This window comes from Devosia sp., from assembly GCF_014860165.1.
In the GTDB taxonomy this organism is placed as follows: domain Bacteria; phylum Pseudomonadota; class Alphaproteobacteria; order Rhizobiales; family Devosiaceae; genus Devosia.
Genome location: NZ_JACZKG010000037.1, coordinates 1 through 45,141, shown reverse-complemented (window position 1 = coordinate 45,141; position 45,141 = coordinate 1). Strand labels below are relative to the sequence as shown.

Annotated in this window: 42 protein-coding genes and 1 tRNA gene; 33 read left to right on the top strand and 10 right to left on the bottom strand. The window is 64.0% G+C overall.

Annotation, left to right across the window (positions count from 1 at the left end; all coding sequences use genetic code 11):
- Nucleotides 1-620, top strand: a 620-nt coding sequence (locus IH615_RS08595; protein ID WP_291361397.1) for an MFS transporter, incomplete at its 5' end; no start/stop codon positions are given.
- Nucleotides 621-658: 38 nt separating this feature from the next.
- Here IH615_RS08595 and IH615_RS08590 read toward each other — a convergent pair.
- On the bottom strand, nt 659-934 hold the full coding sequence (locus tag IH615_RS08590; RefSeq protein WP_291361395.1) for a hypothetical protein: 276 nt from the start codon (nt 932-934) through the stop codon (nt 659-661).
- A gap of 182 nt (nt 935-1,116) precedes the next feature.
- On the opposite strand from IH615_RS08590, the gene IH615_RS08585 reads away from it, so the two are divergent.
- Entirely contained in the window at nt 1,117-1,731 is a 615-nt protein-coding gene (locus tag IH615_RS08585) for an NAD(P)H-dependent oxidoreductase (RefSeq protein WP_291361393.1), read from the top strand.
- Nucleotides 1,732-1,886: 155 nt separating this feature from the next.
- Nucleotides 1,887-3,821, top strand: a complete 1,935-nt coding sequence (locus IH615_RS08580) for a potassium transporter Kup (protein WP_291361391.1) — start codon at nt 1,887-1,889, stop codon at nt 3,819-3,821.
- 56 nt (nt 3,822-3,877) lie between these two features.
- Here the strand turns inward: IH615_RS08580 and IH615_RS08575 are convergent, their stop codons facing one another.
- Together IH615_RS08575 and IH615_RS08570 are read right to left on the bottom strand one after the other, a co-directional pair.
- Nucleotides 3,878-4,315, bottom strand: a complete 438-nt coding sequence (locus IH615_RS08575; protein ID WP_291361390.1) for a hypothetical protein — start codon at nt 4,313-4,315, stop codon at nt 3,878-3,880.
- A gap of 118 nt (nt 4,316-4,433) precedes the next feature.
- A complete protein-coding gene (locus IH615_RS08570) occupies nt 4,434-5,564 on the bottom strand; it encodes an NADH:flavin oxidoreductase/NADH oxidase (RefSeq protein WP_291361389.1) in 1,131 nt (376 codons plus the stop codon).
- Between the two features lie 176 nt (nt 5,565-5,740).
- On the opposite strand from IH615_RS08570, the gene IH615_RS08565 reads away from it, so the two are divergent.
- The 11 genes from IH615_RS08565 to IH615_RS08515 all read left to right on the top strand — a co-directional run bounded on the left by IH615_RS08565 (nt 5,741) and on the right by IH615_RS08515 (nt 14,498).
- On the top strand, nt 5,741-6,655 hold the full coding sequence (locus tag IH615_RS08565) for a hypothetical protein (RefSeq protein WP_291361388.1): 915 nt from the start codon (nt 5,741-5,743) through the stop codon (nt 6,653-6,655).
- Between the two features lie 11 nt (nt 6,656-6,666).
- Nucleotides 6,667-7,563 carry a dienelactone hydrolase family protein gene (locus tag IH615_RS08560; protein ID WP_291361386.1) on the top strand — a complete coding sequence of 299 codons (897 nt, stop codon included), beginning with the start codon at nt 6,667-6,669 and terminating at the stop codon, nt 7,561-7,563.
- 122 nt (nt 7,564-7,685) lie between these two features.
- Nucleotides 7,686-8,333 (top strand): TetR/AcrR family transcriptional regulator, encoded by a 648-nt coding sequence (locus IH615_RS08555; protein WP_291361385.1) that lies wholly within the window; start codon nt 7,686-7,688, stop codon nt 8,331-8,333.
- A gap of 24 nt (nt 8,334-8,357) precedes the next feature.
- On the top strand, nt 8,358-9,377 hold the full coding sequence (gene ilvC, locus IH615_RS08550; protein ID WP_291361383.1) for a ketol-acid reductoisomerase: 1,020 nt from the start codon (nt 8,358-8,360) through the stop codon (nt 9,375-9,377).
- Nucleotides 9,378-9,424: 47 nt separating this feature from the next.
- Complete coding sequence (locus IH615_RS08545) at nt 9,425-10,150, top strand: hypothetical protein (protein ID WP_291361382.1); 726 nt, start codon at nt 9,425-9,427, stop codon at nt 10,148-10,150.
- Between the two features lie 114 nt (nt 10,151-10,264).
- Nucleotides 10,265-10,729 carry a GFA family protein gene (locus IH615_RS08540; protein ID WP_291361381.1) on the top strand — a complete coding sequence of 155 codons (465 nt, stop codon included), beginning with the start codon at nt 10,265-10,267 and terminating at the stop codon, nt 10,727-10,729.
- Between the two features lie 2 nt (nt 10,730-10,731).
- A complete protein-coding gene (locus IH615_RS08535; RefSeq protein WP_291361379.1) occupies nt 10,732-11,223 on the top strand; it encodes a heme-degrading domain-containing protein in 492 nt (163 codons plus the stop codon).
- 8 nt (nt 11,224-11,231) lie between these two features.
- Complete coding sequence (locus tag IH615_RS08530) at nt 11,232-12,125, top strand: PhzF family phenazine biosynthesis protein (protein ID WP_291361377.1); 894 nt, start codon at nt 11,232-11,234, stop codon at nt 12,123-12,125.
- 51 nt (nt 12,126-12,176) lie between these two features.
- The gene (locus tag IH615_RS08525) at nt 12,177-12,605 is read left to right on the top strand and encodes a hypothetical protein (RefSeq protein ID WP_291361375.1); all 429 of its coding nucleotides are present in this window, start codon (nt 12,177-12,179) and stop codon (nt 12,603-12,605) included.
- Nucleotides 12,606-12,701: 96 nt separating this feature from the next.
- Entirely contained in the window at nt 12,702-12,827 is a 126-nt protein-coding gene (locus tag IH615_RS08520) for a hypothetical protein (RefSeq protein WP_291361373.1), read from the top strand.
- A gap of 111 nt (nt 12,828-12,938) precedes the next feature.
- On the top strand, nt 12,939-14,498 hold the full coding sequence (locus IH615_RS08515; RefSeq protein WP_291361372.1) for a 2-isopropylmalate synthase: 1,560 nt from the start codon (nt 12,939-12,941) through the stop codon (nt 14,496-14,498).
- A 46-nt stretch (nt 14,499-14,544) separates the two neighbouring features.
- Here IH615_RS08515 and IH615_RS08510 read toward each other — a convergent pair whose 3' ends face one another.
- Both IH615_RS08510 and IH615_RS08505 read right to left on the bottom strand, forming a co-directional pair.
- Complete coding sequence (locus IH615_RS08510; RefSeq protein ID WP_291361371.1) at nt 14,545-14,859, bottom strand: antibiotic biosynthesis monooxygenase; 315 nt, start codon at nt 14,857-14,859, stop codon at nt 14,545-14,547.
- A 37-nt stretch (nt 14,860-14,896) separates the two neighbouring features.
- Nucleotides 14,897-16,000: a pyridoxal phosphate-dependent aminotransferase gene (locus IH615_RS08505; protein WP_291361370.1), complete on the bottom strand. Its 1,104-nt coding sequence runs from the start codon at nt 15,998-16,000 to the stop codon at nt 14,897-14,899.
- A 317-nt stretch (nt 16,001-16,317) separates the two neighbouring features.
- On the opposite strand from IH615_RS08505, the gene IH615_RS08500 reads away from it, so the two are divergent.
- Nucleotides 16,318-16,524: a hypothetical protein gene (locus IH615_RS08500; RefSeq protein ID WP_291361368.1), complete on the top strand. Its 207-nt coding sequence runs from the start codon at nt 16,318-16,320 to the stop codon at nt 16,522-16,524.
- A gap of 82 nt (nt 16,525-16,606) precedes the next feature.
- On the opposite strand, the gene IH615_RS08495 is transcribed toward IH615_RS08500, so the two are convergent.
- Nucleotides 16,607-17,458 (bottom strand): mechanosensitive ion channel domain-containing protein, encoded by an 852-nt coding sequence (locus IH615_RS08495; protein ID WP_291361366.1) that lies wholly within the window; start codon nt 17,456-17,458, stop codon nt 16,607-16,609.
- A gap of 133 nt (nt 17,459-17,591) precedes the next feature.
- Here IH615_RS08495 and IH615_RS08490 point away from each other — a divergent pair.
- From IH615_RS08490 to IH615_RS08470, 5 genes are all read left to right on the top strand, one after another.
- Nucleotides 17,592-17,667, top strand: a tRNA-Lys gene (locus IH615_RS08490).
- 85 nt (nt 17,668-17,752) lie between these two features.
- Nucleotides 17,753-17,959 (top strand): hypothetical protein, encoded by a 207-nt coding sequence (locus IH615_RS08485; protein WP_291361365.1) that lies wholly within the window; start codon nt 17,753-17,755, stop codon nt 17,957-17,959.
- Nucleotides 17,960-18,124: 165 nt separating this feature from the next.
- Nucleotides 18,125-18,829 (top strand): YjbE family putative metal transport protein, encoded by a 705-nt coding sequence (locus IH615_RS08480; protein WP_291361364.1) that lies wholly within the window; start codon nt 18,125-18,127, stop codon nt 18,827-18,829.
- A 112-nt stretch (nt 18,830-18,941) separates the two neighbouring features.
- A complete protein-coding gene (locus IH615_RS08475; RefSeq protein WP_291361363.1) occupies nt 18,942-20,126 on the top strand; it encodes a GNAT family N-acetyltransferase in 1,185 nt (394 codons plus the stop codon).
- Nucleotides 20,123-21,448 (top strand): polysaccharide biosynthesis C-terminal domain-containing protein, encoded by a 1,326-nt coding sequence (locus IH615_RS08470; RefSeq protein WP_291361361.1) that lies wholly within the window; start codon nt 20,123-20,125, stop codon nt 21,446-21,448. Before IH615_RS08475 ends, IH615_RS08470 begins: the two co-directional genes overlap by 4 nt.
- 9 nt (nt 21,449-21,457) lie before the next feature.
- On the opposite strand, the gene IH615_RS08465 is transcribed toward IH615_RS08470, so the two are convergent.
- Entirely contained in the window at nt 21,458-22,024 is a 567-nt protein-coding gene (locus tag IH615_RS08465; protein ID WP_291361360.1) for a hypothetical protein, read from the bottom strand.
- Between the two features lie 178 nt (nt 22,025-22,202).
- Between IH615_RS08465 and acs the strand changes: the two genes are divergently transcribed.
- Nucleotides 22,203-24,149, top strand: coding sequence for an acetate--CoA ligase (gene acs / locus IH615_RS08460; RefSeq protein ID WP_291361358.1), 1,947 nt, complete (start codon nt 22,203-22,205; stop codon nt 24,147-24,149).
- Here the strand turns inward: acs and IH615_RS08455 are convergent.
- Nucleotides 24,115-26,469: a hypothetical protein gene (locus IH615_RS08455; RefSeq protein ID WP_291361356.1), complete on the bottom strand. Its 2,355-nt coding sequence runs from the start codon at nt 26,467-26,469 to the stop codon at nt 24,115-24,117. The two genes, acs and IH615_RS08455, sit on opposite strands and share 35 nt — an antisense overlap.
- A 329-nt stretch (nt 26,470-26,798) precedes the next feature.
- Here IH615_RS08455 and IH615_RS08450 point away from each other — a divergent pair, with 329 nt between their 5' ends.
- The 5 genes from IH615_RS08450 (at nt 26,799) to IH615_RS08430 (ending at nt 32,527) form a co-directional block, all read left to right on the top strand.
- Nucleotides 26,799-27,890, top strand: coding sequence for a glycoside hydrolase family 3 N-terminal domain-containing protein (locus tag IH615_RS08450; RefSeq protein ID WP_291361355.1), 1,092 nt, complete (start codon nt 26,799-26,801; stop codon nt 27,888-27,890).
- Nucleotides 27,891-27,991: 101 nt separating this feature from the next.
- Nucleotides 27,992-28,789 (top strand): UDP-2,3-diacylglucosamine diphosphatase, encoded by a 798-nt coding sequence (locus IH615_RS08445; protein ID WP_291361353.1) that lies wholly within the window; start codon nt 27,992-27,994, stop codon nt 28,787-28,789.
- A gap of 96 nt (nt 28,790-28,885) precedes the next feature.
- A complete protein-coding gene (locus IH615_RS08440; protein ID WP_291361351.1) occupies nt 28,886-29,947 on the top strand; it encodes a glycosyltransferase family 1 protein in 1,062 nt (353 codons plus the stop codon).
- Between the two features lie 84 nt (nt 29,948-30,031).
- Nucleotides 30,032-31,228 carry an MFS transporter gene (locus IH615_RS08435; RefSeq protein ID WP_291361350.1) on the top strand — a complete coding sequence of 399 codons (1,197 nt, stop codon included), beginning with the start codon at nt 30,032-30,034 and terminating at the stop codon, nt 31,226-31,228.
- A 96-nt stretch (nt 31,229-31,324) separates the two neighbouring features.
- Nucleotides 31,325-32,527 (top strand): MFS transporter, encoded by a 1,203-nt coding sequence (locus IH615_RS08430; RefSeq protein ID WP_291361348.1) that lies wholly within the window; start codon nt 31,325-31,327, stop codon nt 32,525-32,527.
- A gap of 273 nt (nt 32,528-32,800) precedes the next feature.
- On the opposite strand, the gene IH615_RS08425 is transcribed toward IH615_RS08430, so the two are convergent.
- Nucleotides 32,801-38,017, bottom strand: coding sequence for a hypothetical protein (locus IH615_RS08425; RefSeq protein ID WP_291361347.1), 5,217 nt, complete (start codon nt 38,015-38,017; stop codon nt 32,801-32,803).
- A gap of 364 nt (nt 38,018-38,381) precedes the next feature.
- On the opposite strand from IH615_RS08425, the gene IH615_RS08420 reads away from it, so the two are divergent.
- From IH615_RS08420 to IH615_RS08405, 4 genes are all read left to right on the top strand, one after another.
- Nucleotides 38,382-38,774, top strand: a complete 393-nt coding sequence (locus IH615_RS08420; protein WP_291361346.1) for an Hpt domain-containing protein — start codon at nt 38,382-38,384, stop codon at nt 38,772-38,774.
- Nucleotides 38,775-38,909: 135 nt separating this feature from the next.
- Nucleotides 38,910-40,511, top strand: coding sequence for a peptide chain release factor 3 (locus tag IH615_RS08415; RefSeq protein ID WP_291361345.1), 1,602 nt, complete (start codon nt 38,910-38,912; stop codon nt 40,509-40,511).
- Complete coding sequence (locus tag IH615_RS08410) at nt 40,508-41,683, top strand: SAM-dependent methyltransferase (protein ID WP_291361343.1); 1,176 nt, start codon at nt 40,508-40,510, stop codon at nt 41,681-41,683. Before IH615_RS08415 ends, IH615_RS08410 begins: the two co-directional genes overlap by 4 nt.
- Nucleotides 41,684-41,775: 92 nt before the next feature.
- Nucleotides 41,776-42,096, top strand: coding sequence for a 2Fe-2S iron-sulfur cluster-binding protein (locus tag IH615_RS08405; protein WP_291361342.1), 321 nt, complete (start codon nt 41,776-41,778; stop codon nt 42,094-42,096).
- On the opposite strand, the gene IH615_RS08400 is transcribed toward IH615_RS08405, so the two are convergent.
- The gene (locus IH615_RS08400; RefSeq protein WP_291361340.1) at nt 42,093-42,542 is read right to left on the bottom strand and encodes a hypothetical protein; all 450 of its coding nucleotides are present in this window, start codon (nt 42,540-42,542) and stop codon (nt 42,093-42,095) included. The two genes, IH615_RS08405 and IH615_RS08400, sit on opposite strands and share 4 nt — an antisense overlap.
- A gap of 250 nt (nt 42,543-42,792) precedes the next feature.
- Here IH615_RS08400 and cysG point away from each other — a divergent pair, with 250 nt between their 5' ends.
- The 3 genes from cysG to IH615_RS08385 all read left to right on the top strand — a co-directional run.
- Complete coding sequence (gene cysG, locus IH615_RS08395) at nt 42,793-44,160, top strand: siroheme synthase CysG (RefSeq protein ID WP_291361338.1); 1,368 nt, start codon at nt 42,793-42,795, stop codon at nt 44,158-44,160.
- 6 nt (nt 44,161-44,166) lie between these two features.
- On the top strand, nt 44,167-44,490 hold the full coding sequence (locus IH615_RS08390) for a DUF2849 domain-containing protein (protein ID WP_291361336.1): 324 nt from the start codon (nt 44,167-44,169) through the stop codon (nt 44,488-44,490).
- A partial coding sequence (locus tag IH615_RS08385; protein WP_291361334.1) for a nitrite/sulfite reductase occupies nt 44,477-45,141 on the top strand: 665 nt, incomplete at its 3' end. The genes IH615_RS08390 and IH615_RS08385, both read left to right, overlap by 14 nt.

Sequence of the window (45,141 nt, the reverse complement as noted above, 5' to 3'; positions counted from 1 at the left end):
GCATCGGCTCGGCTTTGCGCGGCTATGGCGTGCTGCTGCGCGACCGCAACTTCCTTGGCCTGAGCATGATCGGCGCCTTCGGCATGGCCAGCTTCATGGCTTATCTTGCCAATTCGTCCTTCATCCTTATCGACCACTACGGGCTCAACCCCACGCTCTATAGCGTCATGTTCTCGATCAATGCAGTCTCGTTCATCGGCGTGTCGCAGCTGACGGGGGTGTTGACGCGCCGCTTCGGGCTCAATGCGGTGGTGCGGACGGCCGTCAATGGCTTCATTGTCACCATGCTGGCCTTGCTTGTGGTCTGGCTGCTGGGCGTCGACCGGCTCGAAGTGCTCGCGGCGCTGCTGTTCATCGGCTACGGCTTTCTCGGGCTGGTGATTCCGACTACGGCTGTGCTGGCGCTGGAGGAGCATGGCCAGATTGCCGGCACCGCCTCGGCCCTGATGGGAACGCTGCAACTGGTAACGGCGGCGGTGGTGATGGGGGTGGTCGGCAGCTTCTTTGATGGCACCGCGCGACCCATGGTCATCGGCATCGCCGCCTGTGCGGTGGTGGCCTTCGCCCTCACGCGGCTCACGATCAAGCCAGTGCGGCTGGTTGCAGCGGCGGCGGAGTAGGCAGGAGAGGCGCTGGGCAAACCAGCGCCTCTTGATTCTCAGTCGGTGAAGTTGAAGTCGCTGAGTTCGCAGACGTTGTTGTCGTTCGACACGACCTCGTCGCCGTCCTCGAAAACGGCCAGGAAATCGTATTTGCAGTAGCCGCTGCCATCGTCGATGTTGATCACGACACTGCTGCCCGACGGCAGGATATCGCGGCCCAGGATATCTTCCTCCCAGGAGCGGCTGCCGGTATTGGACGCGTATCGCGATCCGAGGACGATAGGCGCCGATTGGTCGGATTTTGTGAACGGTCCGTTTCCGGGGTGGCTCACTTGGGCCTTGCACGGGCTCGCCAGAAGGCGGGTCGGTGCAAAATACCTGCTTGGACAAATACTTACATTGCTGTGCCCTAGGCAGGTCGCTGTCGCCGCGCCACAGAAAAGTGCCTCCTTGCGGGTCGTCGGGCCGGTCACTTATATCGCCTCAGTTACGATTTGTTACCTAGGAGGCAGAAGTGTCCAAACTCAAGATCGCCGTTATTATCTCGTCCACCCGCCCGACCCGCTTTGGTGAGCTGCCGGCCAAGTGGATTGCGGAGAAGGCCAATGAACGCCCCGAACTGCAGGCCGAGATTCTCGACCTCCGCGACTTCGACCTGCCGTTCTTCGACGAAGCAGCATCCAATGCCTGGATGCCTTCGGCGAACCAGAACGCGGTCAAGTGGCAGAACAAGATCAGCGAATTCGACGGCTACATCTTCGTGGTTGCCGAATATAACCGCTCGATCACCGGCGCCCTCAAGAATGCCATCGACCAGGCCTATGTGAACTGGAACAAGAAGGCGTTCGGCGCTGTCGGCTACGGCACCGTTGGTGGCGCGCGCGCTGTCGAGCACCTGCGCGGCATTGGCGTCGAACTGCAGATGGTCTCGACCCGTTCGGCCGTCCATATCGGTGGCGCCGATTTCATGGCGGTTCATCCCGGCTTTGGTGGCACCAAGGCGCTGACAGAGATCGAAGGCTCGATCGGCAACTCGGCCAAGGACATGCTGGACCAGCTCACCTGGTGGGCAGCGGCTGCCAAGTCGGCACGTGAGGAAGACGCTGCCACGGCCAAGGCCGCCGAATAAGCCTTACGAAGACCTCCAGATCTTCGTTTACCGGCAGGGGCCGTTCCGTAAGGGCGGCCCCTGTTGGTTTGAACCATTGTGGTGCTTTATGTTGTGTGTGAACGTGGGCGGGTGTATAGCGGCGCCCGCCTTTGACCAAAAAGAGCACAGGGTTCATGACGCAGACGAACACGACCGGCGGCTCCCCCGCCGGTGTCGATGCGAGCGACCACACCAGCCACTCCCATTCGAATAAGGACCTGCCCCTGCTGATTCTGGGGGCAATCGGGGTGGTCTATGGCGATATCGGTACAAGCCCGATCTATGCATTCCGCGAGGCCATGCATGTGCGGCCGGGGGCCGCGTCGAGCGCCAGCGAAATACTCGGGCTGCTATCGCTCATCGTCTGGGCACTGACCCTGACTGTTTCGCTCAAATACGTATTCTTCGTGACACGCGCCGACAACAATGGCGAGGGCGGCACGCTTTCGCTGGTGGCGCTGGCCCGCAAGACCTTCGCCAACCCGCCGCTCTGGATCACGATGCTCGGCGTGCTGGGGGCGGCACTGTTTTATGGCGACGCCATCATAACCCCAGCCATTTCCGTGCTGTCGGCGGTCGAGGGCCTCGAACTGGTGGCGCCGGACCTGAGCCGCTGGGTGGTGCCGATCACGCTGGTCATCATCCTGGGCGTGTTCTTCGTTCAGCGCTTTGGCACAGCCAAGGTTTCCGCGGTGTTCGGACCGGTCACCGCGATCTGGTTCCTGACCCTGGGTATATCGGGCCTCGTCCACATCATCGCCTATCCATCGGTGCTATGGGCGCTCAATCCGATCCTGGGCGTACAGTTCCTGGCCACCCATTTCGGCATCGCCTTCGTGGTGATCGGCGCGATTTTCCTGGCGGTGACGGGAGCTGAAGCCCTCTATGTCGATCTCGGTCACTTCGGCCGGCGACCGATCGTGCTGGCCTGGTTCGGGCTGGTCTTTCCATGCCTGCTGCTCAACTATTTCGGTCAGGGCGCTTTCGTGCTGGAAGTTGGGGTGCACAATGTCGAGAGTCCCTTCTTCGAGATGCAGCCCGAATGGGCGCTGCTGCCCTTTGTGGGCCTGGCAACGCTGGCAACCATCATTGCCAGCCAGGCGGTGATCACTGGCACATACAGCCTGACCCAGCAGGCCATCGCCCTCAACATGCTGCCGCGCATGGTGGTCACCCATACGTCGGAGACGCAGAGCGGACAGATTTACATGCCGCAAATCAATACCTTCCTCATGGTGGGGGTGCTGATGCTGGTGCTGCTGTTCCGCAGCTCGGGCGCGCTTTCGGCCGCCTATGGCATCGCGGTATCCGGCGTGATGGTGGTGACGCTGTCGCTGCTGCTGGTGGTGATGTGGCGCAACTGGCGCTGGCCGCCAGTGGCGGTTGTTGCCTTCGGCATTTTGTTCGCCATCATCGATGGCGGGTTCTTCACGGCCAATGCGTCCAAGCTGTTCCAGGGGGGCTGGGTGCCGGTGGCGGTCGCGGCCGTGGTGGCTATCCTGATGTGGACCTGGATGTCTGGCCGCCGCCGTCTGGCGGACAAGACCCGCCGCGACGAGGTGCCGCTGCAGTTCCTGGTCGACAATCTGTCCAAGAAGAAACCGACCCTGGTGCCTGGCACGGCCGTGTTCCTCACCAGCGATATCGAGGGTGCTCCGACGGCGCTGCTGCACAGCCTCAAGCACTACAAGGTGCTGCATGAGCAGAATGTGATCCTGACCGTACGCACCTCAACATCGCCGCGCGTGCCCGATGACGAGAAGGTCACGATCGACGCCTACAACGAGCTCTTCAGCCGGGTCGTGGTGACTTTCGGCTATATGGAAAGCCCCAACCTGCCCAAGGCCCTGGCACTGGGCCGCAAGCTGGGTTGGAAGTTCGACATCATGTCGACCTCGTTCTTCCTGTCGCGCCGGTCCCTGAAGCCTGGCCCAAAGCCCGGCAATCCGCTGCGCTTCTGGCAGGATCGGATGTTTACCCGGCTGGCAAAGAATGCCAGCGACGCGACGGAGTATTTCCACATTCCAACGGGTCGGGTGGTGGAAATCGGCACGCAGGTGGTGCTGTAGGGCGGCGAGATGTGCGCGCTTCTACTGCCAGGAATGCCCGGCGTTGAAGGGCAGCTCTACTTCACCATGTCCGGGCAGACATAGGGCACGGTCGCGGTCGTGTAGCGCTGTTCCTGCACGTCGCTGCCGAGCTTGAGGTTCAGCACCAGTTCGGTGGCGCTGATGCTGGCAATGTCGGCATTGATGGTCATTCCGTCCTCATCCCAGCTGATGGCGCTGTCGGAAACCTGCTGCCATTTGGAGAGCCGATAGGTTTCCCAGCAGCTGTCGCTGACCAGCGTGCCATCGCCCAGGAAGATCTGCATGGGACCGGGCAGGGCGGCATCGGCGTCGGCGCGGATCCAGACCTTGTTGAGCAGCGGGTTTTCGTTTTCGCCGGCCTCGTCGGTCGCGTCTTCAGGGGCCTCGGCATCCTGTGCGCTGGCGGGCAGGGTGGCACAGGTTCCGACGCCCCAGACGCTCATGAGGGCGAGAATGGCGGCCTTGGTATCCATCGGAATGCTCCCTATTCATCGCTGATCTGGTGATGATCACGGCGATGAACAAGAGAGGCCGTGCAATCGCGGCGAATTTGCGTTGCCGCCAAGGTGGTTTGGCGGAAACGCATCGCGGTCAGGCGGTGGCGAAGCCGCGCTGGTGGAGGCTGCGGTCGCGCTCGCGGACGCGGTTGAGCGGCTTGGGCCACAGATCGTAATCGTGCAGGCCCAGTTCGTGGCGGGCATGCACCGGCCAGTTGGGGTCATCAAGGGCCCCACGGGCCAGGGCGATGAAGTCGGCCTCACCATTGGCGATGATGGCCTCGGCGCGCTGGGCATCGCCCAGCAGGCCCACGGCCATTGTGGGCAGGCCGCCCTCGTTGCGCAGGGCGGTGGCGAGGTGCACCTGGTAGCCGGCGCCAAGCGGGATGACGGCGCCCTCAAAGCCGCCGCTGGATGCGTCCATGGCGTCGACGCCGCGGGCCTTGAGCTCGCGGGTCAAGACGATGCTGTCCTCGACCTGCCAGCCATCGGGGTGCCAGTCGGTGACAGAGAGCCGGGCCAGCAGCGGCTTTTCGGCTGGCCAGACGGCGCGAACGGCCTCGGTCACCTCCAGCACGAGCCGCATGCGGTTCTCTCGGCTGCCGCCATAGCGATCGGTGCGCTTGTTGGCGAGCGGGGAGAGGAACTGGTTGAGCAGGTAGCCGTGGGCGGCGTGGATTTCGATGGTGTCGAAGCCGGCCCGGTCGGCACGCTTCGCCGCGGCGACGAAGGAATCGATGACGTGGCGGATGCCGGCTTCGTCGAGCGCTTCGGGCCGGGTGAAATTCTTGCCTTCCGCATGGATCTCCGCGCTCGGCGCGACCGGGGTCCAGCTTTCGAAGTGGAACCTGAGCTTTTCCGCGTCGGTCTCGTCGAAGCCATTGCGCCAATGCACGGGAGTCGAGGCCTTGCGGCCGGCATGGGCGAGCTGGATGCCGGCGGCGGCGCCCTGGCTGTGCAGGAAGTCGACGATGCGGGTTAGCGGCGCGATCTGCTCGTCCTTCCACAGGCCCAGATCGGCATAGCTGATGCGCCCTTCGGGCGTCACGGCGGTTGCCTCGAGCATGACCAGGCCAAAGCCGCCAAGCGCAAATCGGCCCAGATGCACCAGGTGCCAGTCGTTGGCGAAGCCATCCTGCGCAGAATATTGGCACATGGGCGCGACGACGGTGCGATTGCGCAGGGTGAGGCCGCGCAGCGTGGCGGGAGAAAATAACTTGGACATGAAAGGCTCTTGGTTGGTCTGCGGAGAATGGCCCGCATAGATGCATCCTTCCTGGATTATCGGCAAGTGCCGATGAAAGAACACACTGTTGCGGACAGCATGCCGAGCGATGTTCCTGCCCGGCCTTTTCCCGCCACGCGCCGCAGGTTAGGGTCCGCGCGGATGGGGAGACCAGTATGAAGATCACGCTCGACCTCGATGCGCTCGTTGCGCAGGGCAAGCTGACGGCCGCCGAAGCCGAGAGGCTCAAGGGCTATGCCGCCACCGATACGGGCGAGTTGGGCAGCAATGTGCTGTTCGCGCTGGGCGCCGCTGCGGTGGCGACGGGCGTGGGCGTGCTGGTGCCCACCATCGAGACGGCGGTGGCGCTGGGGGCGGTGCTGTTCGGCGTCGGATTCTGGCTCCGCGTGACGCGTGTTGCCCGCTGGAATGTGTTCGCGCAGATCATCATGGTGATCGGGGCGCTGGCGCTGCTGGGCGGGCTGGGCGGCCTGTTTGGCGAACATCTCTGGGTGCGGGTGGTGCTGACGGCCGCGACGGCGCTAGCGGCGGTGCTGGCGACGTCGGGCCTGTTGGCGTCGCTGGCCGTGCTCGCCTTTGCGGCCACGATCACGCTCGATGTCGATATCTGGGCACCGACGCATTACCTCTCGGTGGCCATTATCGCCTTGTCGGCGCTGGTGCTGGCCCTGTACCTGCTATCGCTGCGGCTCTCGACGGTGCATGAGCGCCTCGCCATCATTGCCATGCGGACGGCCATCCTGCTGGTCAATGGCGCCTTCTTTATCGGCTCGATCTTCGGCGACGAATTGCTGGGCCTGCCCGGCATCTACTTCTCTGTCGCCTGGGCCATTGCCCTGCTGGCCTTCGGCACCTGGGCGGTCTTCGCCAACCGCCGCTGGGTGGTCAACACGGTGGCCGTGTTCGGAGCGATCCACTTCTTCACGCAATGGTTCATGATGCTGGGCGCGCAGCCCTTCTCGATCCTGGGCGGCGGCCTGTTGCTGATTGGTTTCGGGCTGGCGCTGGCGCGGTTCAACCGCTGGGTGGGGACCCGCAAGGCGTCGGCCGGCCCGGCAGCGGCCAATTGAAGGACCAGGGCATGACCATCACCCGTAGCCGCTTCCGCGAACTCGTCGGCCTCGACGAGCCCGTCGTTACGCTGGTGTCCAGCACAGTCGAGCCGCAGGATGGCTATGTCGTCGAATATCTGCGGCTGCGGCTGGGCGACACCGACGTTCGCGGCATTCTCACGCGCCCGGATGACAATTCGCGCCGGCTGCCGGCCATCCTTTACGGGCATTCGCATGGTGGCGGCTACGAAATCGGCGCCAGCGAATTGCTCGAGGGGCGCGACTACCTGCTCGACCCGCTGGGCCCGGCTTTCGCGCGCGCCGGCTATGTCACCCTCTGCATCGACATGCCGGTATTCGGCGAGCGCGCCACGGTCAGCGAAGCCTATGCCGCCAAGGCGCTGCTCTGGCACGGCAAATCGCTGTTGGGCGCGATGCTGTCCGACCATTCCGCCGCGCTGACCTACCTCGCCGGCCGCGACGATGTCGATCCGGAACGCATCGGCGCCTTCGGCATCTCGATGGGCTGCGTGCTCAGCTACTGGCTGGCGGCCGCCGACGAGCGGATCGCGGCGGTGGCGCATCTGTGCTGCTTTGCCGATTTTCGCACCATGATCGAGCTCGGGGCGCATGATGGTCACGGGATCTATCTCACCGTGCCGGGCCTGCTGCGCGAATGCGATGGTGGCAGCATTGCGGCCCTCATCGCGCCGCGTCCGCAACTGGTGTGCATCGGCGAAGCCGACAGCCTCACCCCGCCACTGGCGGTGGAACGCGCCTGGGCAGAACTCGAACCGGCCTATGCTGCGGTGCGCGACCGGCTCGAACGGGTCAGTGAGCCAGGGGTGGGACATCAGGAGACGCCGGCCATGCGGGCGGCGGCGCTGGCGTTCTTCGGCACCCATCTCGCGCCGCCAATGGGTTAGGCTGTGTCTGCTGGGGGAATTCACCCCGGCCCGCAATTAGGGCTTGCCTGGAACCGTACCGTACGGTACGCCTGCGGACGAAATCGGCCGATATCGTTCGGCCGGGTAGTCGAGGATCTGCCGTGCCCGTGACCATCAAGGTCAACGAAGAGACGTTCACTCCCCGCCAGCAGGCTGTGCTGACGGCGGCGCTGGACCTGCTCGTCGAGAATGGCGATGGCCTGACCATGACGGCCGTGGCGCGCCGCGCCTCGTGTTCCAAGGAAACGCTCTACAAGTGGTTTGGCGACCGCGACGGGCTGCTGACCGCGACCGTGCAGTGGCAGGCCGCCAAGGTCCGCATGCCTGTCGTCGACCGCTCGCACCTCAACGCCAAGGCGCTGCGCCTGTCGATCGAGCAGTTCGCGCGCGACCTGCTGACGGTCATCACCGGCGAGGTGTCCATCACTCTCAACCGCACGGCAGTGACCCATGCGGCGCAGGAGAAAGACAGCCTGGGCATCATCGTGCTGGAGAATGGTCCGCTGGCCATTCGCCGTCGGCTCAAGCCGATTCTCGAAGCCGGACGCGACGCGCGCCTGCTGCGGTTCGATTCCAGCGAAGACGCCTACCGTACTTTCTTTGGCCTCGTCGTCCGCGATGTGCAGATCCGTCTGCTGCTGGGCGACAAGGCGCTGACCCAGTCCAATGTCGAGGCCAATATCGAGGCAGACGTCAAGGCCGCGACCGACCAGTTCTTCGCCCTCTACGGGGCGAAAGCCAATCCATAACACCGAGTTCCAAGGGAGATACCCATGCGCGTCTATTACGATCGGGATGCCGATCTCAACATCATCAAGTCCAGGAAGGTCGCCATTGTCGGCTACGGCTCGCAGGGCCACGCGCATGTGCTGAACCTGCGCGATTCCGGCGTCACCGATGTCGTTGTCGCCCTGCGGCCGGGCTCCCCGTCGGCCAAGAAGGCCGAGGGTGAAGGCCTCCGCGTGATGTCGGTTGGCGACGCCTCCAAGTGGGCCGACGTCATCATGATGCTGACCCCCGATGAACTGCAGGCCGACATCTACAAGCAGCATATCGAGCCCAACATCCGCGACGGCGCTGCGCTGGCCTTCGCCCACGGCCTCAACGTGCATTTCAACCTGATCGAGCCCAAGTCGACCGTCGACGTGATCATGATCGCGCCCAAGGGCCCGGGCCACACCGTGCGTGGCGAATACCAGAAGGGTGGCGGCGTGCCGTGCCTGATCGCCGTGCACCAGGACGCATCGGGCAATGCCCATGACATCGCGCTGGCCTATGCGTCGGGCGTCGGCGGCGGCCGTTCGGGCGTCATCGAGACCAATTTCCGCGAAGAATGCGAAACCGACCTGTTCGGCGAGCAGGCGGTGCTGTGCGGCGGCCTGGTCGAACTGATCCGCGCCGGCTTCGAGACGCTGGTGGAAGCCGGCTATGCGCCGGAAATGGCCTATTTCGAGTGCCTGCATGAAGTGAAGCTGATCGTCGACCTGATCTACCAGGGCGGCATCGCCAACATGAACTACTCGATCTCCAATACGGCCGAGTGGGGCGAATATGTCACCGGTCCGCGCATCATCACCTCGGAAACCAAGGCCGAGATGAAGCGCGTGCTGCATGACATCCAGTCGGGCAAGTTCACGTCCGAGTGGATGCAGGAAATCAAGGCCGGCGGCAGCCGCTTCAAGGCCACCCGTCGCCTCGCCGACGAGCATCAGATTGAGGCCGTCGGCAGCAAGCTGCGCGACATGATGCCCTGGATCAAGGCCGGCGCGCTGGTCGACAAGGCCAAGAACTAAGCGAGACGAGCAGCGGCCGGGGAAACCCGGCCGTTGTGTTTTGGCCCATGCGCATTGTCCCGATCACCGATATCGATGTTCGCCACGTGCCGGGGCCATGGCCGTTGAGCGCCGAGCAGCGGGCTGCGGTTGGACCCTACTGGCAGGATGCGATTGCGGCCAATCCGCATCTGTGGGACGGGCGCATCCTCGGGCTATCGGCCCCTGGTGGCGGCCGGCCAACCATTGCTGATGGCGTGTTCCGGGCCGAGGCGCGCGAAGATGCCTATTCGGCCTTCATGCTGTGGCGTCACCAAGGCTTTCCCGAGATCGGCATGTGCCATGCCTTCGGCTGGGCCCTGATTGCCAGCAGCGACGGGGCCATCGTCTATGGCGTGATGGGCGGGCATACTGCCAATGCCGGTCGCGTCTATCCGCCGGGCGGATCGCTGGATCCACGCGACGTGCTGGCCGACGGACGGGTGGATGTGGTGCGCAGCATCGAACTCGAGCTCGAAGAAGAGACCGGCCTTCGCGCCGAAGATGCGGAAGCAGGCGCCATGGTCGCCATCCCCGATGGCGCGCGCCTGTCGTTTGGCCGCATCTTTCGCTTCCCGCAGCCTGCGGACAGGCTGGCCGACAGCATTCGCGCCAATCTGGACCGGCAGGAGCACCGCGAGCTGGCGGATGTCGTGATCATCCGATCGGCTGCGGAAGCCGCGGCTGCTGGCGGCGTTCCCTATGCCCGGGTCGTGGCAGAAGCCTATTTCGGCGGACGGATATTCGCGGAATAGGGGCTGACGAAGCAGCCTTGTTGCGCGAGGGCGGGCCGTGCCCTTCTAAGCGGCCCTGACTTCGTCTAGAACCTGACGCGACGCTGACGATCCTGTTCGAGTCGGGGGTGCGCTATGCCGGATTTTCCAGTTGAAGGTGGCTGCCAGTGCGGCGCGGTGCGCTACCGGCTCAAGGCGAGCCCGCTATCGGTCTATAATTGCCATTGCAAGGACTGCCAGCGCTTTTCGGGGGCGGGGTGGTCGATGTCAGCGATTGTGCGGGACGGCGACTTCGAGCTGCTGTCGGGTAAGGTGGATCAGTATCGCCGTACCGCCGATAGCGGCAATGTCATCGTCATGAACTTCTGCGCCAATTGCCATGGCTGGCTATGGAATGACCCGCCGGCAGCGGGGTTCAAGGTCGTGCGCGCGGGGACGCTCGACGACATCGATTGGGCGGAGCCGGTGGGTAATATCTGGACCGACAGCAAGGCTGCATGGGCCAAGATCGATCCTGCACTGGTCAATTTCCCCGGTCAGGCGGTCGATCGCCAGCCGCTGTTTGACGCCTGGACAGCACTTACGCACAAGGACACCTGAACATGGCAGTCGCCGAAGATATTGCCCTCGTCAAGAAGCAGGAGCAGGACCTAGTCCTGGCCGAATTCGACGAGGCCGTGGCGTTCAAGCTGGGCAGCGCGATCCGGGACCGGGCCCTGGCCGAAGGCCTGTCGCTGGTGGTCGATATCCGGACCTGGGACCGGCAGATGTTCTTTGCCGCCACTGATGGCACCAGTGCCGATAATGCCGAGTGGGTGCGCCGCAAGGTCAATACCGTCCGCCGCTTCCAGCGCGCGAGCTACCGCATGGTACTCGAGCGTGGCGAGGCGCCGTTCTCACCGCAGGCGGGCGCGGATCCGGCCGATTTCGTTATCGCCGGCGGCGGTTTTCCGATCAGGGTCAAGGGCGCTGGCATTGTGGGGTGCCTGACCATTTCCGGCTTGCCGGGACGCGATGATCACGGCGTTGCCGTTGCCGCGCTTTGCGACCACCTCGGCCTCGATCGCGCCGCCTTTGCGCTGCCCAGGGAATAGAGGCTGAAATGAAGCTCAATTATCTGTTGCTGGACGTGTTCACCCGCGAGCGGCTCAAGGGCAATCAACTCGCCGTCGTCTGCAAGGCCGACGGGCTGCTCGACGGCGAAATGCAGGCCATAGCGCGCGAGTTCAACCTCAGCGAGACGGTGTTCCTCCTCAGGCCGCATGTCGAGCGCAATACCGCTGCCGTCCGGATCTTCACGCCCGAGGTCGAACTGCCATTTGCCGGGCACCCCACCGTGGGCGCATCGGTGGTGCTGGGGCTGCAGAACAAGGTGACGGCCGTCCGGATCGAGGAGAAGATCGGGCTGATCACCGCGCTGTTCGAGAAAACCGACAAGCGCTCGGGAGAGGCGCGTTTCGCGCTGCCGCGCCTGCCGACACGCGTTGCTCCGCTCGAAGATCGCGCGGCAATCGCGCTGGCGCTTGGCATCGAGCGCGACGAGATCGGTTGCGGCGTGTATCACCCGGCGGTGTATAGCGCTGGCGTGGAGTTTCATCTGGTGCCGGTGCGCGACGCCAGTGTCCTGGCGCGGGTCGCGCTCAATATGGGGCAGTGGGCGCACACATTCCCGCATGGCCACCACTCGGTCTACATTTTCACCGAGACGCCGAACGAAGCCGACAACGATCTCGCAGCGCGCATGTTTTCCCCGGGCATGGGGTTGGCCGAGGACCCCGGTACGGGCGCCGCTGCCGCGGCACTGATCGGCCTGCTCTCGGAACATGCAGATATCGGTACCGGCCAGGTGGACTACGTGCTCCGACAGGGCCACGAGATGGGGCGGCCTTGCCGCATCACCATCCAGCTCCGCAAGGACAATGACGTGCTGATCCATGGCGGCATCGGCGGCCACGCCGTCATCGTGGGAGAGGGCGCGCTCGATCTTGAGGCTTAATCCCGACCCGTGTTAGCGTTTCGCGGGGACTAGGCAAGGGGGAAACCGGCAATGGACGTCGTCATCAATCTGCTCATTTGGGCACATATCATGGCCCTTGTGGCCGGCGGGTCAAATTCGGTCGTGGGGCCGGTCATCGCGGCGCGGTTGCCGACTGCGACACCGGATGCACGCGCCGGCTACTACAGCGTGATGAACAGGCTGGCCCAGGTGGGCAAGGCAGCCATGGTCGTGCTGCTGGTCAGCGGACCGCTTATCCTCTGGCTCAAATATGGCGGCGTCGGCCAGGCCAATGCCTGGTTCTGGGTCAAGATGGTATTGGTGGCCGTGATGCTGGCGGCGATCATCTATGGCGGGATCAACTTCAAGAAGGCCCAGGGCGGGGACGCGGAGGCCGGCAAGCGCGCCGGCGTCGCGCACAAGGTCACGGGTCTCGCCTTTGCCGGCGTGCTGCTTTCGGCGGTATTTGCCTTCAACTAGACGCAAGGCTTAGCGCAAAATTCAACATCTCGCCCGGTGCGGGCTTGCGCTGCGCGGTGGATTCGCGCATTCTTATGACAAATCGAGATCACAGCCATGCAGCGCAACCGCGCCAAAGCCATTGCCATCAGCCAGCGTGAGGCCCTCCAGGCCCGCCTGACGATTGCGGCTGCGATGCTGCTGCTTCCGGCCGCGCTCCTTCTCCTTCTTATCAGCCCCTGATCACCGACAGCTCGAACGAGCGGGTCGTCAGGGGATAACGCCATAAGCCGAACAGCAAATGTCCGGCCTGCAGAGCTATCGACTCTGGGCCGCCCGATAGGAATACGAGACATGTCCGCCGCCACCGAATCCAATAAAGAACGCGTCTTCATCTTCGACACCACCCTGCGCGACGGCGAGCAATCGCCCGGCGCCACCATGACGCTGGAGGAAAAACTCCAGGTTGCCGAAGCGCTCGACGATATGGGCGTCGACATCATCGAAGCCGGCTTCCCCATCGCTTCCAATGGCGATTTCGAGGCCGTGGTTGCCGTGGCCAAGCAGGTCAAGCGCTCGACCGTTGCCGGCCTTGCCCGCGCCATTTCGGCCGATATCGACCGGGCCGGCGAGGCCGTCCGCCATGCTCGTCGTGGCCGTATCCATACCTTCGTCTCCACCTCGCCGATCCATCTGGCGCACCAGATGAAAAAGACCGAGGACGAGGTCATCGAGATCATCGCCCGCACCGTGGCGCAGGCGCGCAACCTGATCGACGATGTCGAATGGTCGGCGATGGATGCGACGCGGACGCCGCTGGAATTCCTCAAGCGCTGCGTCGAAACCGCCATCAAGGCGGGCGCGACCACGATCAACCTGCCCGATACGGTCGGCTATGCCGTGCCGGACGAGCACGAGAAGATGTTCCGCGACATCATCACCATGGTGCCGGGCGCCGACAAGGCGATCTTCTCGGCCCATTGCCACAACGACCTGGGCCTGGCCGTGGCCAATTCGCTGGCCGCCGTCCGCGGCGGTGCGCGCCAGGTGGAATGCACCATCAATGGCCTGGGCGAGCGGGCCGGCAATGCCGCCCTCGAAGAGATCGTCATGGCGCTGCGCACCCGCGGCGACGCCATGCCCTATCACACCGAGATCGAGACTACCCACCTGGCCCGCGCCAGCAAGATCGTCTCAGCGGCTGCCAATTTCCCGGTGCAGTATAACAAGGCCATCGTGGGCAAGAATGCCTTCGCGCATGAAAGCGGCATTCACCAGGATGGCATGCTCAAGAATGCCGAGACCTACGAAATCATGACCCCGGCCAGCGTCGGCATCAAGGAAACGACGCTGGTCATGGGCAAGCATTCGGGCCGCGCCGCCTTCAAGGACAAGCTGCGCGAACTGGGTTACGAACTGGGCGACAACGCCTTCCAGGAGGCGTTCCAGCGTTTCAAGGACCTCGCCGACCGCAAGAAGCATGTCTATGACGCCGATATCATCGCGCTGGTCGATGACGAGGTTGGCTCGGTGGGTGATCGCATCAAGCTGGTGGACATGGAAGTTGTCAGCAAGACTGGCGGCGTTCACCGCTGCACCATGACGCTGTCGATCGACGGCGAAGAATCCTCGGTCACCTATGAAGGCACCGGCTCGGTCGATGCGATCTTCAACGCCATCAAGCAGGGTGTGGGCCAGCAGCCCCATCTGGTGCTCTACGCTGTGGATGGCGTGACCGGCGGCACCGATGCGCAGGCCAGCGCCCATGTGCGTCTTGAAATGAACGGCCGTATCGTCTCGGGCAATGCCGCCGAGCCCGACACGCTGGTGGCATCGGCCCGCGCCTATCTCAACGCCTATAACCGGCTGCTGATCGAGCGCGGTGCATCGGCACAAGGTGCCATGGCCGGCTGAAGGAGAGTGCCTGCGGCGCTCGGCCCGATCGGCCGGGCGCTGTGCCTCAAGCCGTCGGCTTTGCCGCCAGCAGGATCGGGTCCACCTCGATGAGCTCCAATGCGCGCACCATCGCCATCGTTCCTGTCTTGTATTTCTGGAAGTGCGGGGAGGCTATGTGGGCCTCGTAGGCCGCTGGCGACGCATGGACTTCGAGCAGTTGGATCAGGTGCGGTGCGTCCTTGCGCGCCGTGGCATGCAACATGATCACGCCTGGCTCGAGGCGGATGGAAGCCTCGATCTCCTCCTTGAGAAATCCGAGATAGTCCCGCAACTGAGCCGGGTCGATTTCGAGCCGGGCGATGCGGACGATCTGGTCCATGGCGGCACTCCATGACACGCGTCGGGTGTCGGGCTGGTCAGCTCAGTTCCGCCAACACCTCGCCCAGCGATTGGTCGAGCAGCGCCCGATCCGCCTGGGTGCCGGCGCTGATGCGGATGCAGCGGTTGAGACCTGTCACAGCGGGCTTGCGCACGAAGACGCCCCGGCGGGCCAGCCCGTCGAGAATGGCCTGGGCATAGGGTCCGTCCCGCCCGCAATCCACCGCCACGAAATTGGTCGCCGTCGGCAGGGGGATCAGCCCGTGGCGGCGGGCAATGGCCGACGTGTTCTCGATCGATTCCCGCACGGCTGCGAGGGATTGCTGCAGGGCAGCGCCGTCGGCCAATGCCGCTATCCCGGCCGCCTGCGCCACGTTGCTGATGCCGAAATGGTTGCGGATTCGGTTGAAGGCCGAGATGCTGCGGGCCTCGCCGAAGACATAGCCCACGCGGGCGCCTGCCAGGCCATAGGCCTTAGAAAAGGTGCGCATGCGCAGGAGATTGGGCCGGGACATGTCCAGTGCGGGCAGGGTGCCCGGCGGCGCGAACTCGCCATAGGCCTCATCGAGGATGATCATCGTCGTCTCGGGCACGGCAGCGATGAACCGCTCCACCGAGGCGGCATCCCACCAGCTGCCCATGGGATTGTCGGGGTTGGCGAGATAGACCATGGCCGCGCCGGTCTCGCGGGCAGCGCGCGCCAGGGCGTCGATATCCTCGCGATCCCCGATATAGGGCACCGTGTGCATCAGCGCGCCATAGCCCGCGATGTGATAGTTGAAGGTGGGGTAGCCGCCCAGCGAGGTCACGACTGTGCTGCCCGGGGCCGCATAGAGGCGCACGGCCATGCCCAGGATGGCATCCACCCCTTCACCCGGCATGACATTGGCGAAGTCGACGCCGAGATGGTCGGCGATGGCGGCGCGCAGGTCGTGGTTTTCCGGGTCGCCATAGTGCCAGCTTTCGGCCGCTGCTGCCCGCATGGCGGCCAGGACCGATGGCGCAGGACCGAAGGGGCTTTCATTGGCGCCAATGCGCGCACGCAGGGGCACGCCGGTGCGGCGCATGATGGCCTCGGGTCCAACGAAGGGTACGGTTTCGTCAAGACCGGCGGCGACGGGTGATAGGGCTGGACGGGACACTGGCTCACGACTCGCTGTTCGGCGGACTGCCATTCTAATGGCGTCTCCTGCTCCACGGCCAGTGGTCATGCGGCCGAGCCATGGCAGATCGGAATGTTGCGCATGAACGCCCCTCCCGCAGTTGCCCGTCTGTTTTACACAGGCGCTGCGGCCGCTGCTCCCCGGAAACAGGGGCTCTCCGGCAAGTGCTGCAATCGATCGCCTTTGAAGCAAAGGCCGTGCAGTCTGGCAAGATCGTGGAAGGCATGCGCGCGCACCCTCTGGCTCGCGTCACCTCCCTGGCGCTCCCCAGATGATTCTTTCAAGGAGCCTCGCCCATGCCGCCTACCTATGTTCTCGCCCGGGACCACCTGCAGCGGGCCGCGACGATCCTGCAGGGCGTGGACAGCCGTTCGCGCCAACTCCGGTACATTATCGAGCGCACCATCAGCCTGATGGACGAAACGCGGCAGGAGCCGCGATCCCGAGCAGCCAACGTGCTTGATTTCGCGGCCTTCCGCGAGAGCCGCGTTGGATCGGACTGACACTATTGGACGCTGGCGGCAGAAGCCGCTGGTGTCGTCAGGCCTGCCGCTGCCCAGGGAATGCGGTGGGTTCCATGCCAAGTCAGCTTCCGGATTGGGTCTCTGGGCTGGGATTGGCCGGGTCGGGTGTCACGGTGATGCCGGCCTTGTCCTCCTTGCTGCCGGTCAGCTCCCGGTTGAGCGCGACCTTGGCTTCCTCGGTCAGGGCATAGAGGGTTTCGAGATAATCGGGTGTGGCGACCCAGGCGCGCAGCTGCAGATTGACGGCGGCGCCGGAGAAGCTTTCCACATGCACATTGGGCATCGGATCGGCCAGCACCCGCTTGTCGCTGCCGGCGATGCGCAGCAGGATATTGCGTGACTTGGCGATGTCGATGCTGTCGGGGACGCTCACATTGACGTCGATGCGCCGGCGCGGCTCGCGGCTGTGATTGGTTATCGCCGAGGCCCAGAGCTTCTGGTTGGGCGTGAAGATATAGAGCCCGCTCGAGGAGCGCAGGCGGGTGCCGAACAGCCCGATTTCAACCACGACCCCGGCGACACCGTCGCCCTGGATGAATTCGCCGATGGCGATCGGCCGCAGCCAGATCAGCATGATGCCGGCCGCGATATTGGATAGCGTGCCCTGAAGGCCCAGCGCGACGGCGAGGCCGGCCGCGCCGAGTACCGTGACGATCGAGGCGCTGGATACCCCGATCAGGTTGAGCGCCGTCACCACGGCAAAGATCAGGATGCCGTAGCGGGCGGCCTGGGACAGCAGGGGCGCGAAATTCTTGTCGATGCCATAGGCCAGCGGCAGCAGTTGCCTGATGGCGCGGGCGGCGAGGCGCGCGAGGTACCAACCGACCACCAGAACGGCAATGGCAGCGAGCAGACTGAGGGCATTGGTGCTGAACCAGGTGACCGGGATCATCAGGAAATCGGGAATCGTCATGCTGGCCTTGTTGTTGGCGTCGACGGCGGCTGCGACACAGTAGCAAACCCGTCATGTGAGGAAAGTGGACCTAAGCGCTGGACAGTGCAGAATCCCTTTGATAGAGAGGCGCCACTTTGGAAGCTCCGGCAAGGGGCGAGTAGCTCAGCTGGTAGAGCAGACGACTCTTAATCGTCGGGTCCACGGTTCGAATCCGTGCTCGCCCACCAAAGCCTTCCGTGCATCACTGGTACGTCTTGACGACTGCGCCGCGGCGTAGATGCTTCGTGGAAGGCCGTCTTTCGGTATTGGCACATGGAATTCCAAGTCACCGCCTATAGCTACGACGCGGCGGCCCAGCGGCTGCATTTCACTGCCAGCGGGCATCGCAACGGCATGCGCTTCACTGTCGCCACGCATGTGCGCTGCCTCAAGGATCCGGTGACGCCGCAGAATGCGCATCTGGTCGCGCTGGTCGCGCTGACCGAGATATTCAAGCGGCCGAGTGCCTCCGGACGGTAAGGCCGGCACCAATCCGGGAAGTCTGTCACCAAGCTGTCAGATGGGCCGCCAAACGCCCACTAATCCTCAGACTTTGGTTTATTTTCGCGAAGTCTACCTTCCCAGCCACACGCTGGACCGCTATAGGGGCGACACTTCCATCCGGCCCGGACAAGGACCCTGCGCATGTTTGGCATCGACCCGAGTTTTCTGAGTTCGCTTGTCCAGGTCATCCTGATCGACCTCGTTCTGGCTGGTGACAATGCGGTGGTCATCGGCCTTGCCGCGGCGGGTCTGGCCTCGGATGTGCGCCGCAAGGCCATCCTCATCGGCATTCTGGCTGCGACACTGCTGCGCATCTTCTTCGCGCTCATCACCACGCAATTGCTGGCGCTTGGCGGCGGCCTGCTGATCGCTGGTGGCGTACTGCTGCTCTATGTCTGCTGGAAGATGTATCGCGAGCTCACTACCTCGCAGGCCGAGGAGCATGAGGCGCAGGAAGCGCTCGAGGACCAGGACACCAACGCCGATGGCACGATTGCCGGCAAGGCGCCGCGGAAGACGCTGCGTCAGGCGGTCATCCAGATCATCATCGCGGACGTCTCCATGTCGCTCGACAACGTGCTGGCTGTGGCGGGCGCCGCTGCGCATCACTTCGAGGCCTTGATCATCGGTCTTGCGCTCTCGGTGGTCATGATGGGCGTCGCCGCGACCTTCATCGCGGGCCTGCTGCACAAGCATCGCTGGATCGCGTGGGTTGGCCTTGCCATCATCCTGCTCGTGGCCGTCCGCATGTCGCTTGAAGGGCTGGGCGCCTTCGTTGCGCTGCCGGAAATTCCGCTGCTCTATACGCCTCACGCCGTCGGCGAAGCGGCGGCTGCCGCCCATTAGCCTTTGGTAACCACGGGGCGAAGTTTGCGGCATTTGCCTTGCCGCAATAGGGATTTGCTCACCTGCCAGGTCTAGTTTCCCGCTCAACTGATATGAGCGGGAAACAGTGCCGATGTCTCTCATCGCCGATCGACTGGTCCAGGTGGACGACTTCGACAGCCCGGCGCTGCGCGCCACCGATACAGCTGCAGTCCGGCTCCAGACCCGCATTGTCGATGGCGCCGAATGGGACCGCACCATCGCGACCTTTGACGAGGTCTGCCAGGAGCAGATGCACGCCTTTGCCGCCACCCGCTGGCCTTCGGTCAGGCAGGAGCCCATGCTGTTCCTGCTCGATGGCGAGATTGTCGGCGGCGCGCTCATCATGGTGCAGTCACTGCCGCTGGGGCTGGCCCGTATCGCCGTGTCCAAGTGGGCGCCGATGCGCAAGGACGTCTCGCGCCCCGATGCCGATGCCATTCATGCAGCCATGATCGAGGCCATGATCGCGGCCTACGGCAGCACTCCTCGGCAGATGCTGTCGGTGCTGCCGCGCGCCTCGATCGACCCGGTCAATGGGGAATATGCGCGCCTTGTAGCGCGCGGGTTCAGGCGCGGCTCCGAACTGGGTTTCCCCGATCGCTATATCGTCAATCTGCGGCTGGATGATGCGGCGCAGCGCAAGAGCTTCCACCAGACCTGGCGGCGGCAGCTCAACAAGGCGGAAAAGGCAGGGCTGGTCTTCGAGCATGCCGGCCCCGAGCGCATCGCGGAGTTCGATGACCTCTACGTCGCCATGACCGATCGCAAGCAGTTCACCGACCATTCGGCCTATGAGACGGTGCCGGCGCTGATGGCCATCGATGTGCCGGCGCTGCGGCCCGAACTGTTCTTCGTGCGGCACGAGGGGGAAGTTGTCGCCGGAGCGCTGATCTTCAAGGCGGGCGACCGGGCGGTCTATCTCTACGGCGCCACCAACGACAAGGCGCTGCCGCTGCGCGCCGGCTATTTCATGCACTGGCACATCATCCGCTGGCTGCGCGACAATACCAATGCCACCTGGTACGACCTGGGCGGTACCGACGGCTTCCAGGGGCTGCACCAGTTCAAGAAGGGCATGGTGGGAGACGCCGGCGTCATTCGTCCCGTGCCGCCGGTTGCCAACTATGCCGATCACCCGCTGGCGCTGCTGCTGGGTACTGGTGCCTTTGCCGCCCGTGACATGTTCTATGCCCTGCGCCGCACCATCAATGGCTGGCGCAACCCAAAGACCAGGGCCAACCAGGTCAGGCACGGGGCGGACGAGGCCGCGGAATGAGCCTGTTCCGGCGCCTGGCGTCGCAATCCGGCATCATTTTCGGGGCGCGGCTGGCGGGGGCGGGGCTGATCTTTCTCGTCCAGGCGCTGATTGCGCGCCTGTGGGGTCCGGAACTGCTCGGCGAGTATCTCATCGTTATCGCGACGGTGAACCTGATCGCGGTCGTGATGCCACTCGGCTTTCATACCGTCGGCACATATTTCGCCGCCGAATACCGCGCGAAGGGCGAGCGGCGCCAGTTCATGAGCTTCATGACGCGGTCCTATGGGCATGTGGTGGCTGTGCTCGTGCTGGTGCTGCTGGGCGGGCCGCCGCTGCTGACCCTGATGGGGCAGGGCGAGACCGGGTTGGCCCAGCATTTCATCCCGGTGGCGCTGTTCGCCTTCGCCACGGCTATGGTCTATGTCAACGGCGCGCTGCTGATCGGCCTCAAGCGCCCGTTTGCCGGCTTTTTCGCCGACACCATGTTCCGCCCGCTCATTGTCATCGCGGCATTCCTGACCACCATGAGCTTCGCGGTCCCAACGGAGGGTTTCACTGCGATGCTGTGGGTGGTCGCAGTGGGCTATGTGATCATCGCGCTGGTGCAGTTCGGTTTCGTCGTCACCTCCCTCAACCGCATCGCCGACACCGTGCCGCTGCGTCCGTCCGAGGCTGTACGCTGGTGGCGCTTTGCGCTGCCCTGGGTGCTGATTTCCCTGGCCACCGACTTCTTCTTCGATATCGACCTGCTGCTGCTCAGCCATGCGCTCAGCCGCGAGGAGCTGGCCATTTTCGGCGTCTGTACCCGACTGTTCTCGCTGATCTCCTTCGGTGTCGCGGCCGTCTATGCGGTCACCATGCCCGACATGTTCGAGAGCGAGGCCAATGCCGACCGCGAGGCCTTCAAGCGCAAGGTGGGTGACGCCAATTTCGTGGCCAGCATCATCTCGGTCGTGCTGTTTGGTGGCATGGCGGCCGTCGCGCCGCTGCTGCTGATGCTGTTCGGGCCGAGTTTTTCGGCAGGCGCTGGACCACTGGCCGTGTTGTGCCTGGCGCTGGTCGTCCGTTCGGTGATGGGGCCGGCCGCGCTGGTCCTCTCCATCCACGACCGCCCCTATGCCAGCCTGCCATTCGTGGCTGCGGGCATCGGCTCGCTCGTCGTCTGCAACTGGCTGCTGGTGCCCATGTTCGGGCTGATGGGCGCGGCGCTCGCCGCCTTAACAGCCATTACAATCTGGTCGGTGAGCCTGTGGTGGATGGTGCTGCGGACGGCCGGGATGGATGTGTCCATCCTGCAATGGTTCCGCAGCCGTCGCGCCGCGGCGATCCCGGCGGAATAGCGGCAGCCGCTACGCTCCGACCAGCCCCTTGAGCCGCCGCTTGAGCAGGCCCAGCCGGCCAATGCTGACGCCACTGTCATAGTCCTCGGAGACCTTGGTGTAGGGCTTCTCGATCAGCATGTAGTCCTGGCCGAAGAGGTGCTTCTCCAGGAGGCATGTCTCCTTGTAGCCGTAGCGTCGCAGCAGCATGCGCGCGACCTCGTTTTCGGGCCGCACGAAGGTATAGGCCTTGTGGAAGCGGGTATTGTCCCAGTGCTCGTCAAAGGCGCGCATACCGAACATGCCCAGCTTGGTCTGCCGGTGGCTGGGGAATACCCAGCTCCAGTAGCGGAAGATGGCGCCGCATTCGGGGCCCGATATCATGGCACCACCGGGGACGCCGTCCGCGCACATGATCATGATGTGCCAGGGGTCCAGCGCGAGCAGAATGCGCAGGAAGGTCTTGTTCAGCCGCCCCATCTCGTGGGCCTTGAAGCGATCGTTGTAGTGTTCGGACGTGGCAATCACGTCCATCAGCTCACGGTGGATCAGGTCGATATCGGCCGGCGTGGCGGCGCGGATGGTCATCTCGGCCATGCTGGTGCTCCCTCTGCCATCGGATAATAGCAAACCCTGGTGCCGGCCCGAAGCACACTAGGGCAGGGCAGTTAATGTGCCGTGCCGCGGCACTGCCCAATAAGTCGCAGAGTCAAGGCCTTGCGGGGGGCGGGGTGGGTCAGTAGAACGGGAGCCGGGAGAGATAAGGGAGGATAGTATGAGCGAGCAGCTCGTATTCCAGCCAAGTGCGGCTGCGATCGCACGCACCCATGTCACCAAAGACCAGTACGACCAGATGTATGCGCGCTCGGTCAGCGATCCGGATGGATTCTGGGCGGAGCAGGCCAAGCGTCTCGACTGGGTGAAATTTCCCACCAAGATCAAGAATACCAGCTTCGCCTATCCCGATGTCTCGATCAAATGGTTCGAGGACGGGGTCCTCAATGTCGCTGCCAATTGCATCGACCGGCATCTGAGCGCGCATGGCGACGACATCGCCATCATCTGGGAGCCAGATGATCCCAATGCCGCGGCCGAGCACATCTCCTATCGCACGCTGCACGAAAAGGTGTGCCGCTGCGCCAACGTGCTGAAGTCGCTGGGCGTCCGCAAGGGTGACCGCGTCACCATCTACCTGCCCATGATCCCCCAGGCGGCTTACGCCATGCTGGCCTGTGCCCGCATCGGGGCGGTGCATTCGGTGGTGTTCGGCGGTTTCTCGCCCGACGCATTGGCCGGCCGCATCAACGACTGCGATTCGGCCGTCGTCATCACCGCCGACGAAGGTCGTCGCGGCGGCAAGACCATCCCGCTCAAGGCCAATGTGGACAAGGCGCTGGAAGACTGCCCTGGCGTCTCCAAGGTGCTGGTCGTGCACAATACCGGCACCGACGTGCCCATGAAGGGCAGCCGTGACGTCTGGTGGCATGAAGCCGCTGCGGGGGTTGAGCCGTTCAACGATCCCGAGCCGATGGGCGCGGAAGACCCGCTGTTCATCCTCTATACGTCGGGCTCCACCGGCAAGCCCAAGGGCGTGCTGCATACGACGGGCGGGTACCTGACCTACGCTGCCATGACGCAGGAACTCAGCTTCGACTACAAGCGCGGCGAGATATTCTGGTGCACGGCCGACGTGGGCTGGGTCACCGGCCACAGCTACATCGTCTATGGCCCGCTGGCCAATGGCGCCACCACGGTGATGTTCGAGGGCATTCCGACCTATCCCGATCCCGGCCGGTTCTGGCAGGTGGTGGAAAAGCACAAGGTCAACATCTTCCACACCGCGCCCACGGCCATCCGCTCGCTGATGGGTGCCGGCAGCGAATATGTCGACAAATACGATATGCCCAGCCTGCGGCTGCTCGGCACGGTGGGCGAGCCCATCAATCCGGAAGCCTGGATGTGGTATCACAAGCATGTCGGCAAGGAGCGCTGCGGCATCATTGATGCATGGTGGCAGACCGAGACGGGCGGTCACATGATCTGCCCATCCCCCGGTGCAACCCCCACCAAGCCAGGTTCGGCGACCAAGCCCTTCTTCGGCGTGCAGCCGGTCATGCTGTCGCCCGAGGGCCGGCTGCAGGAGCAGACCAAGGCCGAGGGCGTGCTGGCCATCAAGGATAGCTGGCCCGGACAGGCGCGCACCATCTGGGGCGATCATGGCCGGTTCGTCTCGACCTATTTCGAGACCTACAAGGGCTATTACTTCACCGGCGATGGCGCCCGGCGCGACGAGGATGGCTATTACTGGATCACTGGCCGCGTCGATGACGTGCTCAACGTTTCCGGCCATCGGCTGGGAACGGCGGAAGTCGAAAGCGCGCTGGTTGCCCATCCCAAGGTGTCGGAAGCGGCCGTCGTGGGTTATCCGCACAATTTGAAGGGGCAGGGCATATATTGCTACGTGACCCTGATGTCCGGCGAAGCGGGTGACGACGCCCTCAAGACCGAGCTCAAGAACTGGGTACGCAAGGAAATCGGACCGATCGCCACGCCGGACCTGATCCAGTGGGCGCCCGGCCTGCCCAAGACCCGCTCGGGCAAGATCATGCGCCGCATCCTGCGCAAAGTCGCCGAAAACGACTTCGGCACGCTGGGCGACACCTCGACCCTGGCTGACCCGGCGGTGGTCACGGATCTGATTGAGAACCGCCAGAACCGGTAAGGGGTACGACAGCCGGAACTTGCTCTGGAACGGGTGGCGCCTCGCTTGGCGCCACCTCGGCTGGATTGGTGGGCGTCTCCGACCCCTCCGGCTGGGCGGCGGGTGTCGCGGATACCGGCGGACTGATGCTGATGGCTACCGGTGCTGATTTGGCGCCAGTGGAGTAGTGCCTGAGCACCAGCAGATAGGTTTCACCCTGGGTCAGAGCTGTCGAAATACCCGGAAAGCTATCGAAGCCGGAATCGTCGTCATAAGCGATCTGGTCGCGCTGCTCTCCATTGACCCGAAACAAGACTGCCACCAGGTCGCTGTCGGACGGCTGGCTGCCTGGCGGTAGAGACGTCTGGATGGTGTGCTCCCCGGTGGTCACGGCCTGGAATGAGAAGACGGCGCCATCCGGGGGTATGTCCGCCACATCGGTGAGCGGAACGGCCGACTTGTCCAGAATGATCTGAGCGGCAGTATCGACGGGGGCTTGTTCAATCAGCAGTCGGGCGGCGCCTATGCGGCGTCCGTCATAGCTGGAGGCCCTGATGAAATAGCGTTCATCGTCCTCGATCGTGAAGGTCAGCGCTGAATTGACGCCGCCGGCGTCTTCATCGTCGTCGTTTTCGCTGACAAGCTGCCCGTTGGCGTCGAACAACTGGAGGAAGGGATCGACCGCGTCCGAGGCGACGAGCGAAGCGTGATATTGCCCGCTCTCAAGGGCCAGTTGGAAGACGGTGCCGCTGCTCGATATCGGGAACGACTGCGAGAATGGAACGGCGCCAATCGTGCTCGTGCTGGTCGTGACGTCTATCTGCCTTGTCCGGGGCGAGGACAGCAGGCCATCCGAGATCGTTGGGGTGATCGCGGGCTGGCGCGGGATCAGCCGCAGGCTCGCCCGGCCGCCCTGGCCATCGATGGTGGACGCCCTGAGAGTGAATTTCTGCTGGGCATCGGTGACGTCGAAGTCCAGCCCCGAGTCGAGGAAGCCCGGGCCGCCATCATCGTCGGTGCGGATGACGGTCGTGCCGTCTACCGTGAGCAGCTCCAGCACCGGGTCGATTCTGTCGATGGCCACCAGCTCGGCACGATAGAAACCGACTGGCAGGCCAATCACGAAGGTTACGCCCTGAGCAGGCAAAGTGAGGGTGTTCTCGTAGGGTACCGAGGCGATCGTGGCATCATCGCTTGATGTTCCCACCAGGGGCTCTGCGACGGCGATATCCTTGCAGTTTCCGCCGGTACTCTTCTTGACGACATTGCTGCCGTAGTTGGTGATCTCGATCGAGTTCAGGTCGCCATAGGGCTGGTCGATCAGCCCTTCGGCTGCCAGGAATGCGATGTGTTCGGCCAAGACCCTGTCGTCGGAATTGGCAAAGATCAGGGTGTCTTCGTTGTCGTCGCAGACTTCGCGCAGCAATGTCAGGGCGCCTCTTCGCTCGACATTGTTCAGCAGGTTGTCGGCAATCACCGCGAATATCTGGTTCTGCAGTGCCAGGACGTCGATCTGCCGTTCCAGCTCCGGAAGCGACATGGTGGAGAACACGTCTCTCGAGGCGATCGACTGGACCACGGCGCGCGTGATCTGGTTGCTCAGGTCGTCCTCGACCGTCACCACCGGCCGGGTGGGAAGATATTGCTCGAGCTTCTCCTGACCCCCGAAGAACATCGTGGCCATGCGCATCAGGTCTTCGCCCGGCACGATCAAGGCGGCGATGACGACCAGGCTGAAGGCGAAGGAAAATCCGCCAAACTCCAGGCGGCCATTGTCTTCCCGATCGACTTCGACCGGCGGAGCGTCGTCGGTGTCGTCGTCCGACCTCTTTGCCGAAGCGACGCTTGCCACCAATGGCTTGCGCAAGGTCATCAGGACAATGATGGCGCTTACGGCGGCCAACTTAAGCAGAAACTCGATCGATGCGAGGGCATAGAGGCCCTTTTCAAGGCCACCGGCGAACAGCGCTGACAGGGCGACGAAGATGGCGACGCTCACGGTCGCCACGCTGGCCGCGATGAAGGACGCCACTGCGGCACGCTGTATGTTCAGCAGATGCCGCACACCACGCCCGAGCATCGCGGCGTTGTTGCGGTCGAACCAGGCAATGGCAGCGCAGGACAGGGCGGTAATGAGCAGGACGGTCAGCGTGCGCGAAATCGCCAGCGACTTCTGCTCGTCCTGTGGAATGAGCAGAGCCACGAGGGTGACAAGAACGATCGCGATGGCAAGGCCGACAAAGACGGCCAGCGCCACGCGCTGCAGGCTCAATGCCTGCAACACCCATGGCAGCGTGCCGTCGTTGGATTGGTTGTTGTCCTTGTCCTGGTCACTGCCCATGTTGCCCCCCGAGTGAACAGTATGGGCCGTCAAGGGGGGCGGACAGTTGGGCCTATTACTGAGGTGCTGGTGCCCCCTGAGTTCGGTCAGCACAAGAAAGTCACGGGCGGGGATCCCAAGATCCCCGCCCGATCAAAGGCAACGGCTTCACGGGCCGGAAGGTTGAAAAACGGCCCATGCTCCAAGTCACCCGAGACCACATTGTCACGGGCGGAGGCCTCTGGCAGCCCCCGAACGGGGGTGTTCAGGTGACGTAAAGGACTGGTGGCCATTGTTTCGACGGCATTTGCCGGCCATCGTCGCGTATTGATTCTTGCCCGGACCGTCCCGTGATCACTCGCTTTCGTCGCCTCGCCGCCATTCTGGCTTTGTTGTCGCTGCCGGCAACTGCCCATGCGGCAACGCTTGAGCAGATGGCCGGGCAGATGATCGTGGTCGGCTTCCAGGGCGACGATGTTGCTGATGCCGCCGTCGAGACGTTGCGCGACGAGTTGGCGGCGGGTCGGCTGGGCGGCGTCATGCTGCTCAAGATCAACGTGAAGAGCCTGGATGCAGTGGCGGCCATGAATGCGGCTTTCCGCGCGGCGTCGCCTGCGCTGCTCCCCTTCATCACGCTCGATCAGGAAGGTGGTGCGGTCGAGCGGCTGACCAAGGAGGTCGGCTTCAAGGAAATTCCCAACGCCGCTGCCATTGCTGCCGAGACCTCTCCCGAGCAGGCCGAGGCGATCTATGCCGAAATGGCCTCTGCCATCGCCGAACTCGGCTTCACGGTCAATTTCGGCCCGGTCGCCGACGTCAATCTCAACAAAGACAACCAGATCATCGCAAAATTCGGCCGGGCTTTCAGCGACGATCCGGCGGTAGTTGCGCGCTATGACGCGGCCTTCATCAAGGCGCATCACGCGGCGGGCCTGCTGACGGCGCTCAAGCATTTTCCTGGGCACGGCTCGTCGACAGCCGACAGCCATGAGGGATTTGTCGACATTACCCAGACTTGGCAGCCCGCCGAGCTCGATCCCTATCGTGCGCTGATGGCCGACAAGCTGGTCGACATGGTCATGGTGGGCCATCTCTATCACGCCGATTATTCCGATGCCGGGACGCAGACGCCATCCTCGCTCTCTCCGCAATGGATCACGGGCGTGCTGCGCGGGGACCTGGGCTATGGCGGCGTCGTCATCAGCGACGACCTGGAAATGGGGGCGATCCGCGATCATTTCACGCTCGAGCAGACCGTCACCATGGCCGTCCGTGCCGGCATGGATGTGCTGCTGTTCTCCAATACCGCGAAATATCGCGCCAGCCTGGGGCAGGAAATCCTCGATATCCTGGTGGCCGAGGCCGGGGCCGATCCGGCCTTTGCCGCCCGCATCGAGCAAAGCTACGAGCGGATCGTTCAGCTGAAGAGCCGGATCAGGTGACCAAGACCGCGTCCGCTTTCCCCACCTTCTCGCCGTCACAGGTTTCCTCGCGCGCCAAGCACGGATAAAGTGCGCCTCCCGAGGCTGGAGTCGCTGCTTGAATGACGGATGACCGCGAAGTCCGACAGGTCCGCGCCATATTCATTTCGGATGTGCATCTGGGCATGAAGCCGATCCGCGTGGGGCAACTCATCGAGTTCCTGCGGTCGCACGATGCCGAGACGATCTACCTGGTGGGCGATATCCTGGATGGCTGGCGGCTGGCCAAGTCCTGGCACTGGCCGGCTGAGTACAATATCCTGGTGCAGATCCTGCTCGACAAGGCCAATGCCGGAACGCGCGTGGTCTATCTGCCGGGCAATCATGACGAATTCCTGCGCGAATATCTCGGCACCTATTTCGGCGAGGTCGAGTTTGTCGATCGCACCATCCACACCTCCGCTTCCGGCAAGACCTATCTCGTCATCCATGGCGATCAGTTCGACGTGGTGGTGATGAATGCCAAGTGGCTCGCCCATGTCGGCGACTGGGCCTATAACGCCGCCTTGCGCGTCAATATCGCCATCAACTGGGTGCGTCGCCGCCTGGGGCTGCAATATTGGTCGCTGAGCGCCTGGGCCAAGCAGAAGGTCAAGAACGCCGTATCGGTCATCGGCCGCTTCGAGGAAGCGCTGGTGCATGAGGCCAAGGAATCGGGCGTCGACGGCGTCATCTGCGGCCATATCCATTTTGCCGACATGCATGATCGCTATGGCATCCACTACATCAATACTGGCGACTGGGTGGAGAGCTGCACGGCCATTGTCGAGAATGCCGATGGTGCGTTCGAGCTGGTGAAGTGGACCGAGATGGTGGCCGGCGAACCCCGGAAGTTCCGCCTGCGCCGCGCCGCAGGGTAGGGCGGAGCCCGTCACCTCCTCGTCACCTGTTCTTCACATCAGCGACTTGGACTCGCGCGACTCTGGCACGGCACTCAAACCCGTGGCGGTGTTGTCGTGTCCCCAGTCGCAAACCGAAATCCCTCGCGCCGCATCCTCATCGTCACCGATGCCTGGCGCCCGCAGATCAATGGCGTCGTCCGTACGCTTGAAAGCGTCGGCAAGGTGCTGGCCGGCGATGGCCATGAAATCCACTACCTGACGCCTGAGAAGTTCTGGACCCTGCCTGTCCCGACCTATCCGGAAATCCGGCTGTCGCTGGCATCAGGCGGCGCCGTTGCCGGCCAGATCGACGCGATTGGCGCCGATCACATCCATGTTGCCACCGAGGGCCCGCTGGGCCTGCTGGCAAGGCAGTATTGCCTCGATCGGCATCTGGGCTTCACCACCAGCTTCCATACCCGCTTTGCGGAATACCTGGCGATGCGCATGCCGATCCCGCAGGACTGGAGCTATGGCTATCTGCGCTGGTTTCACAGCGCAGCCGCTCGCACCATGGTGCCCACGCCGTCGCTGCGCGACGATCTCCTGGCTCGCGGCTTTGCCCGGTTGACGCTGTGGGGCAGGGGTGTCGATGGCGCCCGCTTCCGCCCGGGCCCAAAGACGATGTTCCGCGATCTGCCCGGCCCGCACCTGCTGCATGTCGGCCGTATCGCCGCCGAGAAGAACATCGAGGCCTTTCTCGACCTCCATATTGCCGGCACCAAGATCGTGGTGGGGGATGGCCCCGACCGCGCCCGCCTGATGCGGGACTATCCCGAAGCGGTGTTTCTCGGCTATCGGCATGGCGAGGAACTGGGCGAGGTCTATCGCAGCGCCGATGTGCTGGTCTTTCCGAGCCGAACCGACACTTTCGGCAATGTCATCACCGAGGCGCTGGCATCCGGTACGCCGGTTGCCGCCTATCCCGTCACTGGCCCGCGCGACGTCTTGAGCGATGCCAAGGCGGGGGCGCTGCATGCCGATCTCAACGTCGCCGCTACCAGGGCGCTGACCCTGGGTCGGGCGGATGCCCGTGCGCATGGCGAGCGCTTCACCTGGGAGGCCAGCGCGGCGCAGTTCCTGTCGGCGCTCGAGCCCTTGCACCCTGCAGCGGGCGCGCTGGCGGCAACCGCGTAACAGTAACGTTGCAAAACGGCCTTGAATTGGCCGCCGATTCGATTCAGGAAGGCGCCGGGCTGTATTCGCCCGGAGTTACCTTTCATGCCATCGGCACTTTCGCGCTTGGACACCCCCGAGCTGCGCGCTTCCATTTATCAATTCATGGTCTATGTGCCCGGTGGCGTCGCCTCGGTCTTTCTGGGCATTTGGCTCAGCGAGCATGGTCTTCCGGCGGATCAGATCGGGCTCATCAATGCGCTGCCGACGCTCTGCCTGCTGCTGCTCAACATCATCGTGGGCCGCATTGCGGACAAGGCTGACGACTGGCGTACGGCGCTGATCGTCATCTCATGGCTATCGGCGCTGGCGCCGCTGCCGCTGTTTTTCGTTTCCGAATTCTGGGGCATCCTCGCCGTCTGGGCGCTGACGGCGACCAGCAACGGGCTGGTGGCGCCGATCATCGACGCAGCAAGCGTACGCATGACCCGCCGCAACGGTACCGATTTCGGCGCCGTCCGCGCCTGGGCAACCGTGGGCTATGTTTTCGCCGCGGCGGGGCTCGGCCTCCTGCTCAATGTTCTGGGATCGGGCGTGTTTGTCGGCCTTTATGTGGCGACCGTCCTGGTGCGCGCCGCGGTGGCCTTCATCCTGCCGCGCTTCCGCGCCCCGGCAACGGAGGCGACCCTCGCCAACACGCCGACAGGCGATCCTGCCGCGCCAAGCCGCCTGCGCGATTCCCTCCAGCTCTGGTTCGTGCTGCCGCTGCTGGCCTTTTCGCTGGTCAATTCGAGCAATGCGCTGATCGGGGGCTTTGCGGCGCTGCTCTGGCACGAGAATGGCATTCCGAGCTATTTCCTGGGGCCGCTGCTGGGCATTGCGGCGGTGGGCGAGGCGATCCTGATGTTTGCCTGGCGGCGGTTTGGCGGCCGCGTGACGGCGCGCAACATGATCCTGGCCTGCGCCATGGCCGGGCTGCTGCGGTTCACCATCATGGCCTTCAATCCGCCGGTTGAAGTCCTGTTCTTCACGCAGATGCTGCATGCCTTCAGCTTCGGCATGGGCTATTTCGGCGTAGTGCACTTCATCGCCAACTGGACCAACGAGGCCAATGCCGCCGAAGCGCAGGGCTTTGCCAACATGCTCAATATGGGCGCCTCGATGCTGGCGCTGATCGTGTTCGGCGTGCTGTTCGAACATTTCGGCTCCTATGCCTTCTTTTATTCGACGGTCACGGCATTGGTGGCGATCGTGTGCGTGCTGGTGTCCCTGCAGATTCGCCCACCCAAGGACGCGCATTGACGGGTTCGGCGAAATCGATATGGACTGGTGGCGTATTAACGCTACCCTGATTTGCCGTCGCCGCTCCGGCCCGGCTTTTTCCGAGTTTGTTTCCCCATGTCGCTCACCGAGGCGCGTTCGCGCCTGACGCCGGAATTCCGCACGACTGCCTTTTACTTCACGTTCTACATGGGGCCGGGCGCGGCCGTCATGTTCCTGCCCATCTGGCTGAGCGAAAAGGGCATTACCACCGAGCAGATAGGCATCATCAATGCCGTGCCAGTCTTCATGATCCTGGCGCTCAACCTGATCGTCGGCCGGATTGCCGACAGGGCCAGCGACTGGCGGCAGGCCATCGTCATCGGGGCCTTGATCGCCGGCATCGTTCCGATCGGGCTGTTCTTCGTCAACGAGTTCTGGGGCATCCTGCTGCTGTGGACACTGGCGGCCATGCCGGCCGGCGCCGTCGGCCCGGTGCTCGACGCGGCCACCATGCGCATGACGCGCCGCAATGGCAGCGACTTCGGCACCATCCGCGCCTGGGGCACGGTGGGCTTCATGCTGTTCAACGGCTTTACCGGGTTCCTCGTGGTCTGGTTCGGTTCAGACATCTTCGTGCCGCTCTTCGTCGGTCTCACCCTGCTGCGCGCGGTGGTCGCGCTGCAATTGCCGGCCTTCCGGGCACCGCCCGAGCAGGCCACGGTAGCGACCATCCGTCCGGTCGCCGGCAAGCTGCGAGAGATCGTCACCAAGCCCTGGTTCATCCTGCCGTTGATCGGCTTTGCCATCATCTTTGGCACCCACGTCATCCTCAACGCCTTTGCCGCACTGATCTGGAAGGAGCAGGGGATTTCCGAAGACATTATCGGCCCGCTGATCGCGCTGGGGGCGGCGGCCGAGGCCGGCATGATGTTCGTGTGGAGACGCTTCGGCGGGCGGGTATCGGCCCGCCACATGATCCTGATCTCAGCACTGGTCTCGGTGCTGCGCTGGGCGGCGATGGCGTTCTCGCCGCCTGTCTGGGTGCTGGTCCTGCTGCAACTCACCCATGGTGTCACCTATGCCCTGGGCTATCTGGGCTGCGTGCATTTCATCGCCAACTGGACCAGCGAGGATATTGCTGCCGAAACGCAGAGCCTGTTCACGGTGCTGCAGCAGATTGCCTCGGTCCTGGCGCTGGTCGGCTTCGGCTGGCTTGTCGGCCTTTATGGTGCCCATGCCTTCCTGTTCGCGGCGCTGGCCGCGGCCATCGGCGCCTTGTGCATCTGGCTGTCGCTGAAGATGATGCAGCCCAAGGAAGACGCGATCACCGCGGGGTGAGGGTGGACGAGACGCGCGGAGGGCATTGGCGCAGTTGTTGGCACCGAGGGGGTGCCAACAACACAGGTCGTCACCCTCGGGCTTGACCCGAGGGTGACGCACGGTGGGTGTGGGTGACGCGCGGCAGGTGTGTCCGCATATCGGGAGCCGGCAGTCACGCTCTCTCGGCGCCTGTCCGACAGGTTCGAGCAACGCCGCCCGCGAGATCTGTTCCTAGGCAAAACGAAAACGGCCCCGGTTTCCCGGGGCCGTTTTCAATTCCAATCGCCAAACCTAGTTCAACCGGCCGCTCGCATGGGCGAGGGTGGTGTAGACCTTGCCGCGGTCGCTCAGCAGGTATTCGCGGGTTTCGGCGGCGGGGTGGGCGCCGGCGGCGGCGCGCTTCAGCAGCTGTTCGAACTCGCTCATATAGGCCTGTGCCGTGCGGGCGAATTCGGGTTCGCGCTGCAGCTTCTTGCGCACGTCGTCATAGGTGCCCTGGCCGGCCAGCGTATAGATCCGGCGCGAGAACACGTTGGATTCGCCGGCCTGATAGCGGGCCCAGGCGTCGGCCAGCGCAGCATCATCGATGGAGTGGGCGATTTCCTCGGTCAGACCGGACAGGCCGGTCTGCTGGGGCTGCGTGCTTTGCTGCTTGGCGGTAGCGTTGCGCAGCACATCGCGCAGCCAGCCGCCATTTTCGGATGCGGCCGCTGGGGCTTCCGGCTCGGCTTCGGCAACCGGCTGCGGCTCGGGCTGGCGCACCGGCTCGGCGCGACGCACGGGCTCGCTTGGGCGGATCGGATCGACCAGAATCGTCTGCCGCGCCGCGGGCTCGCGATAGGTCTCGCGGACCGGCTCGGGCTGGCGAGGCGGCTGGTAAGCCGGCTCATGGCGGGGCTCGGTCCGCGAAGCAGGGCGGGGCGGGCGGCGATCATTGAGGTCATGCGTGGCCGGCTGGCTGCGCACGATGGCATTGAGCTCGCTGAGCGCCTCGATCTGCTCGGCCACGACACGACGCATGGCGGCGGCGCTGGCGCGGGTTTCCTCGGGCAGTTCGTTGACGCCGCGCGCCAGCTCGGCGCGGGTGGCTTCGAGTTCGCTGCCCACTTCCTTGGCGGTCTCGCGCATCGCGCGCGCCGTGTCGTTGAAGCGCTGGGTGGCTTCCTCGATGGCGCGCTGCATTTCGACGACCATCATCTGCTGCGCCTGCTGCAGGGCAGCATTGGCGCGGCGGCCTTCGGCATCGGCAGCGCCGCGGAATTCGCCCAGGCGGTTGGTGACTTCGCCCGAGGTCTCGTCGAGCGCCTGGCGGAAGGTGCCGGTGGTCTGGTCGATGGCATTGCGCAGCTGGCCGGTATTGGACGCAATGGCGTTGCGCACCGAAACGGAGCTGTCGTTGATCGTGTCCGCCAGCGTGCTGGTGGTGGTGTTGAGCACGTCGGTGACATTGCCGGCCGTTGCGGCGAGGACGTCGCTGACCTTGTTGGCATTGTCCTCGAGCGCATTGTTGACCTGGTTGGCCTGGTCGCTGAGCGCCGTCCGGACCGACGAAGCGGTCTGGTTGAGTGCGGCGGCGGCGGCTTCGGCGGCGCGCTGAACGGCGCTGTCGACCTGGCTGGCATTGGACGACAGCGTCGAGGTGAAGCGCTCGTTGGTGCTGTAGAGCGCGTCGGTGACTTCGTGCGTCGATGCCTGGATGGCCTCGGTAATAGTGCCGGTAGTCTGTTCCAGGGTCTGCACCACCGTGCCTGTCGTGGCCGTCAGCGCTTCGTCCATGGCGCGGCGGGCGCCGATCAGGCGGCGTTCGGTATCGTTGACCGTGTCGGCGATCGATTGCGCGAACAGGCGCATGCGGCCGTCGATATCGTCGGCGCGTGAGGCGAAGCTCTGGGCCAGCGCGTCCATGGCGCTGCGGCGATCCTCGAGCGTCTGCAGGGCGTCGTCGCTGGTGAGGGCCAGGGCAGTGGAGGCCTGGGACATGTTGGCCGCTTCGGCATCCAGCCGGCCGAGCACGGTCGAGAACTCGTCGACCATGCTGCGGATCGTGGTCTGGAGGGCGCCGACATGCTGGCTGACCATGGCGCCGGCCTGTTCGGTCTGGCCGATGGCCTCGCGGACAGTGGTCGAATAGGTCTGGGTCTGCTGTGCGACAGATGTCTCGAGATTGGCCAGGTTGGCGGTCGAGGCATCCAGCACGCGCTGCAGCAGCAGGTTGCTGTCGTTGAGCTTGCCGAGAGCGGCAGTGACATCGGTGAGGATGCGCGAGGTCGACACGGCCATGATGGCCTCGGCCTCGCGGGCATTCTCGCCCAGGGCGTCGCGCAGCAGGTTGCCGTGGCTGGCGAGCGCGCCCTGCAACTGTTCGGACTTCTCGGTCACCAGGGCGGCGAAGGCATTGGTGTGCTGCTCGACGGAGCGGTTGATTCCGGTGAGGCGGGTCTCGATGCTGTCCACCGCATCCACGGCCTTGACCGTAAGCAGCTGGTCGATATCGGTGGCCGCGACGCGGATCTGCTCCAGCGCGGTCCGCACGGCGCTGTCCATGCGGTTGGCAGTGTTGGTGATGTCGGTCGAGATGTTCTGGGTTGCCGCCGTGATGCGGGTGGCGATGGTTTCCTCGATGCGATCGGCGCCGGCCTCGAGGTCGGCCATCGACTGGGTGATCGAGGTGTTGATCGAGGCATTGAGCGCGGCGAGGCGCTCGGCCGTGATGTCGGCCCGGGCCGTGATGGCCTCGGGCAGGGTGCCCAGGCGCTGGTCGACCATGTCGCTGATTGCCTGGCGGGCCGAGTTGACACCGGTCTCGATGAGCTCGGCGGCGCGGCGGGCGCTCTCGCCGACCGTGGCACTGGCATGGTCGATGCGCGCGGTGACGCCATGCTCGGCGTCGGAAATGCGGGCAATGGCGTTGTCGAGGCCATGACCGAGATTGTTGTTGAGCTCGTTGACCTTCTCGGCGATCAGGCTCGACATGCTGCCCACGCGTTCGCCCATCGTATCGGTGGCAAGGCGCAGCGAGCCGTCGATCTTGTTGCGGGCTTCCTCGCCCTGGTGGGCGATGGTTTCGGCCAGTTCTGCCGTGCGCAGACCGATGGTCTCGCCGATCGAAGTGGTGTGGGTCGCCAGCGTGTCGCTGAGTGCCTGGGTGCGCGTACCAAGGGCTTCCGACAGCTGCTGCGTGCGGGTGCCGACGGCCTGGGCAAGCTGCTGGGTGCCGCTGTCAAGGGCGGTGCGCAGTTCGGCGCCGCGGCTGTCCAGCGCGCCGGTCAGGGTGGTGGTGCGCTCATCGAGCTGGGACACCAAGGTCTCGGTGCGCTCGTCGAGCTGGCTGGCCAGCGTACCGGTGCGGGCGTCCAGTTCCAGCGACAGGGCGTTGGTCTTTTCCGACAGGGTGTCAGCCAGCCGTTGTGTGCGTCCGGCAATGGCCTGGTCGAAGGCGGTGGTGCTGCCGGTCAGGGTCTCGCCCAGCTCCTGGCTGCGGACGCGGATAGCCTCGCCCATGTCGCGGCTGCGGTTGGCCAGCGTCTCGTCCAGTTCGAGCGCGCGGGTCTCGATGGTGCTGCCCAGCTCGGTCGTGCGCGCGGCCAGGATGTCGTCGATGGCCTTGGTCCGGCCGTCAAGGGCTTCGGCGATGATGCCGGCATGGCCTTCCAGCGAATCCGAGATTTCGCGGGTGCGGTTGGTCAGGCTCTCTGTGATGGCCTTGGTCCGGGCGCCGAGCACCTCGCCCATTTCGCGGGTGCGCTCGGCCACCACGTCGTTGAAGCGGCCCGATTCCTGGTTGAGTGCCATTTCCAGCACGTTGGCGCGGGCGGCAAAGCTGGTGCCCTGCTCGTCGAGGCGGGCGATCAGGCTGTCGCCCTTGTCGCCGATGACATCGTCCAGTGTGTGCAGGCGGCTGTCGAGAATGTTGGCGATCTCGTTGAGGCGGGTGTCGAACTGGCTCAGCGAATCCTGACCGGCGGTGGCCAGGGTAATGCGGGCCCGCTCGGAGGTGTCGTCAAGGGCGCCGTTGATTTCGATCATCGCCGACTGCAGGCGGCTGTCCATGGCGTTGAGCTGGATGGAAACCGACTCATCCAGCTGGCGGGTCAGCGCATTGAGCAACACTTCGGCCTCGTGCGAGCGGGCGGAAATGTCCTCGGCGATGCGCTGGCCGATCATGTCGAGGCCGCCGGTCACCTGGTGACCGCGCTCGCGCAGCTGTTCGAGCAGCGAAGCGCCGCCATCGGTGAGCAGGGTGGAGAGCGCCGAAGTGCGTTCGTCGAGCGCCGAAGTCAGTTCGCCGGTCCGCGACTCAAGCAGGCTGGTGATCGAGAGCGTGCGCTCCTCGAACGAGCCGGTGAGGGCGGCAGTCCGCTCCTCGATCAGGTGGGTGCGCGAGTCGATGGCATTGCCGATGGAAACGGAATGGGAATCCAGCGCGTCGGTCAGCTTGGCGATGCGGCTCTCGACTCCGGCATTGAGCTCGGCGGCGCGGGCGTCCAGCGTGCGGGCCATGGCGCCCGTCTGGTCTTCGAATGTCAGGGCCAGGCGGTTGGCGCTGTCGTCGAGCGAGCTGATGAAGTCGGTGGTGCGGTTATCGACCAGCGACACGAAGCTCTCGGTGCGCTCGCCGAAGGAATTGGTCAGCGTATTGCCGGCGGTTTCGAGGGCGCGGGTCAGGTTGCCGCCGCTTTCCACGATGGTGCCGGAAATGCGCTGGCTGATCATGTCGAGGTCGAAGACGAGGCCGGTATGGCTCTCGGTGATCGCTTCGCGCACGCGCTCGGTATTGGTCAGCACGCTTTCGCGCTGGCTGGCCAGCTCGGCAATCAGCGCACGCATGCGCGATTCATTGTCCGAATAGGTGCGTTCGAGCGCGGTGACCTCGTTATGGATCATCACTTCGAGCTCACCGGCGCGCGACAGAGCGCGTTCGAGCCCGTCGCCCAGGGCGTTGACCTCGCGGCGCACGGCCTGGCCCACGGAGGCCACCTTGTCGGCGGCGGTCACTTCGGGTTCGGCGAGGCGGATGGCGGCCTGGGTGATGGACGATGCGGCGTTGCGCAGGTCCTGCGCGCGGCGGAACAGGGTCGCCACGGCAAAGAAGCCAAGCACGGGCAGGAACAGGACCGCAACCAGGCCGATGAAATCGATGGTGCTGACGAAGCTGCTGAAATTGCCCATCTGCGAGCCATAGCGCAGCCAGGCGACGGTGCCGGCGACGGCAAGCCACACGGCCGAAAGCACCAGGGCAATCCAGGTCGGGGCGGCCGAGGAGCGGTTCTGCAGGTTGTAGAGAATCTTGGAGGTGGGGAAGCGGTCGTCATTGGCGACGCTGCCCGCCTGCTGGGCGATCTTGTCGGCGGCGCGCAGGCGCTCCGAGCGGATGTTCTCCGCGGGCCGGCGCTCCGGCGCCTGCTGCGGGGTGCTGTCGAGGCTGAACACAGATTCCTTGAGGGCGTCTTCGACTGCTGAAAAGGCCAGCGCGGCGGGATCGTTCTGGGGGGTCGGGTTCTTCGCCATACTCTTTACAACTCTCGCGTCGGCTTCACAGCAACAAGGCGGACTTTGGGAGCTGGTATGACTCCACACCCGTTTCCGGGCCTATGGTCATATGGAAACAATTCGATGCAAATGCCCCGCATCGTTCCTCCACCCTCGCCGCCGCGCGCTGGCTTAAACCACATTAATACATTCAATTTGAGCTAAACCGAGCGCAATCTTACCCAAAGGTTAATTTCCTGGGGAGACGGGGCGCATCAGAACCGCCAAAGAAAGGCGAAGATGTGGCTTAATCAGCTGTTCACCCGACCGATCTAGGCTTCTGGTCGTGGCATTGTCCGTTCCTCTTCGGATGCGTCGCCGCAGCAGTGAAGGAGCCGCCAGAATGGCGCAGCGATCAGCAGCGGTCGAGAAGCTCGACCAGGTAGCCCATGTGCGGGCGATGCGACCCATCGACCTGGTCCATCTGGCCAAGCAATGCCTGGGCGACGAAAACCTCGAATACGAAATCCTTCGGCTGTTCGACACCACGGTCAAAACCTATTTCGGGCGCCTCGAAATGGCGGCCAGCTATGATGACCTGTCGCTCAACCTCCATTCCATCAAGGGTGCCGCCAGCGGCGTCGGCGCCTGGACCATTGCGGACCTCGCCAAGGGTTGCGAAGTCGAAATGCAGGCCGGCCGGCCGCTGACCTCGGAACGCATCGCCGATCTCGGCATGGCCATCGAGGAAGTCCGCAGCTTCATCGCGCGCATGCTGAGCAACGAACCGGCCTGAGGCACGGCGCCAGCCACCCTTCGCCACCCCCGGTGGTAAGAGGTGAAGAGCCAATTTGACCCTCTCCCCACCATCCCCTATATAGCGGCCAACCTGCCGCGCCCCTTGCTGCGGCCCAACAGTCCAGCAGTACCGATGTCCATCTCCACCGCCGCCGAGGTCGCGCCCCGGCCCATTGCCGAGCCGTTCCGCACCCGCCGTACCTTTGCGATCATTTCGCATCCAGACGCCGGCAAGACCACGCTGACCGAGCGGTTGCTTGCGGCGGCCGGCGCGATCCAGTCAGCGGGCGCGGTGCGCGGCAAGGCCGGCACGCGCTCCACCCGCTCGGACTGGATGGAGATGGAGCAGCAACGCGGCATTTCCATCACCTCGTCGGTGATGACCTTCGATTATGACGGGCTGACGCTCAACCTGCTCGATACGCCCGGCCACTCCGACTTTTCCGAGGACACCTATCGCACCCTCACGGCCGTGGACGCCGCCATCATGGTGATCGACGCGGCCAAGGGCATCGAGAGCCAGACACTCAAGCTGTTCGAAGTCTGCCGACTGCGCGATATTCCGATCATCACTTTCATCAACAAGGTGGACCGCGAAGGTCTGGCGCCGCTCGACCTGATCGACGAGATCCAGGGCAAGCTGGCGCTCGACCTGACGCCGGTGCTGTGGCCAATCGGTCAGGGCGTCGATTTCCATGGCTATCTCGATCTGCTCGAGAAGCGGGTGGTGAGCCCACAGGGCAAGCCCATTGCCGACTACAACGAGATCGAAGACCTGCTCGACAACGAGGCCCTGGTCGATGACCCGGTCTTCATGATCGCCCTCGAGACGCTCGAAATGGCCAAGGCCATGCTGCCGCCCTTCGATCTCGAAACCTTCCATGCCGGGCATCTGAGCCCGGTGCTGTTCGGCTCGGCGCTCAAGGGCATCGGCGTCGCCGAACTGCTGCGCACTCTGGGCGAGTGGGGGCCAGAACCGCGGCCGCAGCCGGCCATTCCGGCGCCGATCGAGCCATCAGACAAGAAGGTCACCGGTTTCGTCTTCAAGGTGCAGGCGAATATGGACGCCAACCACCGCGACCGCATCGCCTTCGTGCGCCTCTGCTCGGGCACCTTCACCCGCGGCATGCGGCTGAAGAATGTGCGCTCGGGCAAGGACATGGCCGTTTCGAACCCGATGTTCTTCTTTGGCAATGATCGCGAGCTGGCCGAGCAGGCTGTGGCCGGCGATATCGTGGGCATTCCCAATCACGGCACGCTGTCGGTCGGTGATACGCTGACCGAAGGCGCCACGATCAACGTCACCGGCATCCCGAACTTCGCGCCGGAAATCATCCGCCGCGTCCGCCTCACCGATCACATGAAGACCAAGCAGATGGCCAAGGCGCTCAGCGATCTCGCCGAAGAGGGCGTGACGCAGGTGTTCCGTCGTGTCGTCGGCGCCGACTGGATTGTGGGCGTCGTCGGTCAGCTGCAGCTCGAAGTGCTCTCTTCGCGCGTCGCCAAGGAATATGGTGTGCCGATCACCTTCGAGAGCCTCAACTATGAAGTGGCTCGCTGGATCGAGAGCGACGACCCCAAGGAGCTCGATCGCTTCATCGCCGCCCAGAAGATGAACATTGCAGAGGACCGCACCGGCGCGCCAGTATTCCTCGCGCAGAACGCCTGGTGGGCCGATCGCGCCAAGCAGGATTTCCCGAAAATCCGCTTCCTCACCACGAAGGAACGGCATTGAACGCGGAACGGATCGAGGAATTCCTCTCGGCAGTGAAGTCGGCCTTTGCCGGCAACACGCTGATCAAGCTCAGGCTGAGCGGCTATCACGGCGCCGAGGCGGACCTCAAGTCGATCGACGTCAAGAAGATCGTCGCCAAGGGGAGCGAGAAGTTCAGCTTCACCTTCCACTACAAGACCCGCGACATCATCAAGAACCACATCCAGCCCGAAGCGCTGGGTCACCTGCGCACCGCGCTCAGGCATGAGTTCCGCAGCGCGCAGCTGGCGACATCAGAATTCGACCTGAGTTTCGAGCGCAATGGCGACAAGGTGCGCCTCAAGCGGACCGAGATCGCCGGCCGCGAGGCGCCGTCCACCGAGCACAACCGCGCCAAGAACCGGCCGCTGACCGAGACCGACAAGCCTTACCTGCAGGCGCTCGGCATATCGGGCAAGGATGGCCAGGTGCGCAATGATGCGCAGGATAAGTTTCGACAGATCAACAAGATGGTCGAGATTTTCGCCCCTTTGATTCAAGCGATCAAGGCCGACAAGCCTGTTATCGTCGATATGGGCGCCGGCAAGGGCTATCTGGATTTCGCGCTTTACGATTACCTCGCCAATGTTGCCAAGCGGCCGGCCGAAGTGATTGGCGTCGAAATGCGCGGCAAGCTGGTCGAGGACGGCAATGCTACGGCCGCCGCCTCCGGTTTTTCCGACCTTCGTTTCGTTCCCGGCACCATTCTCGATTATGACGCCGCTGGCGCGGACGCCGTGATCGCGCTCCATGCCTGCGACACCGCCACCGATGACGCCATCTTCCGCGGTATCAGTGCTGGCGCTTCTCTGATCGCGGTGGCGCCCTGCTGCCACAAGCAGATCCGCCGCCAGATGGAAGCGGGCAGGCCGGCGCCGCAGCTCGATGTGCTGCTGCGCCACGGCATCTTCCTCGAACGCCAGGCCGAGATGGTCACCGACGCTCTTCGAGCGCTGTTGCTGGAGCTAAGCGGCTATCGCACCAAGGTCTTCGAATTCGTCTCGGACGCCCACACGCCCAAGAACAACCTGATCGTCGCCGAGAAGGATGGCCGGGCAGGGCGGGACCGCGACGCGGTGCTCAAGCAGATCGTCGAAGTGAAGGCGATGTTCGGGGTGGAAAAGCACTATCTTGAAGGGTTGCTGGGGCTCTGACACTTCTCCCCCAGAGGGATAGGTGAAGTGCCCCGCCTTCCTAAACCCCCTGCCATCCCCTATATCGGGGACGAACAACAAGCTCCGAGACCATGACCAAGATCACATTCGTCCAGCAGGATGGCGAGCGCATCGAGACCGAGGCGCAGAACGGTGCCACCGTGATGGAAACCGCCATCATGAACGGCATTCCCGGCATCATTGCCGAATGCGGCGGCGCCTGCACCTGCGCAACCTGTCATGTCTATGTCGATGACGCCTGGACCGAAACGGTCGGCGGCCCGTCGAACATGGAAGAAGACATGCTCGACTTCGCCTTCGACGTGAAAGCGTCGAGCCGCCTCTCCTGCCAGATCAAGGTCAAGGATGCGCTGGACGGCCTGGTCGTGCATGTGCCGAGCCGGCAGGGCTAGTCGCAGCGCTGATACACATAGGGTAGCCCCCAGTCGGCCTCGACCTTGGGCGCCTGGTCGTAGAGATAGAAGACGTCTTGGCTGACCCAGAAGGCGAAGAAGCTGGGACCACCCGCGATCGGCTCCCACATGGCGCCGCCCTCCAGTTCCCTGAGTTCCATGGCCGCATCGGCCTCGGTCTCGCGCGGTCCCAGATAGAAGATGTGGGTTTCGTCGGCGGCCTGGATGCGCACTGGCAGTTCGCATGTGGCCATGACGGCATCGGGCTCGCCTACCTCCATGGTGGGAATGCTGATGGCCCAGGAGCCAGCCAGCGGCGCTGAGCTGCCGGGATCGATGTCAGCAAATGGCTCCGGCCTGGCCAGCGGCATCAGCGCGTAGGCGTCGCCATGACTGCCCGCCGCGACGGCAGCGACGACCAGGACCAGGAAGACATTTCGCAGCATTTTCTCGGCCCTTTTCCCGGCGGATGGCGTGGCTGTTCGCATATTGGCAAGCAAAATATTCTATCACCGCGTCAGCGAAAGATTCATTTGGCGACTTGCGGAACATGCTGCGCTGGACGTTCCACGCAACGGCTCCGAAGGGAAATATAAAAGCTATTGAATTTCAACGCCTTGTTGGCATGGGCTGGTTTGCATTATTTTCGTGCCATTCACCACTAGGATTCCAATGGGCCAACTCAACACATTTCCGTTGAGCTACAAAGTTCAGGGTCAGCGCATCGTCATCGTCGGCGGTAACGATGAAGCCCTTAACAAGGTCCGGTTGGTTTCTAAGACGACTGCAACAGTCGTGATTATTTCCCGCCACATTGAAGCCGATTTCCGCGCCTTTGCGGTCGAGGTGATCGAGCGCGCCTTCGCGCCGTCCGATCTGGACAATGCCGCGCTGGTCTTCGTTGCCGAAGAGGGCGAAGACGCCGAGCTGGCCAAGGCCGAGGCGCGCGCCCGCGGCATCCCGCTCAACGTGGTCGATGTCCCGGCGGAATGCGACTTCTACACGCCTTCCATCGTCGACCGTGCGCCGCTAACCATTGCCATCTCCACCGAGGGCGACGCGCCCGTGCTGGCTCGCCTCGTGCGTGCCCGCATCGAGGCCATGCTGTCGCCGCGCATCGGCAAAATCGCGAGTCTGGCCGGTGGCTTGCGCCAGCGCGTTGAGAACCTGATTCACGATGGCGCCGCCCGCCGCCGCTTCTACGAAGCCCTGGTAACCTCACCCCAGGTTGAAGCCGCCGAGATCAGCGGGCAGGGGGCCGAAGCCGCCGAAGCCCTGCTGACCCAGCATGTGTCCGCCGATGCCAAGGGCGTCGTCTGGCTGATCGGCGCCGGTCCTGGTTCGGAAGACCTCCTCACCCTGCGCGCCCAACGGCTGCTGCAGGAAGCCGATGTCATCGTGCATGACCAGTTGGTGCCCACAGTCGTCGTCGACATGGGCCGCCGTGATGCCGAGCGGATCGATGTCGGCAAGGCCAAGGGTCACCACAGCTTCAGCCAGGCGCAGATCAATACGCTGATCGTCCGGCTGGCAGGGCAAGGCAAGCGCGTGGCGCGCCTCAAATCGGGCGACCCGATGGTGTTCGGCCGCGCCGGCGAGGAAATCGCCGCGCTCCGTAAGGCGGGCATCGCTTATAGCGTGGTTCCCGGCGTCAGTGCGGCCCTGGCCGCCGCTGCCGACACAGCAACGCCGGTCACCCTGCGCGGCGTATCGAGCGGCTTCATCATGGCGACTGCCCACGGCGCAGATGACAGCGATTTGCGCCACTGGGCGGCGCTGGCGCAATCCGGCCTGACGCTGGCGCTCTATATGGGCAAGTCCATCGCATCGGACGTCGCCGGGCGGCTCGTTGCCCATGGCGCGAGCCCGGCCACGCCCGTTGGCATCGTGGTCAATGCCGGCCGCGCCGACAAGTCCACCTATTCGGGCACACTTGCCAGCCTTTCATCCGGTCAGGTCGCGTTCAGCGATGGTCCGGCAATCATTTTCGTAGGCGAAGCCGTTGAGGCCGGGGATTGGGCAGATTCTGCCCAACTTGCCGGCATGAGCTTCAAGGTAGCGTAGCAGCAAATGGAAATTCTGACGGGCAATGAGCTGATTTCGGGGGCCACAGTGTACCTCGATATCAACAATAACTGGGTCGAGGACCTGCAGGCAGCGCGCGTCTTTGCCAAGGACGAAGCCGCCGAGCGCGATGCCGCGCTTGCGGCCACCAAGGCCGGCGGCCGCGTCATCAGCCTCGAGATCGAGGAAGTGACGCTGGAGGGCGGCAGGATTGTCCCCAAGCGCCTGCGCGAGCGCATTCGGGCGGCGGGTCCCACCGCGCCTCTGACTTTGAATGGCGAGATCTACGACCGCCAGCATCTGGGTGAGGACGGTCATGTATCGATATGACGAATTCGACGCGGCCTTCGTTGCGGGCCGCACCGCGCAGTTCGCCGACCAGGTCAAGCGCCGCCTCGAAGGCGAGTTGAGCGAGGACCAGTTCCGCCCGCTTCGCCTGATGAACGGGCTCTATCTGCAGCTGCATGCCTATATGCTGCGGATCGCCGTGCCCTACGGCACGCTGTCCAGCAAGCAGATGCGCATGTTTGCCCATATCGCCCGCACCTATGATCGTGGCTATGGCCACTTCACCACGCGGCAGAACATCCAGTTCAACTGGCCAAAGCTCAAGGACATTCCCAGGATCCTAGAAGAGCTGGCCTCGGTCGAGATGCACGCCATCCAGACCTCGGGCAACTGCATCCGCAACATCACCTCGGACCCCTATTCCGGTGTCGCACCGGAGGAGATCGAGGACCCTCGGATCACCGCCGAAATGCTGCGCCAATGGTCGAGCCTGCATCCGGAGTTCACCTATCTGGGGCGCAAGTTCAAATTTGCGGTGACCGGGTCGGAGCATGACCGCGCCGCGATCAAGGTGCATGATATCGGCATCCAGATCATCCGCAACGAGGCTGGCGAGGTGGGTTACCGGGTGCTGGTCGGTGGCGGCCTCGGCCGCACACCGATGATCGGCAAGGAGCTGCGGGCGTTCCTGCC

Excerpts from the sequence above, each read along its gene's own strand:
- IH615_RS08580 (WP_291361391.1), top strand. The coding sequence starts at position 1,887 with ATGACGCAGACGAACACGACCGGCGGCTCCCCCGCCGGTGTCGATGCG.
- IH615_RS08575 (WP_291361390.1), bottom strand. The coding sequence starts at position 4,315 with ATGGATACCAAGGCCGCCATTCTCGCCCTCATGAGCGTCTGGGGCGTC.
- IH615_RS08570 (WP_291361389.1), bottom strand. The coding sequence starts at position 5,564 with ATGTCCAAGTTATTTTCTCCCGCCACGCTGCGCGGCCTCACCCTGCGC.
- IH615_RS08565 (WP_291361388.1), top strand. The coding sequence starts at position 5,741 with ATGAAGATCACGCTCGACCTCGATGCGCTCGTTGCGCAGGGCAAGCTG.
- IH615_RS08560 (WP_291361386.1), top strand. The coding sequence starts at position 6,667 with ATGACCATCACCCGTAGCCGCTTCCGCGAACTCGTCGGCCTCGACGAG.
- ilvC (WP_291361383.1), top strand. The coding sequence starts at position 8,358 with ATGCGCGTCTATTACGATCGGGATGCCGATCTCAACATCATCAAGTCC.
- IH615_RS08545 (WP_291361382.1), top strand. The coding sequence starts at position 9,425 with ATGCGCATTGTCCCGATCACCGATATCGATGTTCGCCACGTGCCGGGG.
- IH615_RS08540 (WP_291361381.1), top strand. The coding sequence starts at position 10,265 with ATGCCGGATTTTCCAGTTGAAGGTGGCTGCCAGTGCGGCGCGGTGCGC.
- IH615_RS08535 (WP_291361379.1), top strand. The coding sequence starts at position 10,732 with ATGGCAGTCGCCGAAGATATTGCCCTCGTCAAGAAGCAGGAGCAGGAC.
- IH615_RS08530 (WP_291361377.1), top strand. The coding sequence starts at position 11,232 with ATGAAGCTCAATTATCTGTTGCTGGACGTGTTCACCCGCGAGCGGCTC.
- IH615_RS08525 (WP_291361375.1), top strand. The coding sequence starts at position 12,177 with ATGGACGTCGTCATCAATCTGCTCATTTGGGCACATATCATGGCCCTT.
- IH615_RS08520 (WP_291361373.1), top strand. The coding sequence starts at position 12,702 with ATGCAGCGCAACCGCGCCAAAGCCATTGCCATCAGCCAGCGTGAGGCC.
- IH615_RS08515 (WP_291361372.1), top strand. The coding sequence starts at position 12,939 with ATGTCCGCCGCCACCGAATCCAATAAAGAACGCGTCTTCATCTTCGAC.
- IH615_RS08510 (WP_291361371.1), bottom strand. The coding sequence starts at position 14,859 with ATGGACCAGATCGTCCGCATCGCCCGGCTCGAAATCGACCCGGCTCAG.
- IH615_RS08500 (WP_291361368.1), top strand. The coding sequence starts at position 16,318 with ATGCCGCCTACCTATGTTCTCGCCCGGGACCACCTGCAGCGGGCCGCG.
- IH615_RS08495 (WP_291361366.1), bottom strand. The coding sequence starts at position 17,458 with ATGACGATTCCCGATTTCCTGATGATCCCGGTCACCTGGTTCAGCACC.
- IH615_RS08485 (WP_291361365.1), top strand. The coding sequence starts at position 17,753 with ATGGAATTCCAAGTCACCGCCTATAGCTACGACGCGGCGGCCCAGCGG.
- IH615_RS08480 (WP_291361364.1), top strand. The coding sequence starts at position 18,125 with ATGTTTGGCATCGACCCGAGTTTTCTGAGTTCGCTTGTCCAGGTCATC.
- IH615_RS08475 (WP_291361363.1), top strand. The coding sequence starts at position 18,942 with ATGTCTCTCATCGCCGATCGACTGGTCCAGGTGGACGACTTCGACAGC.
- IH615_RS08470 (WP_291361361.1), top strand. The coding sequence starts at position 20,123 with ATGAGCCTGTTCCGGCGCCTGGCGTCGCAATCCGGCATCATTTTCGGG.
- IH615_RS08465 (WP_291361360.1), bottom strand. The coding sequence starts at position 22,024 with ATGGCCGAGATGACCATCCGCGCCGCCACGCCGGCCGATATCGACCTG.
- acs (WP_291361358.1), top strand. The coding sequence starts at position 22,203 with ATGAGCGAGCAGCTCGTATTCCAGCCAAGTGCGGCTGCGATCGCACGC.
- IH615_RS08455 (WP_291361356.1), bottom strand. The coding sequence starts at position 26,469 with ATGGGCAGTGACCAGGACAAGGACAACAACCAATCCAACGACGGCACG.
- IH615_RS08445 (WP_291361353.1), top strand. The coding sequence starts at position 27,992 with ATGACGGATGACCGCGAAGTCCGACAGGTCCGCGCCATATTCATTTCG.
- IH615_RS08435 (WP_291361350.1), top strand. The coding sequence starts at position 30,032 with ATGCCATCGGCACTTTCGCGCTTGGACACCCCCGAGCTGCGCGCTTCC.
- IH615_RS08430 (WP_291361348.1), top strand. The coding sequence starts at position 31,325 with ATGTCGCTCACCGAGGCGCGTTCGCGCCTGACGCCGGAATTCCGCACG.
- IH615_RS08425 (WP_291361347.1), bottom strand. The coding sequence starts at position 38,017 with ATGGCGAAGAACCCGACCCCCCAGAACGATCCCGCCGCGCTGGCCTTT.
- IH615_RS08420 (WP_291361346.1), top strand. The coding sequence starts at position 38,382 with ATGGCGCAGCGATCAGCAGCGGTCGAGAAGCTCGACCAGGTAGCCCAT.
- IH615_RS08415 (WP_291361345.1), top strand. The coding sequence starts at position 38,910 with ATGTCCATCTCCACCGCCGCCGAGGTCGCGCCCCGGCCCATTGCCGAG.
- IH615_RS08405 (WP_291361342.1), top strand. The coding sequence starts at position 41,776 with ATGACCAAGATCACATTCGTCCAGCAGGATGGCGAGCGCATCGAGACC.
- IH615_RS08400 (WP_291361340.1), bottom strand. The coding sequence starts at position 42,542 with ATGCTGCGAAATGTCTTCCTGGTCCTGGTCGTCGCTGCCGTCGCGGCG.
- IH615_RS08390 (WP_291361336.1), top strand. The coding sequence starts at position 44,167 with ATGGAAATTCTGACGGGCAATGAGCTGATTTCGGGGGCCACAGTGTAC.